The sequence below is a fragment of the Myroides odoratus genome (genome assembly GCF_965118575.1).
Lineage (GTDB): Bacteria > Bacteroidota > Bacteroidia > Flavobacteriales > Flavobacteriaceae > Flavobacterium > Flavobacterium odoratum_B.
The window spans coordinates 173,015-230,685 of record NZ_CBCPHW010000003.1 but is presented as its reverse complement, the minus strand read 5'-3'; the positions used below and the strand labels follow the sequence as shown (position 1 = coordinate 230,685).

Sequence of the window (57,671 nt, the reverse complement as noted above, 5' to 3'; positions counted from 1 at the left end):
GGTAGATGATGAAAAAATTACTTTCATTATTACACGGTGATAAGATTATATGGGCATTAGCAATTTTATTGGCCATGCTTTCCTTTTTACCTGTTTATAGTGCAAGTACTAACTTAGTTTATACTATCGGAACAGGGAAAGCAACAACAGATTACCTATTTCGACATTTCGTTCATTTATTTATTGGAATTTGCATAATGTGGTATTTTCACAAAAGAGATTATGTACTCTTTCGGAAAATAGCCATAATAGGTATGCCGATCATAGCATTAGTCTTATTTTATACCTTGTTAAAAGGAAATACAATTGGAGGCGCTAATGCGAGTCGATGGTTGAAAATTCCTTTGCTAGGACAATTTCAGCCTTCTTCTACAGCAGCAATTATTTTGTTGATGTATGTCGCACAATACTTAACAGGTATTAAAGATGAAGTAGTTTCCTTTAAAAAGTCTTTTTGGCAATTATGGGTTCCCGTATTGGTCATTATAGGCTTGATTTTACCGGCTAACTTTTCTACAGCAGCTTTAATCTTTTGTATGGTATGTGTCTTAGTGTTTATTGGGAAATATCCGTTTAAATACTTAATGACTATTGTAGGAATTGGCGCTTGTGGTATTCTATTATTTGTATTAGTAGCTAAAGCTTTTCCAGGCGCTTTTCCAAATCGGGTCGATACTTGGATTAGTCGAATAGATCGCTTTACGGGACCAGATGACGGAACCCGCGACTTGTACCAGGTAGAAAACGCTAAAATGGCAATTGCAAATGGGGGGGTATTCGGAGTAGGCCCTGGTAAAAGTGTATTGAAAAACTTTTTACCTCAGTCGTCTTCGGATTTTATCTTTGCTATTATTGTAGAAGAATGGGGATTATTCGGCGGAATTACTATCTTAGGGATATACCTTTTGCTCTTTTATCGCTTTCTTATTGCAGTACATAAAGCCCCTACGCTCTTTGGAAAATTATTGGTGGCAGGATTGGGTTTCTACCTGATTTTTCAGGCCTTGATTAATATGGGAGTTGCCGTTTCGCTTTTACCAACAACCGGACAGGCTTTGCCTTTGGTGAGTAGTGGTGGAACAGCCATTTGGATGACGTGTTTTGCTATTGCAGTCATATTGAGTGTAACCAAAAAAGAAGCAGAAATACAAGCAGAAGAACAAAAGAAAAAAGAAGAAGCGCTGTTGGAACAAGAAATGTTACACGACCTTCATATCGATCGATTAGAAAAAAATAGTACAGAAGAATAAAAGGCAAATGGAACACAAACCTAAGTTTATACTAAGTGGAGGCGGAACAGGAGGACATATTTTTCCTGCATTGGCAATTGCTGATGAATTGAAAGTTAGATTTCCAGAAGCAGAAATTCTTTTTGTCGGTGCAGAAGGAAAAATGGAAATGCAAAGAGTGCCTGAGGCAGGTTATCCCATAGAAGGATTATGGATTTCAGGTATTCAAAGAAAACTGACCTTCGACAATTTGATGTTTCCTTTTAAGCTATTAAGTAGTTTAAGGAGGTCGAGAAAGATTGTCAAGGCTTTCAAACCAGATGTAGTGATAGGTACAGGTGGATTTGCAAGTGGTGCTGTGGTTAAAGTTGCAGCAGGAAAAGGAATTCCTACCGTTGTACAAGAACAAAATTCATTCCCAGGTATAACCAATAAGTTATTGGGAAAAGAAGTAGATAAAATTTGTGTGGCTTATGATGGATTGGAGCAATTCTTTCCTCAACATAAAATAGTAAAGACAGGAAATCCTATTCGTCAAGGATTACTCGATGTAACTATAAAAAGAGAAGAAGCTATAACCTATTTTGAATTAGATCAATCCAAAAATACGGTAGTAGTGCTTGGAGGAAGTTTAGGTGCACGTAGAATTAATCAGTTGATAGAAGAGCAACTGCCCTTGTTTAAAGAGATGGGAATTCAGTTAATCTGGCAATGTGGTAAATTCTACTATGAAGAATACAAAAAATACGCATCTAAAGAGGTAATCGTGCGTGCATTTTTAGATCGTATGGATTTAGCTTATGCAGCAGCTGATACAATTATCTCCCGAGCAGGTGCATCATCTGTATCAGAACTTGCATTAGTTGGAAAGGCAGTCATATTTATTCCTTCCCCTAATGTAGCCGAAGATCACCAAACCAAAAATGCAAAAAGTGTGGTAGAACACCAAGCAGCTATTTTGGTTAAAGAAAAAGAGTTGAATGAAAAGTTTATACCAATTTTTCAAGACTTGTTTGCGGATAAAGAAAAACAAATTAAGTTGGGACAAAACTTTAGAAAATTAGCTTTGCCCAATGCAACAAAAGATATAGTAGATCAGATCGTAAAATTAATGAAGAAGTAAAATGGATATGAATAGCATTAAGAGCGTATATTTTATTGGAATTGGAGGCATTGGAATGAGTGCCTTAGCTCGTTATTTTAAATTCATTGGAAAAGAAGTTGGAGGATATGATAAAGTAGCTACTCAATTGACAGAAGAATTAGAAACAGCGGGAATTGAAATTCACTATGAAGATAACGTAGATTTAATTCACGCCAAGTATAAAGAGGTAGCATCAACCTTGGTTATTGTTACACCTGCTGTACCCCAAGAGCATTCGGAATGGAAGTATTTCAAAACAAACCAATTTGAAATCAAAAAGCGTTCAGAGGTTCTGGGAATTATTACAAAAGACACCTATTGTTTCGCAGTAGCTGGTACACATGGTAAAACAACAACAACAAGTATTTTAGGACACTTGTTGTTTCAAGCAGGCTTAGATGTAACTGCTTTTGTGGGCGGTGTAGTTGAAAACTATCAAACGAATTTGATAGGAAGTGGAAAAACCATTACCGTGGTTGAAGCAGATGAATTTGATCGTTCTTTTTTACGACTATTTCCCAATGTCGCCTGTATTACTTCTACGGAAGCAGACCATTTGGATATATTTGGAACAGCAGAGGAAATGGTAGTCGCTTTTAAAGATTTTGCCAATCGTTTACCTGATGCAAATAAGTTATTTGTAACAGAAGCAGTAGATCTGGATGGAATTCAAGTTGGATTCGGTTCCAATTGTATTTATCAGGCAACCGATATAAAAGTAGTGGATGGTTGGTATATATTCAATATAGTAACTCCAAAAGAAACAATCAAAAATGTTTATTTTGGTTTACCAGGTCGACATAATTTATCGAATGCTTTGATGGCTTTCGCTATGGCAAGTGATTATGGTGTTGATACACAAAAATTGATAGAAGGATTAAAAAGTTTTCGGGGTGTACGCCGAAGATTCTCTTATAAAATAAGAAGAGATGATTTAATTTACATTGATGATTATGCGCATCATCCAACAGAGATTAAAGCAGCAAGTCAAGCGGTACATGAAATGCATGGAGATAGAAAAATAGTAGCCGTATTTCAACCTCACTTATATAGTAGAACGAAAGATTTTATGAGTGAATTTGCACAAGCTTTATCAACTTTTGATCATGTAGTAGTATTAGATATTTATCCTGCTCGAGAATTGCCAATAGAGGGCATAACTTCTTCTAAATTGTTAGAGCAAATATCATCAAACGTAAAGCGTTTAGTTGCGAAAGAGAATTTAATAGAATATCTAAAAGCGTCGGATGCGGAAATCATCTTGACAATTGGAGCCGGTGATATTGGAGAAATGGTACAGGATATAAAAATAGCTTTAGAAAAAAAATAGAAATGAAAAAATTGTTAAAGAAAATAAAATGGTCGGATTTACGCATCTTGATGGTGCTAGGGGTCGTCTTGTTTTTATATTCTTTTAGCAATGACAGAAACACACACCGAACTTTAAAAGGAATTGAAATTGTTTTTAAAGGGGAAGAACGACATTTTGTAACGTCTACGGATGTGAAAGATATTGTAGAAAATAAAAGTGCAACGGTAACAACGATCAATCGATTAGCTTTAGATTTAAATACTTTGGAAAAAAAGGTTTTGCTAAATAAATTAATCAAAGAGGCCGAGGTTTTTGTTACTATCGATGGAGTACTAAAAGTAGAAGTAAATCAAAAAAAAGCAATAGGAAGAGTAGTTGGAGAACAAGAATCTTTTTATTTGGATGAGAATGGAGCTCCCATGCCTTTGTCGGAGAACTATGCTGAACGTGTCGTTTTAGTAGAGGGAGAGGTGAAAAAGGAGACACAAAATTCTTTAAAACAAATGTTAGAGATTATTAATGCCGATGAATTTTTAAAACAAGAAATTACAGGTATTAGCATCCAACCGAATGAAGTGATTTATTTGAAAAGCCGAGTAAATCAGCTGGAAATTTTAGTAGGAAGTTATAATGAAATGGAGCGAAAACTCATGAATTATAAAGCTTTTATGCAATATGCAAGTAATGAAAACATAGAAATAGATAGTTATAAAAAGATCAATCTGAAATTTACCCAACAAGTGGTGTGTTCAAAATAAAATTGAGTATGGAAAAAGAAAATATAGCTGTTGGTTTGGACATTGGAACAACAAAGATTGTTGCAATGATTGGTAAAAAAAATGAATACGGTAAGCTCGAAATCTTAGGTTTGGGAAAAGCGAAGAGTTTGGGTGTGAAAAGAGGTGTAGTAAATAATATTACACAAACAATTCAATCGATTCAACATGCCGTTGCAGATGCGGAGACTCAAGCAGGTTACAAAATAAAAAATGTTGTAGTAGGTATTGCGGGTCAACACATCAGAAGTATACAGCATAGTGATTATATTAGTCGTCCAAATCCAGATGAAGTTATTGGAGATAAAGATATTGAACAATTAATTAACCAAGTACAGAAATTGAGTATGTTACCGGGGGAAGAAATTATTCACGTATTGCCTCAGGAATTTAAAATTGATGGAGAACCCGGTATTAAGGAGCCCGTGGGGATGTATGGTAGCCGATTAGAAGCTACCTTTCACGTGGTCGTAGGACAGGCAGCTTTAATTAAAAATGCAGGACGTTGTATCAAAGATGCCGGTCTGGAATTAGCTGGAATTACCTTAGAACCTTTAGCTTCTGCTGAAGCAGTATTAAGCCAAGAAGAAAAAGAAGCAGGTGTTGCTTTAATTGATATTGGTGGTGGAACGACGGATTTAGCTATTTTTAAAGATGGAATTATTCGCCATACAGCAGTAGTTCCTTTTGGAGGGAATGTTATTACAGAAGATATCAAAGAAGGATGCTCAATTATTGAGCGTCAAGCGGAGATTTTAAAAGTAAAATTTGGTTCGGCTTGGCCTGGGGAAAATAAAGACAATGAGATTGTCTCTATTCCAGGATTAAGAGGAAAAGAACCGAAAGAAATTTCTTTAAAAAATCTTTCTAAAATTATAAATGCTCGTGTTGAAGAAATTGTACAATTGGTTTTTTCAGAGATTAAAAGTTATGGGTATGAAAATCCCCAGAAAAAATTAATCGCGGGAATTGTTTTAACAGGAGGAGGTTCAGAACTCAAACATATTAAACAATTAGTAGAATATATTACAGGTATAGATACCCGTATTGGATATCCAAATGAGCATTTAGCTGGAGATTCAAGCTTAGAAGTTTCAAGCCCTTTATTTGCAACGGGGGTGGGATTAGTTATGGAAAGTGAAAGACACCGAAAACGAGGTGCTATTTCAATCGAAGAACTAAGATCAAGTGAAACGAAAGTAGAATCAAAACCAGAGGAAAGAAAGGTAGTTTATGCTTCATCTCCAGTAGAAGAAGAAATGAACACGAAAAAAGAACCTGTTGAGACGGTAAGTCAACCTCGTGTAGAAGTACGCCGCTCAACACAACCTAATGAAGAACGAAAAGAAGCGCAACCTAGTACGGCAGACCGCTTTGAAAGTAGTTTCATAGGAAACTTTTTTAGAAAGATTAAAGAATTTATTGAAAAGCAAGAATAATAAAACGATACGTATATGGAGAATACAGATTTCGGAGGAATAAAGTTTGACATGCCTAAAAACCAATCAAACGTTATTAAAGTAATTGGTGTAGGTGGCGGAGGAAGTAACGCGATCAATCACATGTTTAAGCAAGGTATTAAAGGAGTGGATTTCATCGTTTGTAATACGGATTCACAAGCCTTAGAAAATAGTTCTGTTCCTAATAAAATTCAGTTAGGGGTTAACCTTACAGAAGGGTTAGGAGCGGGAGCAAATCCTGAAGTAGGTCAACAATCTGCTTTAGAGAGTATTGAAGAAATTGAAAAAATGCTAGATACCAATACCAAAATGGTGTTTATCACTGCTGGTATGGGTGGAGGTACGGGAACAGGTGCTGCTCCAGTTATTGCTCAATTATCAAAAGAACGCGATATTTTAACGGTTGGAATCGTAACTATTCCTTTTCAATTTGAAGGAAAAGTACGCCAAGAACAAGCGTTAAAAGGAGTGGATCGATTGAGAAAACAAGTAGATTCACTTATCGTAATCAATAATAATAAATTACGTGAAGTATATGGTAACTTAGGCTTTAAGGCTGGCTTCTCCAAAGCAGATGAAGTATTATCAACTGCTGCCCGTGGTATCGCTGAAGTTATTACTCATCACTATACGCAAAATATTGACTTAAAAGATGCAAAGACTGTATTGTCTGATAGCGGTACTGCTATTATGGGATCAGGTACAGCATCTGGTGATAATAGAGCCAAAGATGCTATTATTGATGCATTAGATTCTCCATTGCTCAATGATAATAAAATTGCAGGTGCTAAAAATGTATTGTTGTTAATCGTTTCAGGCACAAATGAAATTACAATTGATGAAATAGGTGAAATTAATGATCATATCCAAACCGAGGCGGGCCATAATGCAAATATCATTATGGGAGTTGGTGAAGATGAATCCTTAGGAGATGCGATTTCAGTGACTATTATTGCTACTGGTTTTAACTATGAGCAACAAAGGAATATTGTAAATTCTTCAGAGCCGAAAGTAATTATTCATACGTTAGAAGAAGAACAAAAAGTAGTGCGTGATTTAACGCAAGCTACTGCAATTTCTTCTTATGGTTTTACAACACCTGATCAACCCCTGCGTATTTCTACTCCAGAGAATAATGAACTTGTTATAGCAAATGAAGATGTAACAAATGAACTTGAAATCAGAAAAGTATTTACCCTAGAGGATGACGATGAAGAGGATAATGACGATGACGATTTTGGCGGATCTGATTTTCCAACACAACCCTTTGGTGAAGTAGAAGTTGAAAGAAAAGCAGTAGAAGCTTCAAATTTGGACGTTTTTTTTGAAATTGTAACACCAAAAACAGAAGAGAAAACCAACGAGCAAAACCAAAATGACCCAACGGCATCTAAACAAAAGGATATCAGAGATATTTATGTGGTAGAGCCTGAATTTATTGTGGTTTCTCCTAAAATTAGGGAAACTAATACGCCAATTATTCATCACTTTGATGAAGAATTAGCGGAAATCGAAGTGGCTGCTGAGGTATTGAGTTATGCGAATGAGGTAAATGCACAAGCATCTGCTAAGAAAGAAGAAGTTATTCGCTTTTCTTTAGAGGATTATATGGATAAAGAAGAAGAATTAGCTGCTGCTAAACCTATAATCAACCACAAAGAAGAAATTGCCGAAGAATTTAAATTTTCTGTTCGATCAGAAGATGCGCCTACTGTGAATAAAGTTGAGGTTGAAACTTCATCGGATGATTATGATGAGATGAACCCAACGGAAATGAGCATTGAAGAATTTACACTTAGAAGCAGAGCAGCGGAACGCAGAAGAAAAATGAAAGACTTCAATTATAAATTCAATAATTCAACCGCGCATTATTCAGATTTAGAAAAAGAACCTGCATACAAGCGTTTAGGCGTTGATTTAGAGGAGATAAATGACGAGAGTAATAAATCTAGACTGTCATTTGGTGTAGATGGAAATAACGATCCTAAATTGAGATCTAATAATTCCTTTTTACATGATAATGTAGACTAGAGACTAGTCTTAGTGCTAAAGGATTTAAATTTAAAATACAAAACAGTAGTAAACCTTGGTTTGCTACTGTTTTTTTTGCTTTAGATTGTTTTTTTTTGGCGAACCACCTAGTTTGTTTTAAGTGAGGGAATTGTGGATATTTTAGTTAATTAATCGAATATTTTTACATAATTTTTAATATATACGTTTATTTGTTTGATTATGTTTAGTTTTTTTATTTTTTGACATTTGCATTTAGGTTAAATTAGTTTAATGCTATTATTTAATCTATTTATATATGCAGAAATTTTATTTAATCCTTTCTGTTTTACTGTTTTTTTCTTGTTCTAAAGAAGATTATCCTTTAGGTAGAAATGAGGTAGAACAGGATTCAAACAAAACATCAAGCGATTGCTTTAAGGAAGATGAGTATGGCAACTGTATTGATGGTGGACCACCCATCAATTTGCCCGAAATAATCATTGTTCCCCCAGGAGCTGGTGGTGGTACAGGTATTAATGACCTGTGGTTAGAAATGTTAGCCTCAATGAGCACATTTCCTAATTCTACGGATGGAGGTTCTTCAGGTAATGCTAATTTAAATAACGGGGTTGATGTTGATCAAAATTCACCTCACTATTTAAATGTGCAAAAAATCTTAAATGACCCTATAGTAGTTGCTGAATTAAAGGAGATTTTTATCGATGCTACGCATTCAGCATCTGAAGAAAACGGAAGACGTGAAGCAGGAGCCTATGTTTTTTATGATGAAGTTAGTGATATGCTTTATCTTGGAAACGTTAAATACGGGGAATACACACAAGGTGGAGCCGGTACGAATGGATCTGTCGGTTTAGGTAGTGGCAGTGTACAATCTAATTCAGACGAAAATAATGTAATCCCTTTAACTGCACTACCAATAGCAGCTTTTCATACCCATACGCCATTGACCTATTTGCCTGAGGATGATTCTAGAAAAGTTGGTTTTTCTTCGGCTGATATTCGCTTTGCCAATAACAACCATGTGCCCATGATTCTATTAGATTATGTTGGAATGGAAGGAACGGATGGAAATTTTTATATACGCGGTGGTCATTCGATTGATGATCCTTCGAATTTTATTATTTATTACCCTAATCAGCATTAATTATGAAAAGAATAGAACTATTGATTTTATCCCTATTGGTATCGGTTGCCTCTTTTTCCCAACCCAATAGTATCCATGTAAAAGCGAAGTATTTAGCCGATGAAGTGATCAAAAAGTTAGCATTTACACAACCTTATGACGTGACGGATAGCACGCCTGTCTCCTTTGTAGAAAAAGGGTCGATAAAAGATTTTACAGGAAATGAGTATGCTAAAACACCCTGGTATGGGGCTACAGAAGGAAAGGAGTTTATTGTGGTAGAATATTCAGATCCCAATCAAGAAACCGACTGGGGATACTTATATCAGGTGTATTTATGGAAGGATCATACCCTGCCTTTTTTTGTTAATCGAGGGGATGGCATGGGGTTAAATTTGAAATATAATGGGAATTCACAGCCGTATTATCGCGTTCATTATTCTACGGATTTGCAAATATTCAAATACCCCTCTTTGGTGGATCCGAACCAAATACTTGAATTATCTTACATCGAAAGCGAATGGGTAGATAGCAGTGATTGGGTTACGGTTACTTCCTATGTATTCAGAGCAAACGAAAGTAGAGGGGTTGAATTGATTTCCAAAACAGAAGAACCTTTTAGAGGTAATATCTTGATTACGTATAAGATCAAAGTAATAGCCGATGATGCGTGGGTCATTATCGATAAGACGGCTGATGGTTACGACCTAAATCCACTGTAATTTACTATTACTTTATTGTTATTTTAGGACGGGACATAGTGACAAAAAAAGACTTTCTATTGGGAAGTCTTTTTTTTGTCTAGTAGGTATTAGAAAGAAATAGATTTAAATTTTTTAACCTGAACTTCTTTATCCTTCACTTTAAGGATAAAATTAATTTGTTTAGGTTGCTGTATCTCCGTGTTGATTGTGATTGAATTTTCAGGTACTTCTATAACATTTTTATTTTCAGGATATACGGTAATCGTGTATTCTCCTTTGGGCAAGTAGAAGGCGTATCGACCATCATCAGCTGTATAAGTTGTATGAATCTCTCCCAAATTACTTTGGGCCGTTATGCGTTGACCTGAAAGGTTTTTACTTACAGCAAAGGCATTTTCTGAATATTCATATTGAATAATACCAGTAATAGTCGTGGTTTGTTTTAAATAAATAATGGAAGTACTGGATGAGGTTAGCTCAATTTTAGTGGGAGTTGCAAACCAATTTTTATCGTTTTGAACCTGTAGGGTATACGTATTTTCGGGTAATTTTTTATATTCAATCATCCCTTCGTTGGTGGTTACAAAGGATTTGTTGTTTATAATTACAATTCGGTTACTCGCAGGCACTATTTGTTGATCTTCATCTTGATAATAAACATAGACTTTTAAATTATATGCTTTTTCATACACTTTGTAAGGCAGTAATTGTTTAATTACGCCAATTTGTATATAGTTCGTTTTATTTGCGGAAGAAAAACCACCATACGTATTGTAATTGCTAACATAAAGGTCAAAGTCTTTTTTGAGCTTGTATTCTATGCGCGTATTGAACTGCCATAAATCCCCACTTGTTGAAGTATTGCTGTAATATGCATTCATAACAACGCCCAATTGATTATTGAAAAAACGTCGTTTGAAATTCCCCATTAACATTAAATTCGTGTAGGTATTTACCTCTTGTAGATTAAAATAAGAAACATTGATGAGCTCACTTAAATTACTATAATTATATTGATAGCTCAAACCCAAATCAATGCTTTTATAGTTTAAGCCCACATTAATTCTATAATGTAGATTTTCATTGAGCTCCGTCTGTGTGATGTAATTCCCTAAATCAACCGAAAGATTATACCCAAAATTCTTAATGAAGTTACTTTTAGTAAATAAACTCGTTAAGCGAATAGCATTTAGGTTATCCATCGTAAACGTGTGATAGTTGTAGCGCTGTTCATTGACAAATTGGGGGCTAATCGATAAACTACTTGATTGCATTCGATATGAGTAGCTTAAGCCAATTGTATTGCTTTGTTGTTTGGAGTTGTAATAGTTGGTATAACTGTATTTGGGTGCATAGTGAATAAAGTTTTGTACGATTCCTAGGGTGTGTTTGTTGAAATTTCGCCTTACATTGGTAGAAACCTGAGATACACCTTGTCGGATACCTGCATAATAAGGACTGCTATAAAAGCTGCTGTGCTGTATTTGATACTTTTGTAATGTAGCATAAGCATTTATGCCCAAAAAAGCCCCAAAATGATTCGTTTCGTCTGTATGTAATAGAGAAGCCCCCTGATTTAAATCAAGCTGAAAAGAAGGTTTATTCCATAAAGAAAAAGAATTATACCATAAATTTTTCTTTTCCTTGTATCGATGGTTTAAATCATAATAAAATTGGGATTGCTTCCAATGGTGTTTGTTCGACTGAAAACCAATCCACGTATTGTAACCAATAGAGCGATCATTAGCATCCGTAATAAGGTAGGTTTTATCTAAATATCCCGCTTGTAAAAAAAGGGAATCTTGAATTTTAATTGTTGTTTGAATACCCCTTCCTTGCAATGAGAATTCGCCAGATTGGAAAATATTTCCTGCTTGGATTTGCATATTTTCTGTTTGAAAATCGGCTAGAAAATGACGCAAGTTTACCTTTTTCTCATTGTCCCAATAAATTAAATCCCCCGTTAGCCCTAATTTAGTGTTTTCGGAAAATTGGATGGTCGTAGAACCAATTAATTGCGTTGCTTCTAGTACATTATTACCCATTATTCTATTCAGTTCAACGGTATTGTTGTGATAGTAAGCATCAGTAAGCGCATGTTCGGATCTATATTTGCGTTTTGATTTTAAGGAACTGACTGTATAATTGGTACGCGCAATAAAATCTCCATTTTCATAGAGTAAAGTTGCGCTAATGTCAAAATCTTCTAATTTGAAGGCTTCTTTTGTAATAAACTGTTTAATTGATACTAACGTATCTTTTTGAGGTTGAATAGGAAGATGTAAGGTTAAAGTACGTTGTTTATTTAGTTGATTAGGAAAGGTGATCACATAATGCAAATTTTCGGCTGTATTGCCTTTATTCTGAATTAAGGCTCTTAAAAATATACTATCTCCAACTTGTTGAAATTGAATTTGATTTTCTAAATTTAAAAGGAAGACTTTTCTGTTTTTTTGAATGAAAATAGCTTGTTCAGCCACTTGAACAGATTGATCCGTTTTTTCTGTCAATAGGGCTTTTAAGGCAAATTCCATGTCTATGGCACTTGTTTGATCTACATTTGCAATAACTGGAACATATGTTTTTTGCCCGGGACTTAATCGAATCAACTTGGTTGTTGAACTAGAGATGCGAATCGCTTTGTTGTTCCCTTCAATAGCTAATTTCCCCGTCCATTCGGATTGACTAAGATTGGATATTTCAATAGTTGAAGAGAAATAACCCATCTCATCTGCTTGAACATCACTGGTTGTAAATTTTAAAAAAATAGGTGAACCTTGTGCAAATAGTGCTAACTGCGAACAAAAGAAAAGAAAGAGGAAAATTTTTTTGATCATTAATTAGGAACAATTATAAAATATAAATAAGTTTCATATCTTCCGCTGGCTTGTTGCAACTCTCGTTGATTAGGTAGAATAGTGAGTTCAAGGTTATATGACATGGATTGACTCCATCTCGGAAAAGAAGCCAATGCCTGCTCTTGCGCTGACAAAGCTAAGGGGCCAAATAAGCTGACATCTGTGGCATTGCCCCCTTCAATTTGATGTAGAGTTGCTTTTAATTTTAGGATTGAAACAGGAAGACTATGAGACAGGGTTGAATTGTACATCATATTATCCGCCGTTCTAACTAGTACCTGATGTCCTTGATAACTGCGTATGTACAAGGCGTTATTAATTGTAATTGTTTTACCTCTAAGTAGCTCTTCAGGAGAGTCAAAGTTAAAGATAAATTCATTAGCCCCATTGCGCAATTCAGCCAATTGATCTCCGTGATTTCCTACATAATTGAGCTGAAATCTTGCCGCACCAGGTGCTGATGTTTTTCGGGCTAACAAAGTTTCTCTTCCTGAAGAAGTGTCGTAAAGTGAAAATTCGTAGGTATTGCGGTAGATATTATTGGGAATGGTTAATAGGTGCACACCTCCGCGAATAGTTAAATCGAAGGCTAAGGTGTAATAATTGCCTTCAGGTAATGGAGTCGTACTTTCGACAATTGTGTTTTCTTGAAATTTACTCAATGGTAAATCCCTTCCTGTATTACTAAGAGCTAATTGATTAAAATTCCCACTTTGTCTGTTGATACTCAACGCAGATGTTTCCGCTGGGACCCTATAGTTCTCTGCATAATAATCATCCAACAAACGAACCGTAATTTTCCACTTGGCCGGGGATGACGTCCCATGATTTCTTCTGAATTGAACTGAAATTTGTCGTTCTTCTGTTTTTCCAGCTTTTAGCTCGTTGTACGAATTAAAAACAGATTGCCCGCCTTCATATACATTTAAGTCGTATTGCGCATAAATAGTATGTGAGACTAAAAGTACAAAAATCAAAAGTAGTCTAAGTGTCAATTTCATAGCGTAAAATCAAGTTCGGCTACTTTTATTGTATTATCCTTACCATAGGATAATTGTACAATAAAAGTATAAGTGCCTGGTTTTAGGTCTTGAGGTAAAGGAAAAGAATGTTTTCTCAGGTCGTTGGGCAAACTGTAAAAATCAAGTGTATGTAATGTTTTTTTATTGCCTGTTTGTTGATCAAATAAGGTAGCTGTGATTTTTCCATCACTCCACAATAACCCATTATTTTGAAAAGATACATCAATCGCTCGGTTTCCTTCTGCCGATTTACCTGGTTCTAGGTCTACAATTTCGACAGATTCGGTGTTGCTTGGATTAGCGTGATATATTTTTAATCCCATTCGAACGGTTACTTTTATAGCGGCTCCATTTTCATCTACTGCATTGCCCGGATTTAATTGGGTAAAGAAAATCATAGAAGTATGTACGGGAACGTCTTCTGAAAGATTGTGTGGTACATTTAAGATTACTTCTACTTCTTTGACTTCATTGGATTCAATCACAAAATATGAATTAGGTAATACTTGAATCCAGGTCGCTGCTGAATTGGATAAAGTATTCATTTCTGCAATAGCATTACTTCCTTTGTTGTCGTAATTCCAATCTCCCAAGGAAACGCCTACTTCTACTGCTTTGTCATTTGGATTTGCTATACGTACTTTTTGAGAAGCTACTGTACCTGCTGTATTTTGGAAATACATTTTCCCAGGAGAAATCGATAGTCCTGCTTGTGCAAATGAAGCTAATGAAATAAATAAGAAGAATAGAATCAGTGTTTTTTTCATTGTAAATAAGGGGGTTAATTAATGGGGTAGTAAGGTATAAACCACAGTTGTTTGATAATTTCCAGCTTTTTGATTCAATATATAATTGATATTCTCAATGGGAATGGTATAATTAATGTCCACATATTGACTGTTTCCTTTATTATTAGATTGAAGAATAATTTGTGGGTTTACAGTTAGATCGACAGTCTGTAATTGCAACGGGAAATCCAACGAAGTGGAAGTTGCAATACTTGGTCTAACGCGAATAATCGATACGGGCAAAGTCGATAGCGCTGCTTCATATTGGAAATAGGCATTGATTGTTCGCACCGACAATTCATAAGGTGTTGAGCACTGAATCACAAGATGATTTTTTAAAATACCTGTCTCTTTACCTCTGGCATATTCTGTCCCTCTGTTGAGACTCAATTCAACAGAAGGGTGATTGATAACTAACGACTGCTGTTCTCTAAAATTTAAAACAATTTTGGCTTTCGTCGAGCCAATTTGTGCAAAGAGTGAATAAGACGATAGTAACAAAATAAGTATAAATAGTGTTTTTTTAAGCACGTTTATTTTTACAAAGATAGGATTGTATATGTTATGATGGTACTATAAGTACCTGCAGGTTTATTTAATAGTTCCTCAGATGTATTCATCTTGTAGGACACATTATAAGTTCTTTTGACATCACCTACACTGGAGCGAATCATGTTTTTTTCGCGCATGGAAAGTGAAACAGGGAGTAAGGCAATGTTTTCTCTATATTCTCCAATACGCCCTAAACTAGGATTTAGCGCAATATTTTCTACTTTAATTTGATCCGATTGATGCGTTAGAGGAGCATTAGCTACAACGCGAACCTCATAGGTTCCACTGCTCATAATTTCGATGTGATCTGCTTGATCACTAATTTTACCTTTTGTATAGTCGTCAACCGTTTCAAATGATAAATTAATTTGTTGTTGCTGATCATTAATTTTTATCGATTGAATCGGCTTCAAAATAACATTAAGATTACTTTGAGCTGTATTTTGTGCAGCCAGGACAAAACTAAACAATAGCAAAATAAGGGGTAGTAATTTTCGCATTTTTTCAATTTATCTAGGTTAAATTTACGCAAAAAAAGCGAATGATTTGCGACAAATCAACTGTTTTTTAGTAGTGGAGGTGCTAAAAAAATGCATTTGCATCCCTTTTTTATTTATTTAAGTAAAGACAATAACAAAAAAATCTACTATTATAGGCAAACAACAGTAGATTTGGGATGAATGCGTTTTTGGTATTATAAAGCGTATAGATTGTAAGTTACTGTAGTTGTATACGTTCCTTCTTTTTTATCTGTATAAGCTGCAGTTTGACTTGCCGGAATAGCATACTCAACGGCGTATCCCATTTTTGCAGTTCCTGTAGAAGTTGTAATTAAAGGAGAACTTTCAGTTGTTGCTAATTGTGCTACATTGTGAGAAGCTGTAAAATTAGTTGGTGCTGCTCCTTCTGCTAAATTAGTATTGCCTTTAATTCTTACCTCTACGGTGTTTACCGGGATAGAAACTCCACTGTTGTTTAGATCACTACTAGCGATCACTTTGATTTCATATTTTTGAGTAGCTGTAACTTCTAAGTGATTTTTTAATTCACCTGTACTACTTCCTTTTTGGAATTGTTCAACGGTATTCATTGGAATCGTTACAGTTGCATTTGTAACGTTCAATTCATAGATGTCTGACAAATTAACGTTTAAATTGGTAGTGCTTGAACCTTTTTTATTTACTTCTTGAGCAAATGATGTTATACTGATAAAAGATAATGCGGCTACTACTGCTAATTTGAAGGTTGTTTTCATTTTTGGGTTATTTTTTAAAGTTTATAGTTACTTATTTTGACAGGACAAATGTATAGTAGCAGAACTTCTAGGAAAAGGTCAATTCTCATCAAAGAGTTGTCATTTTTAGTGTAAAAATAGATAAATAGTAAGAAAAATCGAATTTTGAGAAGTTTAAACCTTGTATATGTTGCAATATATTCACAAAACAAGATTTAATAAGGTTGTTGCTTTTATATTTCTTCCTTGATTTTTGCATGGGACTACCCAAGAACTAGAATACGATGGTTCTAAGTCAGTCGTTCGAGGATAATGGTTCGAAGGTTCTTCGAAGAAATCGCGATTTTCCGGCTGTCTATCGAAGAATCTTTGAAGAATCTTTGAAGAATCTTTGAAGAATCCTAGTAGAAATGATCCATAAAGGGTATCCAAATACGGAATATGGTCGAATGTTAAGCATCAAAAGGGATGGATAACAAAAAAACGTTATAAAAAAAAGATGAAAAGAAGGATAAACAAAAATCTACTGTTGTAAAAAGAACAACAGTAGATTAAATTAGGTATGCTTTTTTATAGTATTATAGTGCGTATAGATTGTAAGTTACTGTAGTTGTATACGTTCCTTCTTTTTTATCTGTATAAGCTGCAGTTTGACTTGCCGGAATAGCATACTCAACGGCGTATCCCATTTTTGCAGTTCCTGTAGAAGTTGTAATTAAAGGAGAACTTTCAGTTGTTGCTAATTGTGCTACATTGTGAGAAGCTGTAAAATTAGTTGGTGCTGCTCCTTCTGCTAAATTAGTATTGCCTTTAATTCTTACCTCTACGGTGTTTACCGGGATAGAAACTCCACTGTTGTTTAGATCACTACTAGCGATCACTTTAATCTCATATTTTTGAGTAGCTGTAACTTCTAAGTGATTTTTTAATTCACCTGTGCTACTTCCTTTTTGGAATTGTTCAACGGTATTCATTGGAATCGTTACAGTTGCATTTGTAACGTTCAATTCATAGACGTCTGACAAATTAACGTTTAAATTGGTAGTGCTTGAACTTTTTTTATTTACTTCTTGAGCAAATGATGTTATACTGATAAAAGATAAAGCGGCTACTACTGCTAATTTGAAGGTTGTTTTCATTTTTGGGTTATTTTTTTAAGTTTTTTCGTTACTTATTTTGGTGGGACAAAAGTATAGTAGCTGAGCTTCTAAATAAAGGTCAATTCTCAGGAATAAATTGTCATTTTGCGAGTAAAAAGCTAAAAAAACTATAAAAAAACGATTTTAACAAGTTTAAAAAGGGTATATGTTGCTTTATGTGTACAAAAAAAGGATTTAGCGGAAAGGAAAAGGGCTAAATCCCTTGTTTTATGTTTTTATGTTGCTATTAGGTGATTGTTTGTGAATAAAATAAACGATAAGGTTTACAAATGCTCCCGATATTCTTTAGGACTTAAGCCTGTTGCAGCAATAAAAAAGCGAGTAAAGTTACTGGTATCTTCAAAATTTAACTCATACGCAATTTCCTTTATTGTTAAAGAGGTATGTTTTAAGAGTAGCTTTATTTCATTCACTACAGCACTTGCAATGATTTTTTTTGGTGTTGTCCCATAAATCTCTTTGCTAATTTCAGTAAGCTTTGAAATAGTAACTTGCATGTGATCGGCATAAAATTGTACATTCCGTTCTTTGCGAATGTGAATTCGAATAAGTTCATTAAATTTGATTACATTTTTCAGTTGAGAAGGCGTCAGTTTTTCTTTATTAAACTCTACATAGGTATTAATATGACAAGCCATGATAAAGAGTAATATGCGCTCTACGACATTATGAGCTGTCATATAGTTTAGATTATTATATGGCTTCGCTTTCATTTTGAATAAAGAAACAAAGTAATATTTAGCAAAAGTTATTTGTTCGGGTTTTAAGGTAATTGAATTGATACCATTCGTGTTGTCAAAAAAGAAGCATTTGTCTAAAAAATGACGGTCCACTTCCGTGCGGCAATAAAAGTTATCTGTAAATTGGATAAAACACAAAGAATAGCTTTCGTCTGCGGTTAATCTGAATAGTTCGTTTTTGCCCAGAAATAAACAGTCACCTTCTGTGAGGACTTTTTTTGTTGTTGACCGAATAACGGTTACTTTTCCTTTTTGTAACCAGAGGATTTGATAGACATCTTTGTGTTGTTCAAAAAGACTGTCATTTTGAGTTAGATAAGTTGCTGTGCCAGCATCAAATCCATAGACTGATTTTAGTTCGATAGATGATAACATAAAGGGGAAAATTGGGTTTATAAATAGATTTAGGGTGTAAAGACTGAAAAATCTGTTTTAAAAGCAGCTAACGCACTTGTTTTTTTTGGGTATTTCGAATTCATGTTACGGAGAATTAGTTTATAAGTATAAGTATTTATAAAAAATATACCAATTATAGAAGTAAATATAAAAAGATATGGCTAAAAACAGAAGCTATTAGTGATGAATATCACGGAAATTTCACTTTTTTTTTATAAAAGTAAAAGAGGGGAAAGTGCCTTGTGTTTATCGCTTTTTTATATCTTTGCAAAACCAAATTAAAAAGAGATGAGTTTACAAGTTAAAATAATGGATGCGATGAAAAGCGCCATGAAATCAAAAGATAGTATAGCTTTAGAAGCATTAAGAGCAATTAAAGCTGAATTGTTATTAGCACAAACTCAATCAGGTTCTAAGGAAGAGATTAATGAGGAGGAAGAAATTAAAATTTTGCAAAAATTAGTTAAACAACGCAAAGACAGTGCTGCTATTTTTGCAGAACAAAATAGAATGGATTTAGTTGAGCCTGAATTGGCACAAGTTGCAGTTATTGAGCAATTTTTGCCAGAGCAATTATCTACTGAAGAAGTTGAAGCGATTATTGCTAAAATTATTGCAGATGGAAACCATGCAGGAATGGCTGCTATGGGACAAGTAATGGGAATTGCTTCAAAAGAATTAGCTGGAAAAGCAGATGGAAAAACAATTTCAACAGTTGTGAAAACACTATTGACAAAATAAATTTTAGGAGGTCCGCGTAGTTCAATTGGATAGAATATCAGATTTCGGCTCTGAGGGTTGGGGGTTCGAACCCCTCCGCGGACGCAAAAAAGCACGTATGAATTTTCATACGTGCTTTTTTTATGAAAAAAATATTTTTTTACTTCCTTTTTTTAAAAGTGATAAAAATCATATTTTGTGATACTTAGACTCCTTACTTTTGGTATTAAATAAAGAAGGCTATAAAAGACATGTATTCTATTTGTTTTTTCTATAAATGTTTTTTGGTGTTTGATGAAAAGATAGGGAGAAATGCTATGAAAAAGAAAAAGATGTTTTGTAGTTTGTGAGTTTGGCTACAAAATAGCATATTGTTGTTTGAAAAAAAAAGCACTAATCGCTAGTTAGTGCTTTTTTTGTATACTTATCTTTCGTATTTGCAGCAGCTGTGTAAACCATTATAAGCTGTATCAGTTGCTTTGATAGCTTCTGTATCATGACCTGCTTTTGCAACGGCTTCTTGAACTTCTTTCCCTGTTGTTTTTTTAGGATTTAAATAAACAGTCATCTGCTTATCCGCTATAGACCAATCCACAGAGCGAACTCCTTTTACTTCTAAAGCTGCTTTTTCGATTCGCTTTTTACACATTTCACATTGGCCTTTTACATCAATTACCTGTTTAGGTTGTTCTTTTTCTTGTGCAAAAAGAGAAGCTGTTGTCAATAGGGTAATCCCTAGGCTAAAAAATATTTTTTTCATACTTGTAAGAGTTTGAGTTAATTAATCAATTTTAAATCGCAATCCAGCATAATACATCGCTCCCGCAATAGGGGCATAAACCATAGACGTATCAAAATCTGCATCAAAAGGATTGTTTGCGCTAACAATTGGATGGCGTTGTTTGTAATTTCCAATATTTTCTCCACCTAAATAAAACTCAAAACGCGGAGAAAAAACCTTTGTAATCTGAAAATTCATCAACGCATACGGATTGGATGAAGCTTTCATTTGATGGTCAACCGCATACTGTTGCGTAGAAGTAATACGTTGTTTACTCAACCAATTGTAGGTGAAGTCAAATTTCCAATGCGCACCATTCTCTTGCTCATTGGTTGTATATTCTAAATTCGCAAATAAGCGGTGTTTCGGTTGATATGCTTTTTCAAATTTACCAGTTTTTTGCTCTGTGGCAATATCATAGTATTTATAAGCAGAACGCAAGTTTAGATTTCGCGCTAAGTTATAGTTGACTTCCACTTGAAAACTATTGGCGTATGATTTGCCATCTAAGTTGTAGAATACTAATTGATGCGCGTCGTAATCTGCATCAACAACAATTTGATTTTCAAAGTCGGTTCGATAGAAATCAAAGGTAACATCCCCTTTTCTTCCAATAAAGTGAAAGTTTTGAGTAAAACTTAAGCCATAGTTCCAGGCAATCTCTGGATCAAGATTGTAGGTTTTTCCGTTGTTACCCTCAATTTGGAAAAAGCGATTCGTTGCAAAGAAAATTTGATTTTCTGCAAAGATATTAGCAATGCGTTTTCCTCTGCCAACAGAAGCACGTAAAACCCCATTCTCCCATGGATTGTAACGCAAATGTAAACGCGGTGTTGCAAAGGCTCCCATGCGATTGTGGTAATCAATACGCATACCCGCTACGATGCTAAAGTCTGTGGTATTGTCATAGGTGTACTCATAGAAGGCACCCAAAGCATTGTCCGTTCGGTTGAAGTTTCCATCAATACCAGGAACAAAAACTTGTTCGGTATATTGATCCATCGTGAAACTAATTCCCGTTGTGAATTTGTGAAGTGTATTATTTATAATCGAGTTGAAAACAAGATTAGAGTACAAACTATTTTGCTTGATATCGTATAGATTTAAGCCAAAGTAAGAGTCTTGTTTATGGTAATTATAGGCTACTTGTAAGCCTGCGCTTTGAAACGGTAAGTCCGGAAATACATAGCCTAACTTAGTAGATAGATCTACCTTTTCTGTATTGATTTCAGAACCCCAAATCACAGGTGAACCTTTGTCTTTCTTTTTGTCAAAATCAACCTGTCCGGCTACTTTGTTATCTTTCATGTAGCGCGCCGTAAGAAAGCTAATTATGCCCGTTTCAGGATTGATATATTGCCAGCGGTTCATGACGTTGATTTGCTCTCCTTTAGGCATATCCAAAAAACCATCGTGATTTTTATCGTGATCACCTGTTCTCAAGTTTCCATGAATAAAAAGAGAGGAACTCCATTTGTCGTTGACGCGGTAGTTTCCGTGTACATTCGCTTCAAAACGCTCGTCTGAAGAACCATATAGATTTAAGAAAAAGGGACGATCTGATGCGGGTTTAATTAATTCTGTATTTAATTGGCCTGAAATACTTTCATACCCATTGATTACGGTTCCTGCTCCTTTGGTTACCTGAATACTTTCTACCCAAGTGCCTGGTGTAAAAGTCAACCCATATATTTGAGAAGCACCACGAACAGCAGGTATATTTTCTTCAGCAATTAAAATATAAGGACTCGTTAATCCCAACATTTTAATTTGTTTGGTTCCCGTTATGGCATCGGTATAATTAACGTCAATCGATGGGTTGGTTTCAAAAGCCTCTGAGATATTACAACAAGCAGCCTTTAATAACTCTCCACTATTCATCGTAAAACTATTCGTTGTTCCCTTTAGAGAACGCGTAGTATTGCGTTGCTTGGTATTGATGATTACCTCATTTAAGGAATCCTCCGGTTGTAGAACAAGGTGATAGGATTGATTCGCTTGCGGATTTAAATATTGGGTTTTATACCCAAGGTAAGAGAGGGTAAGTGGTTCGTTTTCGATAAATGGCAAGGTAAAGTTACCTTGTAGGTCTGTGGTAACACCTATTGACTGATTGGCATAAAAGACGGAGGCTCCAACGATTGGTGAATGCGTTTCGTCAACAATTTGCCCCGTAACATTGTGTTGCGCGTAGCTAGAAGTACCCCATGCAAAAATGGCAAGGGTGACTATATTTTTAATCATTTTTTACGTGTAATAGTTAATACAAAATTGGTATACATAGATCTACAGTACATAGATCCAATCAACAAGGTATAAACAAAAATTACGCGTAAAGGACAAGTCGGCAATACAATTGATAGAGTGGAGGAGCATTCGCCTCCATGTAGTACGCTAAAATTTCCTGTTTGCGAATAGGGAAATCTAGGATATAAGTTGAGAAGTCTGTCCAGTTATAATCTGGAAGGATGAATTCGAAATGTTGGGCATAAACAGGTTGAATATTGTGGTCCGAAGGATTGGACTTAATCAATTCATTTTGACAACATTTCTTATCTTCGAATTTCTTGTTTTTGAATTTCTCGATTGGTTTTTCAACAGCCGTTTTTGTAGAACAACAAGCTTTCTCCTCCTGTTGTGCTTCCTGCTCCATTTCGAGTTCCTTTTCTTGCTCCATTGTGCATCCCGTATCTTTCGTATCTTGATGGGTATGTGCATAACGCAATGGACTGTAATGGGCCTCGCCTTGACAGTAATGTACGCTCATTGACCATCCTATGTTTGAAAATAGAAAGATCAAAAGAAACCCAATACTGACGAGTCGTTTGTTTAGCATGGAACAAAAATAAGAAAAAAAGCACTATTTAGAGATAGCCTAAAGTTTTTTGTTCAAAATAAACGAGCAAAAAAAGAAAAAATGCCTACAAGTGAAAGTGTACCTTTGGTTGACTAAAATAACGAGACATGCAGACTTCATATTCAATACTTTTAGAAGAAGCAAAGTACATACTAGCTGGAGAAGCGAGTGTAACAGAAAAATTACAGGCCATTTGCAACCTATTAGAAGAGCGAGTAGCTCATTACGATTGGGTTGGATTTTATTTTGCAGATGCCGAAAAACGCCTTTTGCATTTAGGCCCTTATAAAGGAGAAGTGACAGATCATACGATTATTCCATTTGGAAAGGGAATTTGTGGGCAAGTAGCCGAAAGCAATCAAACGTTTTTGGTAGAAGATGTAAGAGCGCAAACTAATTATATTGCTTGTAGCCTAACTGTAAAAGCTGAAATTGTAGTACCTTTATTTGTTGACGGAAAGAATATAGGACAAATTGATATTGATTCACATACCCTAAATGCTTTCTCCAAAGAAGATCAAAAATTCTTAGAAACATTGAATGAAGCAATTGCTTCCTTGTGTTTTTAAAAGGTTGTTGGTTAGAAGGTTGTTATTTTTTTAAAAAAAAGATAAAACTGTGATGGAGATGTCAAAAATAAAGGTAACTTTGCAATTGAATTTTAGAACACTAGAATTCGTACATAAAAATCATTAAATAATATTGGCATGTATTTGACAAAAGAAAAAAAAGCTGAGATCTTCGAACAACATGGAGGACAAGCTGCAAACACAGGATCTGCTGAAGGACAAATTGCTTTGTTTACTTACAGAATCTCTCACTTAACTGAGCACTTGAAAAAAAATCGTAAAGATTATAACACGGAGCGTTCATTAGTTCTTTTAGTAGGTAAAAGAAGAAGACTTCTTGACTACTTAAAGAAAACTGAGATTAACAGATATCGTGAGATCATTAAAGTATTGGGTATTAGAAAATAATCAATATAGGAAAGAGGTGCCTGCGCGCCTCTTTTTGTTTTTTTGCCTTTAGCAGAGTTAAATCTGGTTTTTCATTGGGTTTCATATACTACACAACACACAACACAACACACACAACACATTTTACGTCTCTCTTCGGAGAGACAGAAACCCTAAAGTATTAAATATTATGATTCCTAAGGTAACCAAAGAAATTATCGATCTAGGAGATGGAAGAAGTATCTCGATCGAAACAGGAAAATTGGCCAAACAAGCAGATGGATCTGTAGTTGTTCGCATGGGAGATTGTATGCTATTAGCTACAGCTGTTTCTGCGAGAACTGCCAATGCTGGTATCGATTTCCTTCCTTTAACTGTAGATTACAGAGAAAAATTCGCTGCTGCTGGACGTTTTCCAGGAGGCTTTTTTAAACGTGAGGCTCGTCCTAGTGATCAAGAAGTGTTGACAATGCGTCTTGTAGACCGTTGTTTGCGCCCTTTATTTCCAGATGATTATCACGCAGAAACACAAGTGATGATTCAGTTAATGTCTCATGACGAAAACGTAATGCCTGATGCTTTAGCTGGTTTAGCAGCTTCTGCAGCATTAGCCGTATCAGATATCCCTTTTTATAATTCGATTTCTGAGGTAAGAGTTGCTCGTGTGGATGGACAGTTTATTATCAACCCTTCTAAAGTACAGTTAGATGCTTCTGATCTTGATATGATGATCGGTGCTTCTAAAGACTCTGTATGTATGGTTGAAGGAGAGATGAAAGAAATTTCTGAGCAAGAAATGATTGATGCAATCAAGTTTGCACACGAAGCTATTAAATTACAAGTTGAAGCACAAGAAAGAATGCGCGCTGCACTTGGACTTACTTTCCGTGAGTACGAGTCAGAACCAACTGATGCTGAGATTGAAAAAATAGTTTACGATGCAGCTTATGCTAAATTGTATGATATTGCTTCTCATGCGAGTGCAAAAGGGGAGCGTGGTGAGAAATTTGCTGAAGTGTATGACGAGGTAAAAGCATTATTCTCTGAAGAAGATTTAGCTGTAAAAGCAGAATTAATCAGCACGTATTTCAAAAAGACGCAAAAAGAAGCGGTAAGAAATCTTATTTTAGATCAAAATATTCGTTTAGATGGTCGTAAAACTACTGAAATCCGCCCAATTTGGAGTGAAGTAGATTACTTGCCTTCTGTTCATGGATCAGCTATTTTTACACGTGGTGAAACGCAAGCGTTAGCAACGGTAACTTTAGGTACTTCTAGAGATGCAAATATTATTGATTTACCAAGTGAACAAGGAGAATATAAATTCTATTTACATTATAATTTCCCTCCATTCTCAACAGGTGAAGCAAAACCATTAAGAGGTACTTCACGTAGAGAGGTAGGACATGGTAACTTAGCACAACGTGCGTTGAAAAACATGATTCCTGCGGATTGTCCGTATACCATTCGTTTAGTGTCTGAGGTATTAGAATCAAACGGTTCGTCTTCTATGGCAACAGTTTGTGCTGGTACATTAGCCTTGATGGATGCAGGTATTCAACTTGAAAAACCAGTTTCTGGTATTGCCATGGGATTAATCTCTGATGCAAAAACGGGACGTTGGGCTGTATTGTCTGATATCTTAGGTGATGAAGATCATTTAGGAGATATGGACTTTAAAGTTACGGGTACAAGAGATGGTATCACGGCATGTCAAATGGATATTAAAATCGAAGGGTTGTCATACGAAATCATGGAGCAAGCTTTAAAACAAGCGCTTGATGGTCGTTTGCATATTCTTGGATTATTAGAAGAAACAATTGCTGTTCCAAATGTAACAGTGAAACCAAAAGCACCAAAAATTGTTACCGTTACAATTCCTAAAGAGTTTATCGGTGCAGTTATCGGACCAGGTGGGAAAAATATTCAAGCACTTCAAGCTGAAACAGGTACTACTATCGTTATTAACGAAGAAGGGAACTTTGGTATCATCGAAGTATTGGGTACAGACCCTGCAGGTATGGATAAAGCTTTAGCTTCTATTAGCAATACAATCTTCTCTCCAGTAGAAGGAGAAGTTTATAACGTGAAAGTTGTAAAAATGCTAGATTTTGGAGCGGTTGTAGAATTTGTTCCAGGTAAAGAAACTTTACTTCACGTATCAGAATTTGATTGGAAACGCATTGAAAACCCTGGAGATGTATTGAAAATTGGAGATGAATTAGAAGTGAAATACTTAGGTATTGATCCGAAAACGAAAAAACCAAAAGTTTCTAGAAAGGCACTTTTACCTCGTCCACCGAGAGAGAATAAGCCAGAAGGTACTAAACCAGAAGGAACTCAAGAAACAAAAATAGAAGAGAATAAATAATTCTTTTTGAACGATATAAAACACCTCTAATGAGGTGTTTTTTTTGTTTTGAGCAATTAGTATAGCGGGTTTTAACGGATTTCTCACCAAAGTTGGAATCAATGAAAAAAGCCTGGATAGGCTAGATCGGAAGCAGATAAATCTCTTACTTATCCATCTACACTTCCACATCTCAATTTTAGCATTTTTGAGTATCTTTAAAAATCAATACAAATACGAAATAAATGAATACAATAAATATAGGAATCATTGGTCTAGGAGGAGTAGGCGGTTTTTATGGCGGCTTATTAGCCCATCAGTATGAAAAGGATTCATCGGTAGATATCCATTTTGTAGCGAGAGGGGCACACGGAGAGAAAATAAAAAAGGATGGAATAACCGTTCTCTCTAAAGAGACTGCTATTGTAGGAAAACCAACAACAGTTGTGAATGCAGTATGCGATTTGACAGGCATAGATTTTATACTACTTTGTACGAAAGAATATGATTTGGATCGAGTAATTGCTGATTTAAAGCCTATCGTGTCTAAAAATACGGTTATTATCCCTTTATTGAATGGCGTAGAGGCTTTTGAAAAACTAAATAAAGAATTAGAGGCTGAGGTGTGGCAAGGTTGTACCTATATGGTTTCTCGGTTAAAAGAAGCAGGAGTGATAGATAATCCTAGTGGAAGACAAAAAGTAGTTTTTGGACGGGCAGAGGGAACTACACCTAAGATGTTGCAAGTTGAAAATCTCTTAAAAGCAGCGGGAATCCAGGCCTCTTGTACACCAGAAATAGCAAGAGAAGTTTGGGAAAAGTATATCTTAGTTGCTGCATCAGCGGTCGCGACGACATTCTACAATTGTTCCTTTGGAATAATTAGGAGTGAGTATACGACTGTTATTCGAAGTTTGGTTGCTGAAGCTAGTGCAATTGCAATTGCAAAAAAGGTAGATTTACCACAGGATATCGTTGCGGTAGTAATGCAGCGTTTAGAAGCCATTCCCTTCGATTCAACAACATCCATGCACAGTGATTTTTTAAGTAATAAACCAGAAACTGAACTTGAAGTAATGGCAGGTTACTTAATTCGAGAAGGTATGCGATTGCAACTAGAAGTTCCAACCTACCAAAAGATGTATGCGATTTTAAAGCAAAAACAAGGAAATTATACCGTAGTGTAAAGAAGTAAAGCAGTTGAAAAACTGCTTTTTTTATGGAAAAAACAAAAGAAGATATAACGAAGTACCTAGTAATAAAATAGTTGGTATGCTAAGTTGTTTCCAACTTACCTTTTTCTTATAGACTAACACAAACCAAACAAGAGGTAAGCCAAATAAAGCAACAACTAAAGGAAGCCAGAGTATCTCATACATGGCACCAAGGAGGGTATACGTATATATTCCATTTGCTCCAAAACGCGAAAGAAGCATAAAGCTTAATACAAATAAAACACAGGCAAAAGAAACGCTTTTTAAGGTTAAAAGTAATTTATTCGATGGATTCATAGTTTCTGTTTTGATCCTCTAAAGATAGCTTTTTTTGGTAAGACAGGGGGCTTGTTTATAGGATTTAAATACTGATTTTTAGATAGTTAAAACAGAATGAGTTTGGTTATGTACCCAAAAAGGCGTATATTTGAAGAATAGCCCATAAATTGATTTTCTAGTTTCGATTTAGAACGGGCAGATAGTTTATAAGAAAATATTTTTTCTTTAATTTAGCAAGGACCTTTTGTGGTTCTCCTCTAAAGTAGGTTGTACACGGTATGACCTATCAAATCACTCAAACAAGAGTGTCTGTAAGGCGTCTTTTACAAGAGTCTTTCTTTGATAAAAACCAAAGTATCGTTTATTAATTCGCCCATATCGCAAGAGATTTTGGGCCTAAAAATAGTATCGTATAATGACTAATTTTAAAGTAGGAATTATTGGAGCAGGTCCGAGTGGACTTGCTATGTTAAGAGCTTTCGAATCAGAACAGAAAAAGGGAAATTCCATTCCGGAGATTAAATGTTATGAAAAACAAGAAAATTGGGGTGGAATGTGGAATTACACTTGGCGTACAGGTGTTGGAAAGTACGGAGAACCTTTGCATGGGAGTATGTATAAATATCTTTGGTCAAACGGACCTAAAGAGTGTTTAGAGTTCGCCGATTATACCTTTATGGATCACTTTAAACAACCGCTTTCATCCTATCCACCAAGAGAGGCGCTTTTCGATTATATTGAAGGTCGTATCAAGCAAAGTAATGCGAGAAATTACATCAAGTTTAATACCGTTGCTCGTTGGGTGGATTACTTGGAAGATAAAAAGCAATTTAGAGTTGTTTTTGATGATCTGGTTAAAAATGAAACCTTTGAAGAGTTTTTTGACTATTTAGTGTTGGGTACAGGACACTTCTCTACCCCGAATATGCCCTTTTTTAAAGGGATTGATAACTTTCCAGGAACCGTAATGCACGCCCATGACTTCCGTGGAGCAGACCAGTTTATCGATAAGGATATTTTGTTAATTGGAAGTAGTTATTCCGCAGAAGATATCGGAGTTCAGTGTTTTAAACATGGAAGTAAATCCGTTACTATATCCTATCGAACCAACCCAATTGGCGTAAAATGGCCAAAAGGAGTAGAAGAAAAGACAATTGTTACCCATTTTGAAGAGAATAAAGCCTTTTTTAAAGACGGAACATCAAAGGAATTTGATGCCGTTGTATTGTGTACGGGCTATCAGCATAAATTCCCTTTCTTGCCAGATAATTTGCGTCTAAAAACGAAAAACTGTTTGTATCCAGACAATTTATATAAAGGTGTGGTGTTTAATAAAAATGAACGCTTAATCTTCTTGGGAATGCAAGACCAGTATTATACATTTAATATGTTTGATGCCCAAGCGTGGTTTGCAAGAGATTATATGTTAGGCCGACTTGCACTTCCTACAAAAGCAGATCGTGAAAAGGATATTGCAAAATGGCTAAAAGCAGAAGAAAAAACAACCACAAGTAATGAACAAGTGGATTTTCAGACGGCTTACATTAAAGATTTAATCAATATGACGGATTATCCGACGTTTAATATTGATCAAGTAGGGGAAATGTTCAAAAAGTATTTGGATTCAAAAGAAGTAGATATCCTGACGTATCGAGATCAAGTGTATACTTCGGTGATGACTCAGGTAACTGCAGAAGAACATCATACCGTTTGGATGAAAGAATTGGATGATAGTTTAGAGCGCTATTTAGAAGAAGAGGAAGTAAATGAAAAAGAACTAAGTAAAATCAATTACTATTAATTGATTACCAAAAAGATAAAGTAAAAATACACTTTTTTAAAAGCCTTGAAAACCTTGTTTTTTGAGGCTTTTACCTTTTTTTTAGGCACAAAAAAAAAATATTTGAAAATATTGTAACCTTTTGAGGTTGGAATACGTATAACTAGTATATACCATAGGAACAAAGATAAATAAGGAGTAAAATAATATGAGACAACTTAAAATTACCAAGCAAGTTACGAATCGTGAAACCGCTTCATTAGATAAGTATTTGCAAGAGATTGGTAAAGTAGATTTGATTACTGCAGATGAAGAGGTAGAATTAGCACAGCGAATTAAAGCAGGTGATCAAAGAGCTTTGGAGAAATTAACTAAAGCTAACTTAAGATTCGTGGTTTCAGTAGCTAAACAATACCAAAACCAAGGGTTGACGCTTCCCGATTTAATTAATGAAGGAAATTTAGGTTTAATCAAAGCAGCACAACGTTTTGATGAAACTCGTGGATTTAAATTTATTTCTTACGCAGTTTGGTGGATTAGACAATCTATATTATCTGCTTTGGCTGAACAATCGAGAATTGTGCGTTTACCTTTGAACAAAATTGGTTCAATCAATAAAATTAATAAAATGTACGCTCTTTTAGAACAGTCTAATGAACGTCCACCTTCAGCAGAAGAGATTGCAGTAGAGTTGGATATGACTGTAAATGATGTAAAAGAGAGTATGAAAAACTCTGGACGTCATTTGTCTATGGATGCTCCTTTAGTGGAAGGAGAAGATTCTAACCTATACGACGTATTGCGTTCAGGAGAATCACCAAATCCAGATCGTGAATTAATTCACGAATCCTTGCGTACAGAAATTGAAAGAGCATTGGAAACACTTACGCCTCGTGAGGCTGATGTAGTTCGCTTGTACTTCGGTTTAGGAGATCAACACCCAATGACTTTAGAAGAAATAGGAGAAACTTTTGACCTGACAAGAGAACGTGTCCGTCAAATTAAAGAAAAAGCAATCCGTCGTCTAAAACACACATCAAGAAGTAAAATACTGAAAACGTATTTAGGATAAAAATACAAAGCGCTACTATTTATAGTGGCGCTTTTTGTTTGACCCTTTTTTAGGGGATTGTATTTTGTTGTTGAAGGAAGAATAATCCACTTGTTGTAGTACTAAACTTGAATTCCTCTTAAATCTTGGGGATGAGTTTTTTGTAAAAGAGTATTGTGAATAAGAGCTATATGATTCAAAGGTAGAGCTTTAGAATATAGACAAGAGCGATGAGGTAGAAAAAGTTTATCCTTTGAGATAATTCGGCTTCTGAGGGATTCGTTATTAACTTAATTTGTTATAAGTTTGGCCGAAATTAACCTTATAATGAAACGAACTAACCTATTGAAAAATTATTTTATAATCTGCTTCCTTCTTTTTGGAGGTGTATGTCAAACTTTAGCACAATCGAAAGACGATGTAAAGCTCGGTGTGGGAGTACAGGGGATAGAATTGTCTGTAAACAAGAAAATATACCAGAAATTTTATTTCGAAGCTTATGGAGGTTTAGGAGGAGGATATGATGCTTTAGATGGGTTTTCTTATACCATGGATTTTAAAAATTTAGTTCCTTATACCAAGGGAATTGTAAAGTGGAATTACGTGGACCTCGATCGAAAAAGAAACTTTGTTTCTTTACAAGCTAAATATTCCTTCGGGGATTCTGCTTCTATAGATTTAAACAAAACGCTTTTGACTGAGATTAATTGGGGAATAGAAAGACACTTTACAAAGAATTTTATTTTTGAAGCACACGTTGGACTTGGTCATCTAAAAGATTTTGATGCAGAAAAATCGCTTGTTCTGCCAACGATTGGTTTTAGTTTAAAATATCGATTATTCAGTGTAGATAAGTAACGAAGTATAAGTAGAATAGTTAAAATAAAAAAGGAGAGTGCATTTTTGGTGGTTCTCTCCTTTTCTATTATTTTGAAGTAAGTATTTTTTTCTTGAGTTTACTAAAAAATTCAGGTGTAATTCCCAGGTAAGAAGCAATTTGCTTTTGAGGTAAGCAATACTTGATGTCCGGAAAACGCGCACAGAAGCGTTCATAGCGCTCTTCTGCTGTTAGAGATAGGTTATCCATTAAACGCTGTTGATTTGCAATTAACGACCGCTCTATAAGGATGCGGAAGTAGCGTTCCATTTTGGGAACCTGATCAAAAAGTTTTAATTGTTGTTCTCTTGTCATCGTTAATACCATCGCATCTTCAACTACTTCGATATAGGAGTTTCCCGGCTTCTGAGAAAGAAAACTATACATATCTGCAATCCACCAGCCATTGGTAGCAAAATTAACGGTATGTTCGACAATTTGATCATCGACAAAGTAGTTGCGCAGAATTCCTGAAACAACAAAGGTGGAATTATAACAAACTTCACCTTCGATGAGGAGTTTTTCTTTCGCGCTATACCGATGGGATTCGAAGGAATCTAGTACAACTTTTTCTTCTATTTCAGTAAGGGTAACATGCTTAGCAATGCTTTCTAATAGTATATCCACAACAATCAGTTTATCGAATAAAAATACAATTATTATTTCAGTTATAAAAAAAGCGCTGACCTAGTTTTAGGTATGCAGCGCTTTTGTTTTTTGTATTTTGAATGCTTTATTTCAAAGCTTCTTTCATTCTTCGTAAAGCTTCTATTAGTTGATCTTCGCTTGTTGCATACGAAAGTCGAATGCAGTTTGGATTTCCAAAAGCATCTCCAGTAACTGTGGCTACATACGCTTTATCTAGTAGATACATCGATAAATCATTTGCGTCTTTAATAGTTATACCTTGGAAGGTTTGTCCAAAAAAGGAAGATACATCTGGGAAGAGGTAAAAGGCTCCTTCAGGCACATTTACTTTAATTCCTGGAATATCACGTAGTAATTTAACGACTAAGTCTCTTCTATTTTTAAAGGCTTGTACCATATCTTTCAATACAATTGGATCCGCATTTACAGCTGCAATGGTTGCTCTTTGAGCAATAGTGTTAGCTCCAGAAGTTACTTGCCCTTGCATTTTGATACATGCTTTGGCGATAAATTCTGGGGCGCCAATATATCCGATGCGGTATCCAGTCATCGCAAAAGCTTTTGAAATACCATTTACCGTAATAGTGCGGTCAATTAGATTGCCAATAGATCCTATACTACAAAAGTTTCCAGCGAAATTAATGTGTTCATAAATTTCATCAGACAGAATATAGATTGAAGGGTATTTGTCTAAAATGGCAGCTAAGGCCTCTAATTCAGCTTGGTTATACACAGACCCACTTGGGTTACATGGAGAACTAAACCAAACCATTTTTGTTTGAGGGGTAATAGCGTCTTCTAATTGTTGAGGAGTAATTTTAAAATCAGTATCAATGCTGGTAGGAACTTCTACTGGAATTCCTTCCGCTATTTTTACAATTTCGGCATAACTTACCCAAAATGGAGCGGGAATAATTACTTCATCTCCAGGATTAATCATTGCTTGAGCGACATTGAATAACGATTGTTTGGCTCCTGTAGAAACAACAATTTGATTAGGGTTATACGCTAAGTGATTGTCTCTTTTGAATTTATTGCTAATTGCTTGTCTTAAATCTAAATAGCCTTCAACAGGAGGGTATTTGCTATAGTTATCATGGATTGCCTGAATAGCGGCTTCTTTTAAAAAGTTTGGGGTATTAAAATCTGGTTCTCCAAGACTCAAGCTGATAATGTCTATTCCTTGTTCTTTTAGCTCGCGTGCTTTAGCGGCCATAGCCAAAGTTTGTGAAGTTGTAAGATTGTTTATTCTATCCGATAGAACTTGAGTTTTCATAGGTATTGCGTACATTTAAATAGTGTCAATCAAAGGTAGGTATAATAAATATATATTATAGTTAAGGGTCGGTTATTTACCCATAAAAAAAAGCTATTTTTGTCAAAACTTTTGAAATGGAAGAAATTTTAAAATATTTCCCTGATCTGACTCCAGAACAAATTACGCAATTTGAACAATTGGAAAATGTATATAATGAATGGAATGCAAAAATTAACGTTATTTCTAGAAAAGATATACAAGAATTGTATGTGAAACATGTGTTACACGCTTTGGGAATCGCCAAAGTGATGGAATTTGTTCCAGGTAGTAGTGTGATGGATGTAGGAACTGGAGGGGGCTTTCCAGGTATTCCTTTGGCTATTTTATATCCAGAAACGCAATTTTACTTGATAGACATTCTTGCAAAAAAAATACTTGTAGTTAATGAAGTAGTTCAAGCTTTAGGATTGAAGAATGTTGTGGCAGAACAAAAGAGAGCAGAAAATGTAGAGGAAAAGTTTGATTTTATTGTAAGTCGCGCTGTAACCAATATGCCTGAGTTTGTGAAATGGATTCGCCATAGAACCAAAAAAGAAAACAAAAACGAATTTGAAAATGGTGTTTTGTACTTAAAAGGAGGGGATTTAACGGAGGAGTTACAAGTTTTTCCTAGAGCTGTTCAATTCGATTTGAGTCATATTTTTGATAATGAATTTTTTGAAACTAAAAAAGTAGTTTATCTACCGTTGAAATATAAAGGGTAATTTTTAATGAAGGCTGATGTGTGAAGAGTAATATCTCTGAACATCCTTAAATATGGTTGACCGTTTTTTAAACATTAACTTCATTATTAAATGATAGTAATAATTGGTTTGTAGAAACTACTTTCTACAAACCAATTATTTTTACCCATAACCCATAACCCATAACCCATAACTCATAACTCATAACCCATCAACGCATAGGTTTAACAAAGAGCAAACAAGTATCGGTTGGTCGATGTAGTAAATGATTGGCAACACTTCCCAAAATGATATCTTTGATTCCTGTGGTGCCTTTGACTCCTAAAATTAATAAGTCGGCTTTTTTATTTTTGGCATAAGTGATTAAAGCTGCCGATATGTTTTGATTTTTAGCAGGAATAATGTCGATATCCGTATAATTGGAATATTCTTTATTCCATTTTTCTTCCTTCTCTTTGATGTCTTCCAAGGAGATTTTATCTAATTCTTTCTCTGACATCATAGGCAAATAACTCCAGTAGGATTTTGATATATGAACGGCAGAGTGTTTAATGCGTTGTCCTTTTGAATTGTTTTTAAAACGATCTGCCCAAAGCATTATGGTATTGGTGTAACGCGAAAAATCAATGGCATCAATAACCGTTTCTATCGGAATGTGAAAGGTTTCAGGCACAAGCAAAGTAGCGGAGGGAAGCAAGCGTACGAGTTTATTCGCTAAAGCTCCGTTTCCACTGAGATGCTGTTTATTTCCCAAAACGAGTAAGTCGTAGTTTTTCTGTTTAGCCACATTTAAAAAGGCAATTTCAGAGTAGTTTTCTACAGTAACTAGAATCTCGTAGGTATAGTCTATTTCAGTTTTTTCAATTTGTTCTTCCACTCTTTTTACGATTCTCTTTTGGATAAGCTGTAGTTGATCTGTTTGAATCAATTCTTTGGGAAGCTCTCCTAATTTGAGATTGTGAATGAAAGTAATTTGCTCCACATCTAAGATGTGATTGAGTATTTTGGCATGTTGGATTAAGTAGTTATCCATTTCGGATAAATCTAAGCCAATAAGTAGGTTGAGTGCATTATTTTTCATAGTTAGTTGTTTTGTTGTTCATCAATCAAATCAGAAATAATTTCCTTGTAACTTCTTTCTTGTTTTGATTTCATTTGTTTGGTTCTTTTATTCAATTCTTCTTGTAATCCTTTTTGCAAGCTATAACACAGAAGTAAGAGAATGAAAGCAAAGGGGAGTCCAGTTATAATTACTGCCGTTTGCAGCGCATCTAAGCCTCCTCCCCAAAGGAGTACAATAGCGATTAATCCTTGTAAAAAAGACCAAAACACGCGTTGCCAAACGGGAGAGTTTCCTTCACTTCCGGAGGTAATATTGTCAATAACTAAGGAACCTGAATCGGAAGAGGTAATAAAAAAGGAAAAAATCAGAATAATAGCTACGATAGACAAGAAGTTTGCAAAAGGAAAGTTTTCCAAGAAAACAAACAAAGCGGTGGAAATATCTTCTTTTACGGCGTAAACCAAGGTCATATCGCCTTCTAAAATGGTATGTAAGGCACTTCCACCAAACACATTCATCCATAAAAGCGTAATTAAGCCAGGAACAATGAGTACCCCTAAGATAAATTCTTTAACCGTTCTACCTTTTGAAATTCGAGCAATGAAACTTCCTACAAAAGGCGACCATGCAATCCACCAAGCCCAATAGAAGATGGTCCAAACGTTTTGCCAACCGGAGCCTTTATACGTATCATTCCACGTACTGATATCGATGAAATTAGCTAAGTAGGATCCTGTATTTTGTACATATCCCTTTAAGATAAAGAGGGTCGGGCCTAAAATGAATATTAGTAGCATAAAACCTGCTGCCATATACATATTGACGTTACTCAATAGTTTTACCCCTTTATCTAAACCAGAATAAACCGAGATAGTTGCAATACTAATAATCCCGAGAATAATTCCTGCTTGAAGTAAAGGAGATATTTCCCAACCATAGAGGTATTTTAATCCCGCAGTAATTTGAGTTACTCCTAGTCCCAACGAAGTGGATAAACCAAAAACGGTAGCTAACGTAGAGAGTATATCAATGATATGTCCCCACCATCCGTGTATTTTTTCCTTTAAGAAAGGATAAAGTAAGGAGCGAAAGGTCATGGGTAATTTCTTATTGAAGCTAAAGAAAGCTAAGGCAAGGCCTACGATTGCATAAATTGCCCAAGCATGTAATCCCCAGTGTAAACTGGTAAATTCCATCGCTTGAATAGCTGCGTCAGTATCAGTATTTGTTGGTCTTGGAGGATTAAAAAAGTGTGAAACAGGCTCTCCAATACTAAAGAACATGATTCCAATTCCCATTCCTGTACTGAAAAGCATCGCAAACCAGGACGGTTTTGAAAATTCGGGTTCAGCATCATCTCCACCTAGGCGAATACTACCATATTTACTAAAGGCTAAATACAGCGCAAAAATGAGGATAATATTAACGGTTAGGATAAAAAACCAACCAAAGTTCTCCGTTACAGCCAATTGACCGATGTGAAACCATCCCCCAACTTTAGTGGGGAAAAGAAGACATACAGCAATTAATGCAATAATAAGAAATAAGGAGGTAGTAAAAACAGGTGGGTTAATAACCAGCTGTTTGTTGTCTATTAATTTTTTAAACATGAGTTATATACTATTTGTTAATAATTATAACTCAGTACTTTAAGGATAAAAATGGATCTTTTTCTTCTGAAAAAGAATAAAAGCAAAATATAAAAGTAATTTTTACTTAATTGTTCTAGGGTTATTCCGAGAATAAAGCTAGCTCAATCCCAATAAAAAGCACTGAATTGTGAAAGAAAAAGGCGGTTTGTTAACCGCCTTTGTATGTTTTATCCTAAGAAAGGATATTTGTAATCTTTGGCAGGAATAAATGTTTCCTTAATTGTTCGCGGTGATACCCAACGCAATAGATTCAAGATAGACCCTGCTTTATCGTTAGTACCCGAAGCTCTTGCGCCTCCAAAGGGTTGTTGACCTACAACAGCACCTGTTGGCTTATCATTGATATAGAAGTTACCTGCTGAGTTTACTAAAGCTTCTGTTGCCTCTACAATAGCATAACGACATTGAGAGAAGATAGCTCCTGTTAACGCATAAACAGATGTTTCATCTACTAATTTTAATGTTTCTGACCATTTAGCATCTTCATAAACGTAAATCGTTAAAACAGGACCAAATAATTCAGTCTCCATCGTATCGTATTTAGGATTTGAAGTTAAGATAACTGTCGGTTCAATAAAATAACCCACTGATTTATCATATTTTCCACCTAATACTACGTCTGCGTCTTTAGCTGCTTTAGCTGCTTCAATTGCTTTAGCTAATTTGTCAAAAGAACCTTCAGAGATTACAGAAGAAACAAAGTTAGAAGGATCTTCAGGAGAACCCATTTTGATGGTTGCTAAATCCGCAGCCATATATTCTTGAACTTTAGGCCATAAAGAAGCAGGAATATACGCTCTAGAAGCAGCCGAACATTTTTGTCCTTGGTATTCAAAAGCACCTCTTGTTAAAGCAACAGCTACTTCTTTTGGACAAGAAGATGGATGTGCTATCACATAGTCTTTTCCTCCTGTTTCCCCAACGATTCTTGGGTATGTTTTATAGTTGTTGATGTTTTGTCCAATTTTTGCCCACATGCTGTTGAAAACACCTGTTGATCCTGTAAAGTGGATTCCAGCGAAATCAGGACTAGCTAAAAGGGTATCTGTAATCATGGCAGAATCTCCGTAAACTACGTTGATTACGCCATCAGGTAAACCTGCTAATTTGAATACTTCAACAATTACTCTTGCAGAATAGATTTGTGTAGCTGAAGGTTTCCAAACAACTACATTCCCCATCATTGCAACAGCAGAAGGTAAGTTTCCAGAAATTGCCGTAAAGTTGAATGGTGTAATAGCATATACAAAACCTTCTAAAGGTCTGTGTTCAAGTCTGTTCCAAACTCCGTCTGCAGATAAAGGTTGTTCTGAATAGATTTGAGTCATATATTCTACGTTGAATCTCAAGAAGTCAATAAACTCACAAGCCGCATCAATCTCCGCTTGGTGTAAGGTTTTTGCTTGAGCGATCATCGTAGCAGCATTGATTTTTGCACGGTATGGACCAGCTAATAATTCAGCCGCTTTTAAGAAGATAGCTGCTCTGTGCTCCCAAGGCATTACAGCCCATTTTTTCTTTGCTTCTAAAGCCGTAGAAATTGCTTTCTCTACTAAGGCTTTATCAGCTTGGTGATAAACGCCTAATTTATGTTTGTGATCAAAAGGTGGGAATAAATCTTTTGTATTTCCAGTTCTGATTTCTTCTCCACCAATATATAATGGAATATCAACTAATTGGCTATATTGCTCTTTGAAAGAGTTCAAAGTCAATTCTCTCTCTTGTGTTCCTGGCGCGTATGATTTAACAGGCTCATTAATTGCACTGGGAACTTTGTAGAATCCTTTTGACATAATGTACTTTTTATCGGGTTTATTAAAAATATATAATTACAAAGATAATTAATTTTCATAGAACTATCGGTTTTCGCAAACCAGATAAGTTATTGGGCTTAGTTTAAAATAAACGGAGCGACTAATCTAAAAAAGGGAATTTCAACGGCAATCATCTGTTGATCAATTGTTCGGATTACATTGTAATGCCCTTGCATAGCTCCAGAAGTGGATGTCAATACACAACCACTGCTGTAGGTGTATTTGTCATGGGGTAAAATCAAGGGTTGCTCTCCAACAACACCCAGTCCTTCTACTATTTCTTTGGCTTTGAGTGAATCGTGAATCTCCCAATGGCGAGAGTGAATTTGAATAGGTGAATCACTGTGATTTTCGATGGTAATCTCATAACTAAAAGCATATTGCATGCTATTACTTCGCTGAAAAAAACCTTCATACAGGGTTTCTACGGTTACAATTACTCCCTTGGTTTGTTTAGATACCATACTGATATGCTTTTGGGGTTAGTAGGTTATTTGTTCTGCATTGGCTTCTGCGAAACCGATAACGCGATCATATAAATCGGTATTTCCTCTATAATATACTAAAATTTGATATTTATTGGTTGTCAACGCGTGATTTCCATCTGGATTGTTTTGTGTACTTACTTTGCCGTTTTGTACGGCTGTTAGATTGTAATTGGTAAAACCTTGTTTAATGAGAATTGCTTTTTCGAAGCGCTCGGTTTCCGTGTTGTATTCCATTTGATGTTCGGGTGTTAACTCATAATTGTTAAACATTCCCGTCAGGTAATACACTGTGTTTGTATCTTCTGAAACGGGCAGAAAAGAGAAATAAACCCAGCTGTATTCGGCCTCAATAGTTGCTTTATTGCCATAGATATTTCTCACTTTAAAGGAGCCATTAATATCTGGAAAGTAGGAGTATTTTTTATCTAACCATCCTGTAATCGGATAGAGCGTGGTTTTGTACATATCATTTTCTCTTCCGTTGGCGTAAATCATATTATTAGATTGTCTCAAATCACTATTGTCAAAATAACGAAATTGATTGCCTCCCCAGAAACTTGTTTCCTGATCGTATTTGTAAATTAAATCAGTTCCAATGGTATATTGAGGGGGAACTTTGGTAATATAAGAATCCCAACGGCCATTTTGAAAAAGAGCTACTTTGATATTGGTTGTAGGTGTTTGATAGTTTTGTTCACCCAATTTGAGGGTCAGCTCTAGGGTTTGTTTGGTATCGATATACGTTAAGTCTCGGGCTCTTTTTACTTGAGCACCAACACCAATCGTCGTTTCATACAACACAAATTTGCGGCGAATGACAACTTGATCGTCTTCATCGTAAATTTCTAAAACGTAGTTTCCACTTTTTGTTATGCGGTAGACTGAATTGGGAAGGGTTAGTGTATAATGGGTATACATTTGTAGCGTATTGAATGAATTGCTATAGCTCTGAATACGCTGATTGTCCATCCCTTTTATATATTCAATGGGTCTAAGTTGCGAAGGCGTCCAGTCGTAATTATACGCTTTTACACGATAGTAGTAATTGCCTTCATCTCCATATAAATCATCAAATTCAATAGTAAAACTTTCATTCAAAGGAAAGAAGGGTACTACAGCCCTATCATTTTCCATAAAAGCAGCTGCTTTGATATAGTTAGCGGTATAATCTTGTGTTTTTTGCGCCTGAACGAGGTAGGTGCAAAAAAAGAAGAGGAGCATCCATTTTTTTTTCAACATTAGCAATGCTATTAGAGGGTTTCGTGATTTAAAGCTAAGAAATTTTCTTCAAATTCCAGTAAACTAACTAATTTTCTATCAGCTAAATCAAATTTCGGGTTGGTGTAGAATTCGGGTTCAGGCACAATAAAAACGGTCATTTTCGCCGCTTTACCTGCGGTTGCTCCTGTAAAAGAATCTTCAATCACAAGGCAATTTTCAGGTTGGCTGTGCACGTTTTTCGCCGCTTGTAGATATACATCTGGCGCTGGTTTGCCCTGAGGAACATCCAAGGCAGATACTGTAGTTTGAAAGAAGTTAGCGATATTTAATCGCACTAAAACCGTTTGAATTAATGAAGGGGATGAATTTGTAGCTAAACCAATTTTAAAGTTGTTGGCTTGTAAATAGGTCAAGGTAGTTAAAACCCCTATTTTTATTTCACCTTCTTGGCGAATTAATTCATCCACGCGATCAATAACCGCTTGTTCGACTTCTTCAATGGTTTTACCTTTCCAAGGAAATAAAGCATACCAAAGTTCAGTAACGGCTCTAGTGGTTTGTCCTGTTGTTTGATGGGCTATTGTTTCATTCCATTGACAGCCAACAGAGGTAAAAACCTCTTTTTCTGCTTGTTGCCAAAATTTCTCTGAGTCAATTAAAACGCCATCCATATCAAAAAGTACGGTCGTAATCATAGTCAAAATACGTAAACTAAAAATAGTTGTACGAAGATACACAAAAGCGATAGAATGAGAAAGGAAGACTTAGCTTGGTTTGAAACAAACGGGAATTATCTCTCCTGAAGCTAAACAGTATTGTTCTATTTCTTTTGGGGTAAGTTTTTGGGTATAATCTTCTTCTACAACTGTAAATCCAATTTGTCTAAGCTTGTCAAAATAGTCCAAGCCATAGACACGCACATGATCATACTGACCAAAAAGCAAGGTGCGTTCTTTGGGGTCAGTAATGCTGTCATCTTGGAAAGTCGTTGTTCTTGTTAGCTCTTGGGGCACTTGAAAGATTCCCATTCCACCCGGTTTTAAAATGCGATACAATTCTTGCATGGCTTTGGTATCATCGGGAATGTGTTCCAAAACGTGATTGCATAAAATCACATCAAAAGAGTTATCCGCAAAAGGAAGGTTGCAGATATCTGCCTTAACATCTGCTAACGGAGAGGCTAAGTCTGTGGTTGTATAGGTTAAATTTGCTTGTTTCTTGAATCGTTTGTAAAAGGCTTGTTCTGGAGCGAAGTGCAACACTTGATGTGGAGCAGTGAAAAAATCAGTTTCTCTTTGCAAGTACAACCATAGCAAACGGTGTCTTTCTAAAGACAATGTACTTGGAGAAAGCACATTGTTTCGCTGCTTGGCATAGCCATAGGGTAAAAAACTCTTAAAGCGCTTGCCATCAATAGGATCGATATATTTATCTCCTTTGAGGTACCACGCAAAAATCGGTCGAACAAGATAACTCAACCGAATTAATATCGGTCGAGGTATAACGTTCAGTATGGTTTTAAAAAGTTTTTTCACTAGGGATAATGAATTATAAAACTAAAGGATTAGCTCTAAATTCATCTTCTTCATTACTTTGAATCCCCAAAGCTTGATAAATGTATTGGAAAGTAGATAATAATTCTGGTTTTCCGTTTACTAAAGCAACATCGTGTTCAAAGTGGGCAGAAGGTTTTCCGTCACGGGTAACGATGGTCCATCCATCATTTAATTGCTTGATGTTTCTTGTTCCTAGATTAATCATAGGCTCAATAGCAACTACCAATCCTTCGACGAATTTTTTACCTTTTCCAGGTTTGCCATAATTAGGCATTTCAGGTCCTTCGTGCATTTTAGTTCCCAAGCCGTGTCCTACTAATTCGCGAACTACGGTATATCCCGCTTTTTCACAATAACGTTGAATCGCACTTCCTACATCTTCTACGCGATTTCCTAATCTGAATTCGCGAATCCCAACGTAAAGAGATTCTTTCGTTATTTGTAATAAACGCTTTGTTTCTGGAGCTACTTCACCTATTTCAAATGTATAGGCATGATCCCCATAGTAACCATTCATAATTGTACCACAGTCTACGGAAACAATATCCCCTTCTAGGATGGGCTTATCTGTAGGTAATCCATGTACAATTTGCTCATTTACACTTGTTAAAAGGGTTGATGGGCATCCATATAATCCTTTAAATCCCGGTACTGCACCGTGATCTCTGATGAATTCTTCAGCTTTTTTGTCCAATTCTAAAGTCGTTACTCCTGGCTTTAGCTCTGTTGCAAGCATCCCTAATGTTTTAGAAACTAAAAGGGCACTTTGTCTCATCAACTCAATTTGTTCTAGCGTTTTTGGAATGATCATACTTTATTTATTTAAGAAGAACAAAATTACGGTATTCCATTGAATCAAAAAAATTTGACAAAACGGATTTTTTAGAAATGCTGTTTTTCTTTGGAATTGAAAACAAATCTTTGTTTTAGTCCCAGTCCATCGTTTGAATGGTATGAATATTTCCTTGGGATTCTAATTGTAGGGTCGCGGGACTTTTCTCCGCTAACAATGGAGTGGGATACCAAGTTCTCGTTGGAGCAACAAGCACAAGCAGTCCTTGATCATCACCAATCGCACAAAATTCGGGAAGCGGGGTTGATTTGCTAAAAAATTCCGTTCCTAGTTGTTGGTTGATGGCTTCAGCTGTTTCAATGGGATTATTAGTAACTAAACCTATTTCACTAATATTCAAGATTTCTTTAGGAGAAAAAGCTTTTCCTTTGGCGATTTGAATGTCTTCTCTTGCTATAAACTCTAGTAGGTTGCTATCGAGATCCCAAAAATAGATGGATTGGGCTTTCCAAGTATCAAAATGAGTGATGATTTCGTTTTTAGGCGAAGGAAGTAGGTCTATGTTATTTGCTTGGGCCCAGGCAATCGCTTGTTCTAAGTGATTGGTTGCAATATTGAAGGCAAAGTGATATCGCGCCTTACTCGTATTATTTGCTGTAAAGGAAAGTTGCGTATCTCCCGCTTGAAAACGAACGGTTGTATCTGTTTGCTCTAGCGTCGTTAAACCTAAGGTATGTTGGTAAAAATCTAGGATACGATTTAAGTCACTGGTTTCTAATTGTAGGTCTATTATCTTCATCTCTTTTATCGTTTTTGTTTATAGTAAAGGTAGATGGAATGTAGACTTAACATGAGCTAAGTGTATTGTTTAAAATAATGCAAGCATAAGTAATATCAATGGGTATAACAGTAAAAAACCCTTTTTTTTCGTATTATAAGTTAGTGAATTTAGGCTCTAGTTGGAGTAAGTCACTAGCAACTTGTGTCAGTTTTCCTTTTTCAAAGGCAAATAGTACAGAATCTCCTTTGATGATTTCGTTTGAGTTGGGTTCATTTTGCAATAAATCTAAAAGGAAACGCTTGCGGTATTTCCCTCTCATATTCGAATTGTAAGTCTTGTCATTGATGACATAAAGAGGTATGTTGAGCACCTGGTTTAGTAGTATTAGTAGTCACGAAGATAAAAAATTAAGCAAGGAAAAACGCGCTTTGTACAATTTACAAAGCGCGTTTTTCCTTTTTTCTAATTTTTTACACTAAAGCATGTCTTTTCATTTCTTCAGGTTGAGGTAACCCCATTAATTTTAGAATAGTAGGTGCAATATCACCTAAAACCCCATGATTAATGGTTTTGATGTCTTTATCTACCAAAATAATAGGCACGGGATTGGTTGTATGGGCAGTATTCGGTGATCCATCTTCATTTTGCATGGTTTCGCAATTGCCGTGATCGGCTAATACAATCGTGGTGTAATTGTGGATTAAAGCCGTTTCAATGACTTCTTTTACGCATTGATCTACAGCTTCACAAGCTTTAATAGCTGCTTCCATCACCCCTGTATGACCCACCATATCTCCATTGGCAAAATTCAAACAAACAAAATCTACGTCTTCTTTTTGCAATTCAGGAATCAAGGCATTTTTGAGGTCATAGGCACTCATTTCGGGTTGTAAATCATAAGTAGCTACTTTGGGAGAGGGACATAAGATGCGTTGCTCTCCCTCAAAAGGCAATTCTCTACCCCCAGAAAAGAAGTAAGTTACATGTGGATATTTTTCCGTTTCTGCAATGCGAATTTGTTTCTTACCGTTTTGCGCAATGATTTCTCCCAGGGTATGGTGTAAGTTTTCTTTGTCATATACCACGTGAACATGCCTAAAGGTATCATCGTAATTCGTCAAGGTAACAAAGTATAACGACAAAGCTTTCATTTCAAATTCAGGATAATTATCTTGGGAGAGCACTTGTGTTAATTCTCTACCGCGATCAGTGCGAAAATTGAAGAAAATCACCACATCATCACTTTTGATAGTTCCAACAGGGTGATTTTCTTTATCTACCCTAACAATCGGTTCAATAAATTCATCTGTGATGTTATTGGCATAACTCGCTTCAATACTTTTTACAATATCGGTTGAATGAATGCCTTTTCCTTCAACTAATAAATGATAGGCTTTCGCGATTCTCTCCCAACGTTTGTCGCGATCCATTGCATAATAACGGCCAATAACAGAGGCTACCTTCGCAGGCGAAAAAGCAAGGTGCTCTTCTAATTTAGCCAGGTGTTTTACACCCGATTTAGGATCTACATCGCGTCCATCTGTAAAGGCATGTACATAAATATCTTGTAAGCCAAAGTCAACAGCGGCATCTAGTAAACCATATAAATGCTTTTCGTGTGAATGTACACCTCCATCGGATAATAAACCTAAAAAGTGAACTTTCTTCTTGTTGTCTTTTGCATATTTAAAAGCCTCTTGAAGCACGGGTTCATGGGCAATGGTTTTGTTTTCAACGGCCATGTTGATGCGCACTAAATCTTGGTATACAATTCTACCTGCGCCTAAATTCATATGACCTACTTCAGAATTTCCCATCTGACCTTCAGGTAACCCCACGTTTAATCCATCCGTTAAAACATAGGTATTGGGATATTGGGTATATAAACTATCGATGAAAGGTGTATTCGCTTGCTCAATAGCGGATACTTTTGGATCTTGAGTTTTCCCCCAACCATCTAATATCATCAAAATTACTTTTTTATTCATAGTTGTGTTTTTTTAGTTTGATTCAATCTTTACACAAATTTACAGATTGTATTTTAACGTTCTACTTTTAAATGGCAGATTCGACTATTTTATTTAACCTTGAATATAGGGCAGGGAGGTATTCCTAGAAAAAGGGGAATTCTTAGTGGTATCCGTTGCAATTAAAAATAAAATAAGATTTTGTATCCCTCTCCTTTTGCTGTGATTTGCTCGTTTTTATTTCTGTATGAGTACTTTACTGCGTATTTCGGTTTTTAAAGTAAACGCCTTGTAGAAGATTGGTTTTCGAGATTGAACTAAAACGTAGTTTTTATTCAATTAAAAACCTTCAATACGTAAGATTTCATTAAAAAAAACACAATTATTGCCTTAGTTGGGTGAGAATCATTTGTTTGGTAAGAATATTTTTTTATTTTTACGACTTCGTAAATATAAATAACCCCTTAGCAAAGCGTATAAAATGAATTACAAGCAGTGGATAGTGGCTTCGGCCGCTTTGGTATTAGTTGGTGCAGGGATTGCCAAAAATTCAATACAATATGAGGTTACATCCGTTAAGTTGGATACTGATAAAATAGAAAAAAAAGAATTAAGTGCGGAAGAGCGATTTGAATTGAAAGCGAACACGCTTTTTCAAACGTTGGATTTGAAAGCTTTTAATTCGCCTACTGAAAAGGTATTTACCATGGCTTTGAAGGGGTATTTTAAGATGCAGGAAGAAGGCTTGATTAAGAATGAGAAATTGACCATCGTCGATTTTAGTGTATCTTCTACCCAAAAGCGTTTATGGGTGATTGATATGGCAAATAACAAGGTTTTATTAGAATCTGTTGTCGCACATGGAAAACGAACAGGAGATGAATTTGCGACTGTGTTCTCTAATAAAATTAATTCGCATATGAGTAGTTTAGGTTTCTATAAAACAGGAGAAACGTATCAAGGGAGTAATGGATTTTCAATGCGTTTGGATGGATTAGAAAAGGGAATTAATGACAATGCACGTACCCGTGCTATTGTGGTTCACGGAGCAGATTATGCCTCACCTCTTATGGCTTTAAAGCAAGGAAGATTAGGCAGAAGTTACGGTTGCCCTGCCGTTCCTAATGAAGTGAATAAAGAACTGATTGACCTAATTAAAGACGAATCGTGTTTGTTTATTTATTCTACACAACAAGAATATCTAAATAAATCCAATTTTTTGATTTAAGTGAAGTAAATGCGCAAGCTTTAATTCGCTAAAAGTGTCCAAAATACCCTGGTGTTTTGGACACTTTTCGTTTAGGACGTATTTAAAAAGGACAGGGACAAAGCGATTTTTTATTAAATTTGAATGACTTCTCAATTGGAAATTTGATTGTGCATTAAAAACCAAGAAGTAAAGTCAATCTAACAAAGGGAAATAATTATAGATTCTCCTAATACTAGAAAAAATGAAAAAAATCAGTTTACTACTACTGCTAGCTTCAATAGGCTTGTCCTCCTGTACGCAAACGAAAAAACAGGTGAATGAGCAAATAAATTCGGAAATAAATGAAAAAGACAACAGTGCAATAGGTCGTTCGAATTTCAAAGAAGAAAATCTGGAGTTAATTGAAAAAAAAGCAGTTTTAACTTATCCAGACTTTACCGCATACATGACGTATACTTCAGCTACGAGCTTGCATTGGAAGACGGTTCAAAAGAATGGACAAATAGCGGAAGGCGATGAGGTAATTAGCTATAAAAAAATCAGCAATGGGATCTTTTTTCTCAATTGGATTGAAAAAGACGGCTTTACGGTGAGTCAAATTGTCGATGTTCAAAAGGGCAAAGTAAGTGCGTTTTTAAGCTTTGAAGATGATAAAAGTGAACAGGGTAAACGAAGTTCTATTTTTACAGAAGCAACCTTTCGATTTGACGAATAAATTGATACAAGGATGAAAACAAATACCCCGTTAGTACGTACTAACGGGGTATTTGTTTTCAAGATGGATGATTATTTACTGCGCTAATCGCTTGTATAAATCATCATCGTATTTGTATATATCTTTAAAATACGTGAATTTTCCGTGGTTGTCCACTTGTACCGTCCAATACAACAAGTGTACATCAATTGGCGTTTCACTCACGGAGATGCTTTTTGTTTCTTGTGAAGCAATTATTTTTTCTACTTCTTCTTTCGTTAGGTTTGTTCCAGCTTGTGTAAAAATATAAGACGTTAAATCAAAAGGATCTTGTACGCGAACACAACCAGAACTCAAGTTTCTATCGTTACGGGCAAATCCCCATTTGCTAGGAGTATCATGAAGATATACAGCATGGTTATTTTTGAACATGAATTTTACACGCCCTAAGGTATTGCCTTGTCCTCCTTTTTGAACATAGCGGTAGGAGGTTCCTTTACTAGCATCCCAATTTTCTGGAGAAACTACTTTGCCTTGACTGTTGTAAATTGTGAAATTAAGTCTTGTAAAGTAGGAACGGTCATTGGAAGCTTTGGGTACTAAATCGTTCTTTTTAATCGTTGGTGGTACCGTCCAGGTCGGATTGAGAACAACAGTGGTTAGGGTAGAACTCAAAATAGGCGTTTTTCGCGCCGCTGTTCCCACTACTACTTTGTGTTGTTGAATGGTATCTTGATTTGTAACAGATACTAAGCTATAAGCTGGAATATTAACTAGAATATAGTTCGAAGAAAATTCTCGAGGAAACCATCTCCAACGTTCTAGATTGACAATAATTTTTTCTTTTAGCGCATTTTCTTCCTGTAAAATAGCCTCGATGGTTTTTTTATCTGTAAATCCGGTGGCATTTATCTTCTTACTGGTTTGAAAGGCCTTGATGGATTGTGCCGTTGCTTTATTGTAAATAGCATCAGCCTCAATGCTATCAGCCAATTGATTTAAAAAGATCAAGTGTTTTTTTACCGCTACTAATTCTGGAATAGTATCGTTTAGTTTACCTTGTTTAAACGGTTTTAAACTGTCTTTATCAAGAGTATAATACACCGATAATTTGTCTCTTAAATGCGTGTAAATAGGCTGTTTTGTACGAATACTGTCATACGTAAGTCCAATGCTTTTATGTTCTAAGGCTAAAAGCATCGTTGCACTAGTATTTAAGGGTTTGGGGGTGATTTCCCAATCGCCATAGATGCGTTTTGCTTTGAGCTTTCCATTGTATAAATGGTCTAGGGTATTGACATACATGGTAGAATATAAAAAATCAGCTTGAATCTTTTTGGCTTCATCTAATTGGTCATACCCCGTGTTTAACTCGATGAGGTTTGTAATTTCTTTGGCTGAAATTTTTATCCCATCTAATTTTAGGTTGTCAATGCTTGCTAAGAGTTGTTGTCTATTATCAACATTAGACCAACCCAAATGGTAGTTGTTGTTTTTGTAAAAAAGTTGTACTTCTTCTTTGAGTTCACTCGTTCTCAGGGAATCAAATTGAATATTAGGCACTTCGTTAAGGGCTTCAACTTGTGCATTTTGGTTGTAAACGACTCGCATAGTCTGTTTACTTCTCTCACTACACGCAGAGAGAACACAGGTCAGTAATACGGTCGGGAGCATTATTTTCTTAATCATATAGCTAGATTATAAACCAAAAATAATGAAAATAATTTATATTTAGCGGATAAGTATTATTTGCTTTTTTTACATAAGTCATAAAAAGTGGGGAATTAATTAATTTTTTTGGAGGGAATAAAAACCGGTCTATTGTTTATTTTTAAACTGGACTAGAAACTAAAAATAAACCACCAATACATTTGCAGTACACAAATTAACAACGAAGAAAGAATACCTAATAGTATATGAAACGCAAATTGTATGTAACCTTAATGGTTTGGAGCTTTTTATCAGGGGTAGGATATGCACAAGAGAAAGGCACAACCACCATGGAAGATCAGATAGATGAAATTGTCATTTACAATCAACGCCTACAACTTCCAAGTACATTAAAGAATAGAAATATTTCGATCATCGGACAAGATCAAATTCAGCAATTACCCGTTAGTTCAGTTAATGAATTATTGAGTTTCGTGGCTGGCGTTGATTTAAGACAACGAGGTCCTAATGGAACACAAGCTGACTTGAGTATGGATGGTGGTAGTTTTGAACAAAACCTCCTTTTGTTGAATGGACAGAAAATTTCTGATCCACAAACGGGGCACAATTCACTGAATATTCCCATTCCTTTAGAAGCTGTAGAACGCATTGAAATTGTAAGAGGACCTTCTGCAAGATTATATGGCGTAAATAGCCTGACGGGTGTGGTAAATATTGTTACGAAAAACCCAAAGAAAGACGGGGTATTTGCTTCTGTTTATGGGGGAACTAGCTTTAAAAAGGATAAGGAAGGCGATCATAAAGAAACCTATAACAATCGAGGTATTGAACTAGGAGGTACCTTAGTTAGAGCCAAGGACAATCACTTTTTGTTTGGGAGTCATGATTCAGGTAATGGGTATCGCTATAATACAGCCTATCACAACAATAAGGTTTTTTACCAAGGAAATATTGTACCCAATGAGAATAATACCGTTATGATTCTAGCAGGTCATGCTTCTAATTCTTTTGGAGCTAATGGTTTTTATGCAGCACCAGGTGATAAAGAGTCAAAAGAAATTGTCAGTACAACGATGTTGAATCTTAGTTCGCGTCATTATTTATCTGATCGACTTACTCTAATGCCTAGTGTAGCTTACCGTTATAATTTTGATGATTATCGCTATTATCGCCATCGTTTAGATGTAGCTAGAAGTAGGCATTATACCCATTCAATTACTTCCAATGTCAATGGAGAATATAGTGTAGACTATGGGAAATTTACTTTTGGAGGTGAAATGCGTTATGAAGAAATTAATTCAACGAATATTGGCGATCACAGTAAAAGCAACTATGGGTTTTTTGCTGCTTTTCAAAAAGAGTGGTTTGAAAAGTTAGATGTTAATCTTGGAGCGTATGTCAATTATAATACACAATATGGTTGGGAGTTTTATCCAGGCATAGATGCGAGTTATAATTTTAATCCCCATTGGCAAGCTACCTTTAATGCTGGAACTGCAAGTAGAATCCCTTCTTTTACTGATTTGTATTTGGATCAAAGACCAGGTAATATAGGAAATCCCAATTTAGCACCAGAAAAAGCATATCAAGTGGAAGTAGGAGGGAAATATCGAAAAAATAATTTCCAAATGGAAGCTTTCGTCTTCTATCGTGATATAGATGATTTTATCGATTGGATTCGCGAGGATGCCAATCAACCGTATCAACCGTATAATGCATCAAAAAATAAAACAAAAGGAGTAAATACTGCACTCCGTTATAAAATAGGTGAGGCAGGTAACTTGTGGAACTTAGGTCTTTCGTATACGTATTTATCGCCGATGATTGAAAATAAAACGGACGGAATGCTTTCGAAATACTCCCTAGAAAGTTTAAAACATCAAGTAGTGGGAACCGTAAATTATACCTATGATCAGTTTAGTATAACCTTAGCGAATCGCTTCAATGAACGATTGACTTATAAGAGTTATTGGATTTCGGATATTCGCCTGAATTATACCTTAGATAAGGTAAAATTTTATATCGATGCTCAAAATATATTTGACACAACTTATATTGAGGCTGGTGCAGTGCCAATGCCAGGGCGATGGTTTACGTTAGGAATGAAGTTTAATGGGTTATAACCCATACGAATATTGGTTAGTTTTAAAAACGAGTTGGCAGGATACCAACTCGTTTTTTTATGTAGTGCACAGACGTACTGTTTTCGTTTGCTGTTATTCTTATTTGCTATTTCTTCAGGGTTAGTCTGAAATTTTCATTCCTTTTTTGTTGATGGTAAATGAGCGGAATTTCACCTCTACCTGTGCTTGTCCATTTTCAAAGTTACCCGCATATTCATATTGAAAAGGAATAATCACTTTTCCTTTTTTATTTATATAGCCAAATAAATTATTTTGGGAGGCTAAAGCCAAATCTTCTGAAAAGTTACCTACAAATTCATACGTAGCCGGAATTACTTTCTCTCCTGTTGTGGAGAAAAAGCCCCATAATCCTCCTTCAGAAAAGGCGATTCGCTCTTCACTACTTGTTTGTAATTCTTCATAGATATAGGGAATTACAATTTGACCTGTATCGTTAATAGCACCTTGAAAATCCTCAAAGGTGACAATAGAAGTATGATCTACAAACGATTCAATTTGATGAAACAAAGGTTCGATAAAGAGTTCCCCTGTTTTGTATTTAATGCCAAATAGCGCTAATTCCGGATCTTGAAACCAACGTAAATTATTGGTAAATTTAAAATCAGGATCATTTTTTAAATCGATAAAGACCGTATCTGAAACGGTTTGTAATAATGGGATTAGGTTGTCCTTCCAAGTGGTTTTTGATTCACGTGCTTGAAGAGGTAAACTAAAGGTGCAATGAAGTCCTAAACAAAGACTAATTGCAAAAAAGTGTTTCATAAAGTGATTGATTTTAAATCGGTTACACTATTCTGATTGTCTGTGAATACTAGTTCCACTGGCTTGTGCCTTTGGAAATAGGGTTATATCTGCCAATTGAACATGATCGGGTTGATTGATGGCATACGCAATAGCATTTGCAATGTCTTCCGCCGCTAAGGGTTGATATCCTTTGTAAATTTGATTGGCTTTGTCGGAATCCCCCTTAAAGCGAACCATTGAAAATTCTGTTTCAACAGCACCCGGTGCAACATTCGTAACCTTGATTCCCTTGGAAAGTAAATCAAAACGCAAGCCTTTTGAAATCGATTCAACCGCTGCTTTAGAAGCACAATATACGGTTCCATTGGCATAGGTTTCTTTTCCTGCAATAGAAGAAAGGTTGACAATATGCCCGCCTTTGTTGTGCTGCAACAGCAAAGGTAAAACAGCTTTGGTAACATAAATTAAGCCTTTTACATTGATGTCAATCATCGCTTCTAAGTCTTCGAGTTCCGCCTCCTGAAAAGAAGCTAAACCATGTGCATTTCCAGCATTATTAATTAAAACGTCAATGTTTTTCCAAGATTCAGGTAGAGAAGCAATTGCTTCAAATACCGCCTCTTTGTTGCTAACGTCAAAGGTTAGTATATGGGTTTCCGTTAAGGTAGTCAACTCTTGTGCTAGTTCATCCAATCGATCTTTTCTTCTCCCACATAGTATTAAACGATGATTTGAGGCTAACGCTTTTGCTGTTGCTTGGCCGATACCTGAAGATGCTCCTGTGATTAATACGGTTTTCATATGCGATTGTATTATAAAATAGTTTGTTTTAGACCTTGTAAAATACATAACCAAAGGTAATTGAAAAAAGACTTTTCTTCTATGCGATTTACCTTTTTTATATCGACTTCTTTTAATTGACCTTCCGAATTTTTGTGAATAAACCAATTGCCTACTTGAGAGAGAATTTTTCTTTTCTTTTCTCCATTTTTTCGATATAAAGTTACTTTTAAATCTTTGTAATTCATAGCGAATTGACCCGTTGCTACTTTATTATCTCCTGAGAAATTAAATTTAACCAGATCTAAACTACCTTCTGTTGAGGCTTTTACATAAGGTTGTAGAAAAGATTGCATCGCTGTAGCAGGAAAGTTTTGTATGGTTCCACTAATGCGAAAGGCATCGGTTCGATTTAAAATATTAAAAGACCAATCGACGTGTAAAGGGGCTGCATTCATAAAACTCGCATCCACAACAATTGTCGTAGTGGGTAATTTTTGTTGCTGAAAACCACTATATACATTTTGAATCACGGCATTAAAATTGCCAAAAGTTAGTTTTCCGGGGGCAACTGCTTTTTGATCGTATTCTTCATATTCTAGGGTAGAATTGCTGATAGTCACCTTTTTAATGGCTAAACCAAAAGGAATTTCTCGTAGTTTTTTACTAAACAAGGGTTTAATACTCCTATTAAACTCGGGTGTTTTATCCCTAAAAATATTGGCGTTAATTTGATTGAAACTCAATTGATCTGCCTGAAAGAAAAATACATCTTGTGCATCAAATCCCCAGGTGTAATTGTCTAAAATCAGTGATTTGGTTTTCAGGGTAAAAATATCATCTGCATATTTAAACATACTCACCATTTTTTTGCGGCTATACTTGGGTAATAATTCAAAATTACTGCACGTTAAGTTTGCGTTTTTACCTTGTATTTTCCCAATTTTTAGATCGTAAAATCGACCGGTATTCCACTGAATATTTTCAGTAGAAAAAGAAAGGTTTTTGTAGTGAAACGGAATTTTATTCGTTAGTGTATTGGAATCAATACGGATATGTTCAAGGGTGGCCTCAATGGCTTTGGTTTGGAGAACCAAGGTTTTGTCGGTGCCTTTGGTTGCCGTAAAATTGCCCTTGCTGACGGATAAACTATCAATTTGAACTAAATCATCAAAAGAGATCTTTACTTTCTTTTGTTTGGGTAGTTGTGGTTGTAGGTGTTGATAGATATCAGGGGTATTAATGCGAATAGCGCGAATATGGAGTTCTTCTTTTGCTTTGTTTTCAATTGCAGTTAAATGCACACTCCCTTGTTTAACGAGCCACTGGTCTAGGGAATTGATGTTAATTCCCTCAATATCAATCTGGTTAATACGCATATCAAAAGGCAATAGCTTGGGTGTTGCCGTTGTTTTTTCTTCCTTTTTAAGGGTTGATTGACTATTCTCTTGAACGGTTAATTGTACCGTTGGCGTTTGGATATGATCAATATGTAAGTAAAAATCGGTTTTATTTTTATACCCCCAATCCGTTCCTATAAATTGGAGAGAAGGAACATCTATGGCTAATAAACGATGAGGTAATTCGGTTTTTACTTTGGACTCAAAAAGGGGTTTTAAGGACAAATTAACGATGCTAATTTGATCGGGAGTAATTAAAATATTTCCCGTTTTTAAACGATGATGTGCATTGACTAAACTCGCGATGGAATCACAAGAAATAGTATAATCTTTGTAAGTAAAGGGAATGGGTTTGTCTTTGGTTTCTTCTCCAAAATGAATTCCCTTGAGTTGCGCATTAAAATTATAAATTTCGTGTAAGCGTAGTTTTTGAATCGGATCGTGAATAACAACATGCGCTTGTTTTACTATAATGGCTTTAATATCAATTGATTTTACAAACTGATGCGGGGTATCTTGTACCGTATCTTGAGGCATTGTATATTGGAAAACCTCGATATTAGGTTGAATAATCGCAATTTCTTGGGCAGATAGGTTGTGTCTTTTGAATAAATTCTAAAGGGCAACCTGTTGAATGTCAATTTGTTGTAAAGTTCCCTTGAGGTAGGAAATCGAATCCGTTGGGTTGGTAGTTTTGGGCTTGATTTCAATGCCTTTGACAGTCAATTTTCGCTCTGCTAAAGAATAGTGTACCGATTGATACGTTAAAGCATAAGGGGAATCATTTTTTTCTTCAATAATACCGGGTAAATAGTTGCTTAGTAGTTGGTTAATAATCCATTGACTGGAGCCGTATAAAACAGCTCCCAGCAGGAAAACAAACAGTATTATTTTGTATTTTTTTTTCAAACGCATACTTTAACTTCCAAGGTTAGATACTTAAAGATACGGTTTATTTGATTATTTATTTTAAAATCAATTGGTGTTTTCTCAATAAGCCTTCTAAAGTGTCTTTCGAAAAAATGGCATTTTTTAGTTTGGTTGAGTCGGGATCGATATCAAAATTATAACTGGTATAAAAATCTGCTTTTTCAGCTTTCGCTTTTGTGAAGTTCGCGCGATATAAATTACAATTGTCAAACATCGTTTGCGATAAATCCGCCTCCATAAAATCTGCACTGATCAAACTGCAATTGATAAAGGTTGTTTTTTTAAGATTCAAACTGTAAAATAAAGTAAATTCTAAATTGCAATCTGTAAATGAAAAATCAAAAATAGTTTGATCGATCATCGTGAAATTTACATGCGTAAAATTACACGTTTGAAAATGACAATTTCTTAATCCAACGTAATTAATAGCTGCATTTTTAAAGTTGCAATTTTTAAAATCACAGTCAATAAATACGGTGGATAAAAAAGAACATGCACTAAAATCACAATGAATAAATTTACAGTTTTCATATTCTTTGAAGGAGATACTATTCGGTTCTAAGGTGATATTTTCAAAAATTTTGTCGTAGATAAAATCGGGTGTCATGCGGTATAAATGGATTAAAAAGCCTACTTGTATAAGGCTAATGTATTATTCAATAATATGAGGTACAAATCTACTTTTATCTGTGGTAATACGTCTATCACTTTCTCTAAAAGTAAGGCCACAAGGTTCTTGTCCAATGAGCCAACTACCTAGAATAAAATACCCTTTGCCTAGCTGTGGTAGGTTTGCTAAGACTTGACAAATATACCCTTCTTCTCCGTAATCTCCCTTGGTTGCTTCAACAATTTGGTTATTGAGATATAGGGTAACATTTGCACCTTCTCGAGACAATAAGGGTTTTTTTACGTAATCGCGCATCCCTTTAGGTTCGTCAAAATACGATTCCAATAGGAGCGGATGATTTGGAAATAACTGCCATAAGATCGGTAAAATCGCTTTGTTGGATAAAATCATTTTCCAAGACGGTTCAATCCACTGTGCTTGTGCCATATCAGTTGGAATATGCAAGGCAAAAGGTTCGTACATCAGCCATTCCCAAGGATATAATTTAAAAATATCCGTGATTACTTCATCCTCCAAATCGGTAAAGGTTTCTCCATCCCAACCAATATCATCAATATAAATTAATTTGGTTTGAATACCTGCTTGTATGGCGCAATCCCTTAAATATTCGATATTCGTTAAATCTTCTAAAGTTTCTCGCAAGCATGAAAAATGCAATGTACTCCCTTTTAGATGTTCTTTGGCTTTTTTCCACGTTTCAATTAAGCGATCGTGAACCGAATTGAATTGGTCTTTAGAGTTTCCAAAATAGGTATTCATCCATTGCCATTGTACCACGCCTGTCTCATAGAGAGAAGTAGGGGTATCGGCATTAAATTCTAATACTTTTAATTGGTTGTGTACGGTGTCATACACAAAATCAAATCGACCATATATACTTAATTCGTCATTTTCCCAAGAACGTTCAATGTGTTCGTGAAAGAAAAGAGGAATTTGAAATTGATCGTAAAGCTTATGTGTAATGACATGATCTACGGCTTTCAAGCACATATCCCATAAATCGGAAGTGGCTGCATATACTTCATCCGCAAAGGATTCGGATATGCTATAATAGTAACCTTCAACCCAATAGGGGATGTTGTTTTCATCTGTATGATAGCCAAAACCATGCTGTTCTAATCGGTTTTTCCAATTAGAATCGGCTGTTAGGTGTTTTATCTGCATGTTGTACGATTAAGAGGAAGCTGTATTGGCTTTGGCTGTTTTACCAAAACCACCGCGTGCGGTTTGCTTTTTATAGGCCTCAGATTTAGCTGCATTAGTTCCTACATTCGATTGGGGTGAGATACCTGGACTGGTATAGCCCATACCACCGCCCATCATTGGTCGGAAAGCCATATACCACAAGAAAGCACTTCCCATACCCATGCCACCACCGCTACTGCGTTGTTGCTGGTATTGATCAGTTACTTCTGTATAAGGTGCACTGCTATCTGCCCGCATAAATACGCGCTGTTGTTCTTCTTTGGTTTCAGTAGGTTTAGAACAAGAAGCTAAAGTGGCTGTGATTAAAACTAAGGAAACGGCTTTACTACTTTTTCTCATATTCTATTTATTCTACTGTTACGTAAATGGGCACTTTTTCAAGGGTAGTCGGTTGACTATCTCCCCAGTCATTGAATGTTTTTGCGGTTTTTAGGGTATCTACTTTTTGTTGTATGATTTGCCCATTCACCCAAATGGTTTGTGCGGTTATGTGATAGATACTATCTCCTGCAAGAATCGTTTTTAACGTAACTTCTCTAGCGGATTTTTTATCTAGTGATTCTAAATTTTGGTTTGACGGTTGTTGGGTACAAGCGGTCATTACTAAGGCGATAAAACTTGTTAGTAGGATTGCTTTTTTCATTGGAGCAATTAGTTTTTGAATAAGTAACAAAGTTTGCAAATAAAATTCGCTTATGCAATTCTTATTTTTAAAGTAAAAGTTTGCGTAAGATAGTTAATTTTATTGGGTGCGCTGTATTTCTTTATACTTTTGTGGCAAAAGAGGAGAACATGAGCGAAATAGCGATCTTACAAATCAATGATTTGACGCATAATAATCTGCAAACGGATTTTTATGCCAATACGTTATCTCAGCATTTGATTGATAACCACAGTCATA

At 35.6% G+C, this 57,671-nt stretch carries 55 protein-coding genes and 1 tRNA gene (1 of these 56 cut by a window edge); 22 read left to right on the top strand and 34 right to left on the bottom strand.

Annotation, left to right across the window (positions count from 1 at the left end; genetic code table 11):
• Positions 1-8: 8 nt before the first annotated feature.
• The 8 genes from ACMHJ2_RS03865 (at position 9) to ACMHJ2_RS03830 (ending at position 9,779) form a co-directional block, all read left to right on the top strand.
• The gene (locus ACMHJ2_RS03865; protein WP_413511678.1) at positions 9-1,250 is read left to right on the top strand and encodes an FtsW/RodA/SpoVE family cell cycle protein; all 1,242 of its coding nucleotides are present in this window, start codon (positions 9-11) and stop codon (positions 1,248-1,250) included.
• A gap of 7 nt (positions 1,251-1,257) precedes the next feature.
• Positions 1,258-2,352, top strand: a complete 1,095-nt coding sequence (gene murG / locus ACMHJ2_RS03860; protein ID WP_413511641.1) for an undecaprenyldiphospho-muramoylpentapeptide beta-N-acetylglucosaminyltransferase — start codon at positions 1,258-1,260, stop codon at positions 2,350-2,352.
• Between the two features lies 1 nt (position 2,353).
• On the top strand, positions 2,354-3,703 hold the full coding sequence (murC, locus tag ACMHJ2_RS03855) for a UDP-N-acetylmuramate--L-alanine ligase (protein WP_413511640.1): 1,350 nt from the start codon (positions 2,354-2,356) through the stop codon (positions 3,701-3,703).
• 2 nt (positions 3,704-3,705) lie between these two features.
• Positions 3,706-4,443, top strand: coding sequence for a cell division protein FtsQ/DivIB (locus tag ACMHJ2_RS03850; protein WP_413511639.1), 738 nt, complete (start codon positions 3,706-3,708; stop codon positions 4,441-4,443).
• A gap of 8 nt (positions 4,444-4,451) precedes the next feature.
• Entirely contained in the window at positions 4,452-5,900 is a 1,449-nt protein-coding gene (gene ftsA / locus ACMHJ2_RS03845; protein ID WP_413511638.1) for a cell division protein FtsA, read from the top strand.
• Between the two features lie 15 nt (positions 5,901-5,915).
• The gene (gene ftsZ / locus ACMHJ2_RS03840; protein ID WP_413511637.1) at positions 5,916-7,952 is read left to right on the top strand and encodes a cell division protein FtsZ; all 2,037 of its coding nucleotides are present in this window, start codon (positions 5,916-5,918) and stop codon (positions 7,950-7,952) included.
• Between the two features lie 277 nt (positions 7,953-8,229).
• Positions 8,230-9,078 carry a hypothetical protein gene (locus ACMHJ2_RS03835; RefSeq protein WP_413511636.1) on the top strand — a complete coding sequence of 283 codons (849 nt, stop codon included), beginning with the start codon at positions 8,230-8,232 and terminating at the stop codon, positions 9,076-9,078.
• A 2-nt stretch (positions 9,079-9,080) separates the two neighbouring features.
• A complete protein-coding gene (locus tag ACMHJ2_RS03830; protein ID WP_413511635.1) occupies positions 9,081-9,779 on the top strand; it encodes a hypothetical protein in 699 nt (232 codons plus the stop codon).
• Positions 9,780-9,868: 89 nt separating this feature from the next.
• Here ACMHJ2_RS03830 and ACMHJ2_RS03825 read toward each other — a convergent pair whose 3' ends face one another.
• The 8 genes from ACMHJ2_RS03825 to ACMHJ2_RS03790 form a co-directional block, all read right to left on the bottom strand.
• A complete protein-coding gene (locus ACMHJ2_RS03825) occupies positions 9,869-12,598 on the bottom strand; it encodes a hypothetical protein (RefSeq protein ID WP_413511634.1) in 2,730 nt (909 codons plus the stop codon).
• Positions 12,598-13,620: a hypothetical protein gene (locus tag ACMHJ2_RS03820; protein WP_413511633.1), complete on the bottom strand. Its 1,023-nt coding sequence runs from the start codon at positions 13,618-13,620 to the stop codon at positions 12,598-12,600. The genes ACMHJ2_RS03825 and ACMHJ2_RS03820 overlap by 1 nt, the downstream gene beginning before the upstream one ends.
• Entirely contained in the window at positions 13,617-14,408 is a 792-nt protein-coding gene (locus tag ACMHJ2_RS03815) for a hypothetical protein (RefSeq protein ID WP_413511632.1), read from the bottom strand. The genes ACMHJ2_RS03820 and ACMHJ2_RS03815 overlap by 4 nt, the downstream gene beginning before the upstream one ends.
• Positions 14,409-14,426: 18 nt before the next feature.
• Positions 14,427-14,960: a hypothetical protein gene (locus ACMHJ2_RS03810; RefSeq protein WP_413511631.1), complete on the bottom strand. Its 534-nt coding sequence runs from the start codon at positions 14,958-14,960 to the stop codon at positions 14,427-14,429.
• An 8-nt stretch (positions 14,961-14,968) separates the two neighbouring features.
• Positions 14,969-15,481 carry a hypothetical protein gene (locus ACMHJ2_RS03805; protein ID WP_413511630.1) on the bottom strand — a complete coding sequence of 171 codons (513 nt, stop codon included), beginning with the start codon at positions 15,479-15,481 and terminating at the stop codon, positions 14,969-14,971.
• A gap of 194 nt (positions 15,482-15,675) precedes the next feature.
• On the bottom strand, positions 15,676-16,236 hold the full coding sequence (locus ACMHJ2_RS03800; RefSeq protein ID WP_413511629.1) for a hypothetical protein: 561 nt from the start codon (positions 16,234-16,236) through the stop codon (positions 15,676-15,678).
• A gap of 557 nt (positions 16,237-16,793) precedes the next feature.
• Positions 16,794-17,354, bottom strand: coding sequence for a hypothetical protein (locus tag ACMHJ2_RS03795; protein WP_413511628.1), 561 nt, complete (start codon positions 17,352-17,354; stop codon positions 16,794-16,796).
• A gap of 284 nt (positions 17,355-17,638) precedes the next feature.
• Positions 17,639-18,490 carry a helix-turn-helix domain-containing protein gene (locus ACMHJ2_RS03790; RefSeq protein ID WP_413511627.1) on the bottom strand — a complete coding sequence of 284 codons (852 nt, stop codon included), beginning with the start codon at positions 18,488-18,490 and terminating at the stop codon, positions 17,639-17,641.
• A gap of 309 nt (positions 18,491-18,799) precedes the next feature.
• Between ACMHJ2_RS03790 and ACMHJ2_RS03785 the strand changes: the two genes are divergently transcribed.
• Both ACMHJ2_RS03785 and ACMHJ2_RS03780 read left to right on the top strand, forming a co-directional pair.
• Positions 18,800-19,252, top strand: a complete 453-nt coding sequence (locus ACMHJ2_RS03785) for a GatB/YqeY domain-containing protein (RefSeq protein ID WP_413511626.1) — start codon at positions 18,800-18,802, stop codon at positions 19,250-19,252.
• 10 nt (positions 19,253-19,262) lie between these two features.
• Positions 19,263-19,336, top strand: a tRNA-Arg gene (locus ACMHJ2_RS03780).
• Between the two features lie 319 nt (positions 19,337-19,655).
• On the opposite strand, the gene ACMHJ2_RS03775 is transcribed toward ACMHJ2_RS03780, so the two are convergent.
• From ACMHJ2_RS03775 to ACMHJ2_RS03765, 3 genes are all read right to left on the bottom strand, one after another.
• Complete coding sequence (locus ACMHJ2_RS03775; protein WP_413511625.1) at positions 19,656-19,991, bottom strand: heavy-metal-associated domain-containing protein; 336 nt, start codon at positions 19,989-19,991, stop codon at positions 19,656-19,658.
• Between the two features lie 21 nt (positions 19,992-20,012).
• Positions 20,013-22,256, bottom strand: a complete 2,244-nt coding sequence (locus ACMHJ2_RS03770; RefSeq protein WP_413511624.1) for a TonB-dependent receptor — start codon at positions 22,254-22,256, stop codon at positions 20,013-20,015.
• 82 nt (positions 22,257-22,338) lie between these two features.
• Positions 22,339-22,848, bottom strand: a complete 510-nt coding sequence (locus tag ACMHJ2_RS03765; protein WP_413511623.1) for an HYC_CC_PP family protein — start codon at positions 22,846-22,848, stop codon at positions 22,339-22,341.
• A gap of 128 nt (positions 22,849-22,976) precedes the next feature.
• Between ACMHJ2_RS03765 and ACMHJ2_RS03760 the strand changes: the two genes are divergently transcribed.
• From ACMHJ2_RS03760 to ACMHJ2_RS03745, 4 genes are all read left to right on the top strand, one after another.
• Positions 22,977-23,438: a GAF domain-containing protein gene (locus tag ACMHJ2_RS03760; RefSeq protein ID WP_413511622.1), complete on the top strand. Its 462-nt coding sequence runs from the start codon at positions 22,977-22,979 to the stop codon at positions 23,436-23,438.
• A gap of 138 nt (positions 23,439-23,576) precedes the next feature.
• Positions 23,577-23,846 (top strand): 30S ribosomal protein S15, encoded by a 270-nt coding sequence (gene rpsO / locus ACMHJ2_RS03755; protein WP_413511621.1) that lies wholly within the window; start codon positions 23,577-23,579, stop codon positions 23,844-23,846.
• A gap of 169 nt (positions 23,847-24,015) precedes the next feature.
• Entirely contained in the window at positions 24,016-26,196 is a 2,181-nt protein-coding gene (locus tag ACMHJ2_RS03750; RefSeq protein WP_413511620.1) for a polyribonucleotide nucleotidyltransferase, read from the top strand.
• 224 nt (positions 26,197-26,420) lie between these two features.
• On the top strand, positions 26,421-27,362 hold the full coding sequence (locus ACMHJ2_RS03745) for a ketopantoate reductase family protein (protein ID WP_413511619.1): 942 nt from the start codon (positions 26,421-26,423) through the stop codon (positions 27,360-27,362).
• 30 nt (positions 27,363-27,392) lie between these two features.
• On the opposite strand, the gene ACMHJ2_RS03740 is transcribed toward ACMHJ2_RS03745, so the two are convergent.
• Positions 27,393-27,686, bottom strand: a complete 294-nt coding sequence (locus ACMHJ2_RS03740; protein WP_413511618.1) for a hypothetical protein — start codon at positions 27,684-27,686, stop codon at positions 27,393-27,395.
• Between the two features lie 397 nt (positions 27,687-28,083).
• On the opposite strand from ACMHJ2_RS03740, the gene ACMHJ2_RS03735 reads away from it, so the two are divergent.
• The 3 genes from ACMHJ2_RS03735 (at position 28,084) to ACMHJ2_RS03725 (ending at position 31,357) form a co-directional block, all read left to right on the top strand.
• Positions 28,084-29,469 (top strand): NAD(P)-binding domain-containing protein, encoded by a 1,386-nt coding sequence (locus tag ACMHJ2_RS03735; protein WP_413511617.1) that lies wholly within the window; start codon positions 28,084-28,086, stop codon positions 29,467-29,469.
• A gap of 187 nt (positions 29,470-29,656) precedes the next feature.
• Positions 29,657-30,520 carry an RNA polymerase sigma factor RpoD/SigA gene (locus ACMHJ2_RS03730; protein WP_002987652.1) on the top strand — a complete coding sequence of 288 codons (864 nt, stop codon included), beginning with the start codon at positions 29,657-29,659 and terminating at the stop codon, positions 30,518-30,520.
• A 306-nt stretch (positions 30,521-30,826) separates the two neighbouring features.
• Positions 30,827-31,357 carry a hypothetical protein gene (locus tag ACMHJ2_RS03725; RefSeq protein ID WP_413511616.1) on the top strand — a complete coding sequence of 177 codons (531 nt, stop codon included), beginning with the start codon at positions 30,827-30,829 and terminating at the stop codon, positions 31,355-31,357.
• A 67-nt stretch (positions 31,358-31,424) separates the two neighbouring features.
• Here the strand turns inward: ACMHJ2_RS03725 and ACMHJ2_RS03720 are convergent, their stop codons facing one another.
• Entirely contained in the window at positions 31,425-32,003 is a 579-nt protein-coding gene (locus ACMHJ2_RS03720) for a Crp/Fnr family transcriptional regulator (RefSeq protein WP_413511615.1), read from the bottom strand.
• A 106-nt stretch (positions 32,004-32,109) separates the two neighbouring features.
• Complete coding sequence (locus ACMHJ2_RS03715) at positions 32,110-33,300, bottom strand: pyridoxal phosphate-dependent aminotransferase (protein WP_413511614.1); 1,191 nt, start codon at positions 33,298-33,300, stop codon at positions 32,110-32,112.
• Between the two features lie 116 nt (positions 33,301-33,416).
• On the opposite strand from ACMHJ2_RS03715, the gene rsmG reads away from it, so the two are divergent.
• Positions 33,417-34,046 carry a 16S rRNA (guanine(527)-N(7))-methyltransferase RsmG gene (rsmG, locus tag ACMHJ2_RS03710; RefSeq protein WP_413511613.1) on the top strand — a complete coding sequence of 210 codons (630 nt, stop codon included), beginning with the start codon at positions 33,417-33,419 and terminating at the stop codon, positions 34,044-34,046.
• Between the two features lie 190 nt (positions 34,047-34,236).
• Here the strand turns inward: rsmG and ACMHJ2_RS03705 are convergent, their stop codons facing one another.
• The 11 genes from ACMHJ2_RS03705 to gpmI form a co-directional block, all read right to left on the bottom strand.
• A complete protein-coding gene (locus ACMHJ2_RS03705) occupies positions 34,237-35,106 on the bottom strand; it encodes a universal stress protein (RefSeq protein WP_413511612.1) in 870 nt (289 codons plus the stop codon).
• 2 nt (positions 35,107-35,108) lie between these two features.
• Positions 35,109-36,698 (bottom strand): BCCT family transporter, encoded by a 1,590-nt coding sequence (locus ACMHJ2_RS03700; RefSeq protein ID WP_413511611.1) that lies wholly within the window; start codon positions 36,696-36,698, stop codon positions 35,109-35,111.
• A gap of 209 nt (positions 36,699-36,907) precedes the next feature.
• On the bottom strand, positions 36,908-38,533 hold the full coding sequence (pruA, locus tag ACMHJ2_RS03695; protein ID WP_413511610.1) for an L-glutamate gamma-semialdehyde dehydrogenase: 1,626 nt from the start codon (positions 38,531-38,533) through the stop codon (positions 36,908-36,910).
• A gap of 98 nt (positions 38,534-38,631) precedes the next feature.
• Entirely contained in the window at positions 38,632-39,018 is a 387-nt protein-coding gene (gene apaG, locus ACMHJ2_RS03690) for a Co2+/Mg2+ efflux protein ApaG (protein ID WP_413511609.1), read from the bottom strand.
• Between the two features lie 18 nt (positions 39,019-39,036).
• Entirely contained in the window at positions 39,037-40,281 is a 1,245-nt protein-coding gene (locus tag ACMHJ2_RS03685) for a DUF5103 domain-containing protein (RefSeq protein ID WP_413511608.1), read from the bottom strand.
• An 11-nt stretch (positions 40,282-40,292) separates the two neighbouring features.
• Complete coding sequence (gene hxpB / locus ACMHJ2_RS03680; RefSeq protein ID WP_413511607.1) at positions 40,293-40,958, bottom strand: hexitol phosphatase HxpB; 666 nt, start codon at positions 40,956-40,958, stop codon at positions 40,293-40,295.
• Positions 40,959-41,027: 69 nt separating this feature from the next.
• Positions 41,028-41,798 carry a class I SAM-dependent methyltransferase gene (locus ACMHJ2_RS03675; protein WP_413511606.1) on the bottom strand — a complete coding sequence of 257 codons (771 nt, stop codon included), beginning with the start codon at positions 41,796-41,798 and terminating at the stop codon, positions 41,028-41,030.
• A 13-nt stretch (positions 41,799-41,811) separates the two neighbouring features.
• On the bottom strand, positions 41,812-42,630 hold the full coding sequence (map, locus tag ACMHJ2_RS03670) for a type I methionyl aminopeptidase (protein WP_413511605.1): 819 nt from the start codon (positions 42,628-42,630) through the stop codon (positions 41,812-41,814).
• 115 nt (positions 42,631-42,745) lie between these two features.
• Positions 42,746-43,411 carry a VOC family protein gene (locus ACMHJ2_RS03665; RefSeq protein WP_413511604.1) on the bottom strand — a complete coding sequence of 222 codons (666 nt, stop codon included), beginning with the start codon at positions 43,409-43,411 and terminating at the stop codon, positions 42,746-42,748.
• A 133-nt stretch (positions 43,412-43,544) separates the two neighbouring features.
• A complete protein-coding gene (locus ACMHJ2_RS03660; protein ID WP_413511603.1) occupies positions 43,545-43,763 on the bottom strand; it encodes a hypothetical protein in 219 nt (72 codons plus the stop codon).
• Positions 43,764-43,863: 100 nt separating this feature from the next.
• Positions 43,864-45,381 carry a 2,3-bisphosphoglycerate-independent phosphoglycerate mutase gene (gpmI, locus tag ACMHJ2_RS03655; protein ID WP_413511602.1) on the bottom strand — a complete coding sequence of 506 codons (1,518 nt, stop codon included), beginning with the start codon at positions 45,379-45,381 and terminating at the stop codon, positions 43,864-43,866.
• Between the two features lie 460 nt (positions 45,382-45,841).
• Between gpmI and ACMHJ2_RS03650 the strand changes: the two genes are divergently transcribed.
• Both ACMHJ2_RS03650 and ACMHJ2_RS03645 read left to right on the top strand, forming a co-directional pair.
• A complete protein-coding gene (locus ACMHJ2_RS03650) occupies positions 45,842-46,588 on the top strand; it encodes a murein L,D-transpeptidase catalytic domain family protein (protein ID WP_413511601.1) in 747 nt (248 codons plus the stop codon).
• 223 nt (positions 46,589-46,811) lie between these two features.
• A complete protein-coding gene (locus ACMHJ2_RS03645; protein WP_413511600.1) occupies positions 46,812-47,285 on the top strand; it encodes a MoaF-related domain-containing protein in 474 nt (157 codons plus the stop codon).
• 75 nt (positions 47,286-47,360) lie between these two features.
• Here ACMHJ2_RS03645 and ACMHJ2_RS03640 read toward each other — a convergent pair whose 3' ends face one another.
• Positions 47,361-48,953 (bottom strand): L,D-transpeptidase family protein, encoded by a 1,593-nt coding sequence (locus tag ACMHJ2_RS03640; protein WP_413511599.1) that lies wholly within the window; start codon positions 48,951-48,953, stop codon positions 47,361-47,363.
• Between the two features lie 227 nt (positions 48,954-49,180).
• On the opposite strand from ACMHJ2_RS03640, the gene ACMHJ2_RS03635 reads away from it, so the two are divergent.
• Positions 49,181-51,058, top strand: a complete 1,878-nt coding sequence (locus ACMHJ2_RS03635; RefSeq protein WP_413511598.1) for a TonB-dependent receptor plug domain-containing protein — start codon at positions 49,181-49,183, stop codon at positions 51,056-51,058.
• A gap of 120 nt (positions 51,059-51,178) precedes the next feature.
• Here ACMHJ2_RS03635 and ACMHJ2_RS03630 read toward each other — a convergent pair whose 3' ends face one another.
• The 8 genes from ACMHJ2_RS03630 to ACMHJ2_RS03595 form a co-directional block, all read right to left on the bottom strand.
• The gene (locus ACMHJ2_RS03630; protein ID WP_413511597.1) at positions 51,179-51,841 is read right to left on the bottom strand and encodes a WG repeat-containing protein; all 663 of its coding nucleotides are present in this window, start codon (positions 51,839-51,841) and stop codon (positions 51,179-51,181) included.
• A gap of 27 nt (positions 51,842-51,868) precedes the next feature.
• Positions 51,869-52,624, bottom strand: coding sequence for an SDR family NAD(P)-dependent oxidoreductase (locus ACMHJ2_RS03625; protein ID WP_413511596.1), 756 nt, complete (start codon positions 52,622-52,624; stop codon positions 51,869-51,871).
• Positions 52,625-52,635: 11 nt separating this feature from the next.
• Positions 52,636-54,540, bottom strand: coding sequence for a hypothetical protein (locus ACMHJ2_RS03620; protein ID WP_413511595.1), 1,905 nt, complete (start codon positions 54,538-54,540; stop codon positions 52,636-52,638).
• 78 nt (positions 54,541-54,618) lie between these two features.
• Positions 54,619-54,918, bottom strand: coding sequence for a hypothetical protein (locus tag ACMHJ2_RS03615; RefSeq protein WP_413511594.1), 300 nt, complete (start codon positions 54,916-54,918; stop codon positions 54,619-54,621).
• A gap of 49 nt (positions 54,919-54,967) precedes the next feature.
• Entirely contained in the window at positions 54,968-55,540 is a 573-nt protein-coding gene (locus tag ACMHJ2_RS03610; RefSeq protein ID WP_413511593.1) for a pentapeptide repeat-containing protein, read from the bottom strand.
• A 45-nt stretch (positions 55,541-55,585) separates the two neighbouring features.
• A complete protein-coding gene (locus ACMHJ2_RS03605) occupies positions 55,586-56,728 on the bottom strand; it encodes a glutathionylspermidine synthase family protein (protein ID WP_413511592.1) in 1,143 nt (380 codons plus the stop codon).
• A gap of 9 nt (positions 56,729-56,737) precedes the next feature.
• Positions 56,738-57,109 carry a hypothetical protein gene (locus ACMHJ2_RS03600; protein ID WP_413511591.1) on the bottom strand — a complete coding sequence of 124 codons (372 nt, stop codon included), beginning with the start codon at positions 57,107-57,109 and terminating at the stop codon, positions 56,738-56,740.
• 7 nt (positions 57,110-57,116) lie between these two features.
• Entirely contained in the window at positions 57,117-57,413 is a 297-nt protein-coding gene (locus tag ACMHJ2_RS03595; RefSeq protein ID WP_413511590.1) for a hypothetical protein, read from the bottom strand.
• Between the two features lie 149 nt (positions 57,414-57,562).
• Here ACMHJ2_RS03595 and ACMHJ2_RS03590 point away from each other — a divergent pair, with 149 nt between their 5' ends.
• Positions 57,563-57,671: the beginning of a helix-turn-helix domain-containing protein gene (locus tag ACMHJ2_RS03590; protein WP_413511589.1), read on the top strand. It continues 767 nt past the right edge of the window; the window shows 109 of its 876 coding nt (coding positions 1-109); it begins with the start codon at positions 57,563-57,565; the stop codon falls past the right edge of the window.

Excerpts from the sequence above, each read along its gene's own strand:
- ACMHJ2_RS03865 (WP_413511678.1), top strand. The coding sequence starts at position 9 with ATGAAAAAATTACTTTCATTATTACACGGTGATAAGATTATATGGGCA.
- murG (WP_413511641.1), top strand. The coding sequence starts at position 1,258 with ATGGAACACAAACCTAAGTTTATACTAAGTGGAGGCGGAACAGGAGGA.
- murC (WP_413511640.1), top strand. The coding sequence starts at position 2,354 with ATGGATATGAATAGCATTAAGAGCGTATATTTTATTGGAATTGGAGGC.
- ACMHJ2_RS03850 (WP_413511639.1), top strand. The coding sequence starts at position 3,706 with ATGAAAAAATTGTTAAAGAAAATAAAATGGTCGGATTTACGCATCTTG.
- ftsA (WP_413511638.1), top strand. The coding sequence starts at position 4,452 with ATGGAAAAAGAAAATATAGCTGTTGGTTTGGACATTGGAACAACAAAG.
- ftsZ (WP_413511637.1), top strand. The coding sequence starts at position 5,916 with ATGGAGAATACAGATTTCGGAGGAATAAAGTTTGACATGCCTAAAAAC.
- ACMHJ2_RS03835 (WP_413511636.1), top strand. The coding sequence starts at position 8,230 with ATGCAGAAATTTTATTTAATCCTTTCTGTTTTACTGTTTTTTTCTTGT.
- ACMHJ2_RS03830 (WP_413511635.1), top strand. The coding sequence starts at position 9,081 with ATGAAAAGAATAGAACTATTGATTTTATCCCTATTGGTATCGGTTGCC.
- ACMHJ2_RS03825 (WP_413511634.1), bottom strand. The coding sequence starts at position 12,598 with ATGATCAAAAAAATTTTCCTCTTTCTTTTCTTTTGTTCGCAGTTAGCA.
- ACMHJ2_RS03820 (WP_413511633.1), bottom strand. The coding sequence starts at position 13,620 with ATGAAATTGACACTTAGACTACTTTTGATTTTTGTACTTTTAGTCTCA.
- ACMHJ2_RS03815 (WP_413511632.1), bottom strand. The coding sequence starts at position 14,408 with ATGAAAAAAACACTGATTCTATTCTTCTTATTTATTTCATTAGCTTCA.
- ACMHJ2_RS03805 (WP_413511630.1), bottom strand. The coding sequence starts at position 15,481 with ATGCGAAAATTACTACCCCTTATTTTGCTATTGTTTAGTTTTGTCCTG.
- ACMHJ2_RS03800 (WP_413511629.1), bottom strand. The coding sequence starts at position 16,236 with ATGAAAACAACCTTCAAATTAGCAGTAGTAGCCGCATTATCTTTTATC.
- ACMHJ2_RS03795 (WP_413511628.1), bottom strand. The coding sequence starts at position 17,354 with ATGAAAACAACCTTCAAATTAGCAGTAGTAGCCGCTTTATCTTTTATC.
- ACMHJ2_RS03790 (WP_413511627.1), bottom strand. The coding sequence starts at position 18,490 with ATGTTATCATCTATCGAACTAAAATCAGTCTATGGATTTGATGCTGGC.
- ACMHJ2_RS03785 (WP_413511626.1), top strand. The coding sequence starts at position 18,800 with ATGAGTTTACAAGTTAAAATAATGGATGCGATGAAAAGCGCCATGAAA.
- ACMHJ2_RS03775 (WP_413511625.1), bottom strand. The coding sequence starts at position 19,991 with ATGAAAAAAATATTTTTTAGCCTAGGGATTACCCTATTGACAACAGCT.
- ACMHJ2_RS03770 (WP_413511624.1), bottom strand. The coding sequence starts at position 22,256 with ATGATTAAAAATATAGTCACCCTTGCCATTTTTGCATGGGGTACTTCT.
- ACMHJ2_RS03765 (WP_413511623.1), bottom strand. The coding sequence starts at position 22,848 with ATGCTAAACAAACGACTCGTCAGTATTGGGTTTCTTTTGATCTTTCTA.
- ACMHJ2_RS03760 (WP_413511622.1), top strand. The coding sequence starts at position 22,977 with ATGCAGACTTCATATTCAATACTTTTAGAAGAAGCAAAGTACATACTA.
- rpsO (WP_413511621.1), top strand. The coding sequence starts at position 23,577 with ATGTATTTGACAAAAGAAAAAAAAGCTGAGATCTTCGAACAACATGGA.
- ACMHJ2_RS03750 (WP_413511620.1), top strand. The coding sequence starts at position 24,016 with ATGATTCCTAAGGTAACCAAAGAAATTATCGATCTAGGAGATGGAAGA.
- ACMHJ2_RS03745 (WP_413511619.1), top strand. The coding sequence starts at position 26,421 with ATGAATACAATAAATATAGGAATCATTGGTCTAGGAGGAGTAGGCGGT.
- ACMHJ2_RS03740 (WP_413511618.1), bottom strand. The coding sequence starts at position 27,686 with ATGAATCCATCGAATAAATTACTTTTAACCTTAAAAAGCGTTTCTTTT.
- ACMHJ2_RS03735 (WP_413511617.1), top strand. The coding sequence starts at position 28,084 with ATGACTAATTTTAAAGTAGGAATTATTGGAGCAGGTCCGAGTGGACTT.
- ACMHJ2_RS03730 (WP_002987652.1), top strand. The coding sequence starts at position 29,657 with ATGAGACAACTTAAAATTACCAAGCAAGTTACGAATCGTGAAACCGCT.
- ACMHJ2_RS03725 (WP_413511616.1), top strand. The coding sequence starts at position 30,827 with ATGAAACGAACTAACCTATTGAAAAATTATTTTATAATCTGCTTCCTT.
- ACMHJ2_RS03715 (WP_413511614.1), bottom strand. The coding sequence starts at position 33,300 with ATGAAAACTCAAGTTCTATCGGATAGAATAAACAATCTTACAACTTCA.
- rsmG (WP_413511613.1), top strand. The coding sequence starts at position 33,417 with ATGGAAGAAATTTTAAAATATTTCCCTGATCTGACTCCAGAACAAATT.
- ACMHJ2_RS03705 (WP_413511612.1), bottom strand. The coding sequence starts at position 35,106 with ATGAAAAATAATGCACTCAACCTACTTATTGGCTTAGATTTATCCGAA.
- ACMHJ2_RS03700 (WP_413511611.1), bottom strand. The coding sequence starts at position 36,698 with ATGTTTAAAAAATTAATAGACAACAAACAGCTGGTTATTAACCCACCT.
- pruA (WP_413511610.1), bottom strand. The coding sequence starts at position 38,533 with ATGTCAAAAGGATTCTACAAAGTTCCCAGTGCAATTAATGAGCCTGTT.
- apaG (WP_413511609.1), bottom strand. The coding sequence starts at position 39,018 with ATGGTATCTAAACAAACCAAGGGAGTAATTGTAACCGTAGAAACCCTG.
- ACMHJ2_RS03685 (WP_413511608.1), bottom strand. The coding sequence starts at position 40,281 with ATGTTGAAAAAAAAATGGATGCTCCTCTTCTTTTTTTGCACCTACCTC.
- hxpB (WP_413511607.1), bottom strand. The coding sequence starts at position 40,958 with ATGATTACGACCGTACTTTTTGATATGGATGGCGTTTTAATTGACTCA.
- map (WP_413511605.1), bottom strand. The coding sequence starts at position 42,630 with ATGATCATTCCAAAAACGCTAGAACAAATTGAGTTGATGAGACAAAGT.
- ACMHJ2_RS03665 (WP_413511604.1), bottom strand. The coding sequence starts at position 43,411 with ATGAAGATAATAGACCTACAATTAGAAACCAGTGACTTAAATCGTATC.
- gpmI (WP_413511602.1), bottom strand. The coding sequence starts at position 45,381 with ATGAATAAAAAAGTAATTTTGATGATATTAGATGGTTGGGGGAAAACT.
- ACMHJ2_RS03650 (WP_413511601.1), top strand. The coding sequence starts at position 45,842 with ATGAATTACAAGCAGTGGATAGTGGCTTCGGCCGCTTTGGTATTAGTT.
- ACMHJ2_RS03645 (WP_413511600.1), top strand. The coding sequence starts at position 46,812 with ATGAAAAAAATCAGTTTACTACTACTGCTAGCTTCAATAGGCTTGTCC.
- ACMHJ2_RS03640 (WP_413511599.1), bottom strand. The coding sequence starts at position 48,953 with ATGATTAAGAAAATAATGCTCCCGACCGTATTACTGACCTGTGTTCTC.
- ACMHJ2_RS03635 (WP_413511598.1), top strand. The coding sequence starts at position 49,181 with ATGAAACGCAAATTGTATGTAACCTTAATGGTTTGGAGCTTTTTATCA.
- ACMHJ2_RS03630 (WP_413511597.1), bottom strand. The coding sequence starts at position 51,841 with ATGAAACACTTTTTTGCAATTAGTCTTTGTTTAGGACTTCATTGCACC.
- ACMHJ2_RS03625 (WP_413511596.1), bottom strand. The coding sequence starts at position 52,624 with ATGAAAACCGTATTAATCACAGGAGCATCTTCAGGTATCGGCCAAGCA.
- ACMHJ2_RS03620 (WP_413511595.1), bottom strand. The coding sequence starts at position 54,540 with ATGCCTCAAGATACGGTACAAGATACCCCGCATCAGTTTGTAAAATCA.
- ACMHJ2_RS03615 (WP_413511594.1), bottom strand. The coding sequence starts at position 54,918 with ATGCGTTTGAAAAAAAAATACAAAATAATACTGTTTGTTTTCCTGCTG.
- ACMHJ2_RS03610 (WP_413511593.1), bottom strand. The coding sequence starts at position 55,540 with ATGACACCCGATTTTATCTACGACAAAATTTTTGAAAATATCACCTTA.
- ACMHJ2_RS03605 (WP_413511592.1), bottom strand. The coding sequence starts at position 56,728 with ATGCAGATAAAACACCTAACAGCCGATTCTAATTGGAAAAACCGATTA.
- ACMHJ2_RS03600 (WP_413511591.1), bottom strand. The coding sequence starts at position 57,109 with ATGAGAAAAAGTAGTAAAGCCGTTTCCTTAGTTTTAATCACAGCCACT.
- ACMHJ2_RS03595 (WP_413511590.1), bottom strand. The coding sequence starts at position 57,413 with ATGAAAAAAGCAATCCTACTAACAAGTTTTATCGCCTTAGTAATGACC.